This window comes from Afipia sp. 1NLS2, from assembly GCF_000178995.1.
GTDB lineage: Bacteria > Pseudomonadota > Alphaproteobacteria > Rhizobiales > Xanthobacteraceae > Afipia.
The window spans coordinates 508,196-562,208 of record NZ_ADVZ01000003.1 but is presented as its reverse complement, the minus strand read 5'-3'; the positions used below and the strand labels follow the sequence as shown (position 1 = coordinate 562,208).

64 protein-coding genes (2 of these 64 cut by a window edge) are annotated in these 54,013 nt (G+C 55.2%); 33 read left to right on the top strand and 31 right to left on the bottom strand.

All coding sequences use genetic code 11. The features are described from left to right. Both AFIDRAFT_RS14130 and AFIDRAFT_RS14125 read left to right on the top strand, forming a co-directional pair. On the top strand, positions 1-519 hold the 3' portion of the coding sequence (locus AFIDRAFT_RS14130; protein WP_009340180.1) for a glycosyltransferase 61 family protein. The gene continues 1,476 nt to the left of window position 1, outside the view; only the last 519 of its 1,995 coding nucleotides appear in the window; the start codon falls outside the window, past its left edge; its stop codon occupies positions 517-519. Continuing rightward, on the top strand, positions 516-1,424 hold the full coding sequence (locus AFIDRAFT_RS14125) for a glycoside hydrolase family protein (protein ID WP_009340179.1): 909 nt from the start codon (positions 516-518) through the stop codon (positions 1,422-1,424). The genes AFIDRAFT_RS14130 and AFIDRAFT_RS14125 overlap by 4 nt, the downstream gene beginning before the upstream one ends. An 864-nt stretch (positions 1,425-2,288) precedes the next feature. Here AFIDRAFT_RS14125 and AFIDRAFT_RS14120 read toward each other — a convergent pair. From AFIDRAFT_RS14120 to AFIDRAFT_RS20530, 4 genes are all read right to left on the bottom strand, one after another. Next, on the bottom strand, positions 2,289-3,092 hold the full coding sequence (locus AFIDRAFT_RS14120) for an enoyl-CoA hydratase/isomerase family protein (RefSeq protein ID WP_009340178.1): 804 nt from the start codon (positions 3,090-3,092) through the stop codon (positions 2,289-2,291). After that, positions 3,089-4,327 (bottom strand): CaiB/BaiF CoA transferase family protein, encoded by a 1,239-nt coding sequence (locus AFIDRAFT_RS14115; RefSeq protein ID WP_009340177.1) that lies wholly within the window; start codon positions 4,325-4,327, stop codon positions 3,089-3,091. The genes AFIDRAFT_RS14120 and AFIDRAFT_RS14115 overlap by 4 nt, the downstream gene beginning before the upstream one ends. Positions 4,328-4,489: 162 nt before the next feature. After that, positions 4,490-4,672, bottom strand: coding sequence for a 2-hydroxycarboxylate transporter family protein (locus AFIDRAFT_RS20535; RefSeq protein WP_009340176.1), 183 nt, complete (start codon positions 4,670-4,672; stop codon positions 4,490-4,492). Between the two features lie 6 nt (positions 4,673-4,678). Continuing rightward, complete coding sequence (locus AFIDRAFT_RS20530) at positions 4,679-4,861, bottom strand: 2-hydroxycarboxylate transporter family protein (RefSeq protein ID WP_009340175.1); 183 nt, start codon at positions 4,859-4,861, stop codon at positions 4,679-4,681. A gap of 630 nt (positions 4,862-5,491) precedes the next feature. On the opposite strand from AFIDRAFT_RS20530, the gene hemH reads away from it, so the two are divergent. Together hemH and AFIDRAFT_RS14095 are read left to right on the top strand one after the other, a co-directional pair. Continuing rightward, positions 5,492-6,532 carry a ferrochelatase gene (gene hemH, locus AFIDRAFT_RS14100; protein ID WP_009340173.1) on the top strand — a complete coding sequence of 347 codons (1,041 nt, stop codon included), beginning with the start codon at positions 5,492-5,494 and terminating at the stop codon, positions 6,530-6,532. A 451-nt stretch (positions 6,533-6,983) separates the two neighbouring features. Continuing rightward, positions 6,984-7,520, top strand: coding sequence for a CIA30 family protein (locus AFIDRAFT_RS14095; protein ID WP_009340172.1), 537 nt, complete (start codon positions 6,984-6,986; stop codon positions 7,518-7,520). 139 nt (positions 7,521-7,659) lie between these two features. Here AFIDRAFT_RS14095 and AFIDRAFT_RS14090 read toward each other — a convergent pair whose 3' ends face one another. Genes AFIDRAFT_RS14090 through AFIDRAFT_RS14080 form a run of 3 tightly spaced genes read right to left on the bottom strand, consistent with a single transcriptional unit; the run spans position 7,660 to position 11,070 of the window. Further along, positions 7,660-8,853 carry an SAM-dependent methyltransferase gene (locus AFIDRAFT_RS14090; protein WP_009340171.1) on the bottom strand — a complete coding sequence of 398 codons (1,194 nt, stop codon included), beginning with the start codon at positions 8,851-8,853 and terminating at the stop codon, positions 7,660-7,662. Between the two features lie 16 nt (positions 8,854-8,869). Further along, positions 8,870-9,691, bottom strand: a complete 822-nt coding sequence (locus tag AFIDRAFT_RS14085; RefSeq protein ID WP_009340170.1) for a DUF1365 domain-containing protein — start codon at positions 9,689-9,691, stop codon at positions 8,870-8,872. After that, on the bottom strand, positions 9,691-11,070 hold the full coding sequence (locus tag AFIDRAFT_RS14080) for an NAD(P)/FAD-dependent oxidoreductase (RefSeq protein WP_009340169.1): 1,380 nt from the start codon (positions 11,068-11,070) through the stop codon (positions 9,691-9,693). Before AFIDRAFT_RS14080 ends, AFIDRAFT_RS14085 begins: the two co-directional genes overlap by 1 nt. A gap of 177 nt (positions 11,071-11,247) precedes the next feature. On the opposite strand from AFIDRAFT_RS14080, the gene AFIDRAFT_RS14075 reads away from it, so the two are divergent. From AFIDRAFT_RS14075 to AFIDRAFT_RS14050, 6 genes are all read left to right on the top strand, one after another. Beyond that, complete coding sequence (locus AFIDRAFT_RS14075; RefSeq protein ID WP_009340168.1) at positions 11,248-11,829, top strand: sigma-70 family RNA polymerase sigma factor; 582 nt, start codon at positions 11,248-11,250, stop codon at positions 11,827-11,829. Then, complete coding sequence (locus AFIDRAFT_RS14070; RefSeq protein ID WP_009340167.1) at positions 11,826-12,476, top strand: ChrR family anti-sigma-E factor; 651 nt, start codon at positions 11,826-11,828, stop codon at positions 12,474-12,476. Before AFIDRAFT_RS14075 ends, AFIDRAFT_RS14070 begins: the two co-directional genes overlap by 4 nt. Positions 12,477-12,503: 27 nt before the next feature. After that, positions 12,504-13,361, top strand: coding sequence for an alpha/beta hydrolase (locus AFIDRAFT_RS14065; protein ID WP_009340166.1), 858 nt, complete (start codon positions 12,504-12,506; stop codon positions 13,359-13,361). Continuing rightward, a complete protein-coding gene (locus AFIDRAFT_RS14060; RefSeq protein ID WP_009340165.1) occupies positions 13,358-14,191 on the top strand; it encodes a DUF1295 domain-containing protein in 834 nt (277 codons plus the stop codon). The genes AFIDRAFT_RS14065 and AFIDRAFT_RS14060 overlap by 4 nt, the downstream gene beginning before the upstream one ends. Continuing rightward, entirely contained in the window at positions 14,188-15,216 is a 1,029-nt protein-coding gene (locus AFIDRAFT_RS14055) for an SAM-dependent methyltransferase (protein ID WP_009340164.1), read from the top strand. Before AFIDRAFT_RS14060 ends, AFIDRAFT_RS14055 begins: the two co-directional genes overlap by 4 nt. A 74-nt stretch (positions 15,217-15,290) precedes the next feature. Continuing rightward, the gene (locus AFIDRAFT_RS14050) at positions 15,291-15,800 is read left to right on the top strand and encodes a hypothetical protein (RefSeq protein ID WP_244469132.1); all 510 of its coding nucleotides are present in this window, start codon (positions 15,291-15,293) and stop codon (positions 15,798-15,800) included. Here AFIDRAFT_RS14050 and AFIDRAFT_RS14045 read toward each other — a convergent pair. Continuing rightward, positions 15,784-16,194 (bottom strand): DUF2177 family protein, encoded by a 411-nt coding sequence (locus AFIDRAFT_RS14045; RefSeq protein ID WP_009340162.1) that lies wholly within the window; start codon positions 16,192-16,194, stop codon positions 15,784-15,786. The two genes, AFIDRAFT_RS14050 and AFIDRAFT_RS14045, sit on opposite strands and share 17 nt — an antisense overlap. A gap of 183 nt (positions 16,195-16,377) precedes the next feature. Between AFIDRAFT_RS14045 and AFIDRAFT_RS19555 the strand changes: the two genes are divergently transcribed. Continuing rightward, entirely contained in the window at positions 16,378-16,749 is a 372-nt protein-coding gene (locus AFIDRAFT_RS19555; RefSeq protein WP_245258183.1) for a DUF2147 domain-containing protein, read from the top strand. Positions 16,750-16,798: 49 nt separating this feature from the next. Here the strand turns inward: AFIDRAFT_RS19555 and AFIDRAFT_RS19845 are convergent, their stop codons facing one another. Further along, positions 16,799-17,044, bottom strand: a complete 246-nt coding sequence (locus tag AFIDRAFT_RS19845; RefSeq protein WP_009340161.1) for a hypothetical protein — start codon at positions 17,042-17,044, stop codon at positions 16,799-16,801. 615 nt (positions 17,045-17,659) lie between these two features. Here AFIDRAFT_RS19845 and AFIDRAFT_RS14040 point away from each other — a divergent pair. The 4 genes from AFIDRAFT_RS14040 (at position 17,660) to trpB (ending at position 21,108) form a co-directional block, all read left to right on the top strand. Then, the gene (locus tag AFIDRAFT_RS14040; RefSeq protein WP_009340160.1) at positions 17,660-18,433 is read left to right on the top strand and encodes an EAL domain-containing protein; all 774 of its coding nucleotides are present in this window, start codon (positions 17,660-17,662) and stop codon (positions 18,431-18,433) included. A gap of 49 nt (positions 18,434-18,482) precedes the next feature. Next, positions 18,483-18,938 (top strand): BLUF domain-containing protein, encoded by a 456-nt coding sequence (locus AFIDRAFT_RS14035; RefSeq protein WP_009340159.1) that lies wholly within the window; start codon positions 18,483-18,485, stop codon positions 18,936-18,938. A 207-nt stretch (positions 18,939-19,145) separates the two neighbouring features. Continuing rightward, positions 19,146-19,748 (top strand): GTP cyclohydrolase I FolE, encoded by a 603-nt coding sequence (gene folE / locus AFIDRAFT_RS14030; RefSeq protein ID WP_009340158.1) that lies wholly within the window; start codon positions 19,146-19,148, stop codon positions 19,746-19,748. A 148-nt stretch (positions 19,749-19,896) separates the two neighbouring features. Further along, positions 19,897-21,108 carry a tryptophan synthase subunit beta gene (trpB, locus tag AFIDRAFT_RS14025; RefSeq protein ID WP_040298420.1) on the top strand — a complete coding sequence of 404 codons (1,212 nt, stop codon included), beginning with the start codon at positions 19,897-19,899 and terminating at the stop codon, positions 21,106-21,108. Between the two features lie 132 nt (positions 21,109-21,240). On the opposite strand, the gene AFIDRAFT_RS14020 is transcribed toward trpB, so the two are convergent. After that, entirely contained in the window at positions 21,241-22,128 is an 888-nt protein-coding gene (locus AFIDRAFT_RS14020) for a LysR family transcriptional regulator (protein WP_009340155.1), read from the bottom strand. Positions 22,129-22,231: 103 nt separating this feature from the next. Between AFIDRAFT_RS14020 and AFIDRAFT_RS14015 the strand changes: the two genes are divergently transcribed. The 4 genes from AFIDRAFT_RS14015 (at position 22,232) to AFIDRAFT_RS20265 (ending at position 27,684) form a co-directional block, all read left to right on the top strand. Beyond that, on the top strand, positions 22,232-23,803 hold the full coding sequence (locus tag AFIDRAFT_RS14015) for a proton-conducting transporter transmembrane domain-containing protein (RefSeq protein WP_009340154.1): 1,572 nt from the start codon (positions 22,232-22,234) through the stop codon (positions 23,801-23,803). A gap of 23 nt (positions 23,804-23,826) precedes the next feature. Next, positions 23,827-26,250 carry a YbcC family protein gene (locus tag AFIDRAFT_RS14010; protein ID WP_009340153.1) on the top strand — a complete coding sequence of 808 codons (2,424 nt, stop codon included), beginning with the start codon at positions 23,827-23,829 and terminating at the stop codon, positions 26,248-26,250. Positions 26,251-26,649: 399 nt separating this feature from the next. Beyond that, positions 26,650-27,396, top strand: a complete 747-nt coding sequence (locus AFIDRAFT_RS14005) for a DUF6671 family protein (RefSeq protein WP_245258182.1) — start codon at positions 26,650-26,652, stop codon at positions 27,394-27,396. Between the two features lie 138 nt (positions 27,397-27,534). Then, the gene (locus AFIDRAFT_RS20265; protein ID WP_244469134.1) at positions 27,535-27,684 is read left to right on the top strand and encodes a hypothetical protein; all 150 of its coding nucleotides are present in this window, start codon (positions 27,535-27,537) and stop codon (positions 27,682-27,684) included. 34 nt (positions 27,685-27,718) lie between these two features. Here the strand turns inward: AFIDRAFT_RS20265 and AFIDRAFT_RS20260 are convergent, their stop codons facing one another. The 4 genes from AFIDRAFT_RS20260 to AFIDRAFT_RS13990 form a co-directional block, all read right to left on the bottom strand. Next, on the bottom strand, positions 27,719-27,877 hold the full coding sequence (locus tag AFIDRAFT_RS20260) for an SDR family NAD(P)-dependent oxidoreductase (protein ID WP_009340151.1): 159 nt from the start codon (positions 27,875-27,877) through the stop codon (positions 27,719-27,721). A gap of 48 nt (positions 27,878-27,925) precedes the next feature. After that, the gene (locus tag AFIDRAFT_RS13995) at positions 27,926-28,780 is read right to left on the bottom strand and encodes an alpha/beta fold hydrolase (RefSeq protein ID WP_009340150.1); all 855 of its coding nucleotides are present in this window, start codon (positions 28,778-28,780) and stop codon (positions 27,926-27,928) included. 119 nt (positions 28,781-28,899) lie between these two features. Beyond that, positions 28,900-29,034 (bottom strand): hypothetical protein, encoded by a 135-nt coding sequence (locus AFIDRAFT_RS20365; protein ID WP_009340149.1) that lies wholly within the window; start codon positions 29,032-29,034, stop codon positions 28,900-28,902. Beyond that, positions 29,031-29,579 carry an alpha/beta hydrolase gene (locus tag AFIDRAFT_RS13990; RefSeq protein WP_009340148.1) on the bottom strand — a complete coding sequence of 183 codons (549 nt, stop codon included), beginning with the start codon at positions 29,577-29,579 and terminating at the stop codon, positions 29,031-29,033. The genes AFIDRAFT_RS20365 and AFIDRAFT_RS13990 overlap by 4 nt, the downstream gene beginning before the upstream one ends. A 161-nt stretch (positions 29,580-29,740) precedes the next feature. On the opposite strand from AFIDRAFT_RS13990, the gene AFIDRAFT_RS13985 reads away from it, so the two are divergent. Further along, on the top strand, positions 29,741-30,364 hold the full coding sequence (locus tag AFIDRAFT_RS13985) for a CGNR zinc finger domain-containing protein (RefSeq protein WP_009340147.1): 624 nt from the start codon (positions 29,741-29,743) through the stop codon (positions 30,362-30,364). A 16-nt stretch (positions 30,365-30,380) separates the two neighbouring features. On the opposite strand, the gene AFIDRAFT_RS20425 is transcribed toward AFIDRAFT_RS13985, so the two are convergent. Further along, positions 30,381-30,992: a helix-turn-helix transcriptional regulator gene (locus AFIDRAFT_RS20425; RefSeq protein WP_009340146.1), complete on the bottom strand. Its 612-nt coding sequence runs from the start codon at positions 30,990-30,992 to the stop codon at positions 30,381-30,383. Here AFIDRAFT_RS20425 and AFIDRAFT_RS13975 point away from each other — a divergent pair. Further along, positions 30,982-31,140 (top strand): DUF417 family protein, encoded by a 159-nt coding sequence (locus AFIDRAFT_RS13975; protein ID WP_349509555.1) that lies wholly within the window; start codon positions 30,982-30,984, stop codon positions 31,138-31,140. The genes AFIDRAFT_RS20425 and AFIDRAFT_RS13975 overlap by 11 nt on opposite strands. A gap of 103 nt (positions 31,141-31,243) precedes the next feature. Here the strand turns inward: AFIDRAFT_RS13975 and AFIDRAFT_RS13970 are convergent, their stop codons facing one another. From AFIDRAFT_RS13970 to AFIDRAFT_RS13955, 4 genes are all read right to left on the bottom strand, one after another. Next, complete coding sequence (locus tag AFIDRAFT_RS13970; RefSeq protein WP_009340145.1) at positions 31,244-31,939, bottom strand: glutathione S-transferase N-terminal domain-containing protein; 696 nt, start codon at positions 31,937-31,939, stop codon at positions 31,244-31,246. A 50-nt stretch (positions 31,940-31,989) separates the two neighbouring features. Further along, entirely contained in the window at positions 31,990-32,220 is a 231-nt protein-coding gene (locus tag AFIDRAFT_RS13965; RefSeq protein ID WP_009340144.1) for a DUF2798 domain-containing protein, read from the bottom strand. Between the two features lie 24 nt (positions 32,221-32,244). Then, positions 32,245-33,561 (bottom strand): MFS transporter, encoded by a 1,317-nt coding sequence (locus tag AFIDRAFT_RS13960; RefSeq protein ID WP_009340143.1) that lies wholly within the window; start codon positions 33,559-33,561, stop codon positions 32,245-32,247. Between the two features lie 105 nt (positions 33,562-33,666). Beyond that, the gene (locus tag AFIDRAFT_RS13955; RefSeq protein WP_009340142.1) at positions 33,667-34,359 is read right to left on the bottom strand and encodes a glutathione S-transferase family protein; all 693 of its coding nucleotides are present in this window, start codon (positions 34,357-34,359) and stop codon (positions 33,667-33,669) included. Positions 34,360-34,449: 90 nt separating this feature from the next. Here AFIDRAFT_RS13955 and AFIDRAFT_RS13950 point away from each other — a divergent pair, with 90 nt between their 5' ends. Then, positions 34,450-35,373 carry a LysR family transcriptional regulator gene (locus AFIDRAFT_RS13950; protein ID WP_009340141.1) on the top strand — a complete coding sequence of 308 codons (924 nt, stop codon included), beginning with the start codon at positions 34,450-34,452 and terminating at the stop codon, positions 35,371-35,373. Positions 35,374-35,403: 30 nt separating this feature from the next. On the opposite strand, the gene AFIDRAFT_RS19545 is transcribed toward AFIDRAFT_RS13950, so the two are convergent. From AFIDRAFT_RS19545 to AFIDRAFT_RS19135, 4 genes are all read right to left on the bottom strand, one after another. Further along, positions 35,404-35,631, bottom strand: a complete 228-nt coding sequence (locus tag AFIDRAFT_RS19545) for a DUF2798 domain-containing protein (protein WP_009340140.1) — start codon at positions 35,629-35,631, stop codon at positions 35,404-35,406. 8 nt (positions 35,632-35,639) lie between these two features. Beyond that, positions 35,640-36,710, bottom strand: a complete 1,071-nt coding sequence (locus AFIDRAFT_RS13945) for a ketopantoate reductase family protein (protein WP_009340138.1) — start codon at positions 36,708-36,710, stop codon at positions 35,640-35,642. Between the two features lie 28 nt (positions 36,711-36,738). Then, positions 36,739-38,067 (bottom strand): MFS transporter, encoded by a 1,329-nt coding sequence (locus tag AFIDRAFT_RS13940; RefSeq protein ID WP_009340137.1) that lies wholly within the window; start codon positions 38,065-38,067, stop codon positions 36,739-36,741. 142 nt (positions 38,068-38,209) lie between these two features. After that, positions 38,210-39,151 (bottom strand): LLM class flavin-dependent oxidoreductase, encoded by a 942-nt coding sequence (locus AFIDRAFT_RS19135; RefSeq protein ID WP_009340135.1) that lies wholly within the window; start codon positions 39,149-39,151, stop codon positions 38,210-38,212. Between the two features lie 217 nt (positions 39,152-39,368). On the opposite strand from AFIDRAFT_RS19135, the gene AFIDRAFT_RS13930 reads away from it, so the two are divergent. Together AFIDRAFT_RS13930 and AFIDRAFT_RS13925 are read left to right on the top strand one after the other, a co-directional pair. After that, positions 39,369-40,079 carry a Crp/Fnr family transcriptional regulator gene (locus AFIDRAFT_RS13930; RefSeq protein WP_009340133.1) on the top strand — a complete coding sequence of 237 codons (711 nt, stop codon included), beginning with the start codon at positions 39,369-39,371 and terminating at the stop codon, positions 40,077-40,079. A gap of 373 nt (positions 40,080-40,452) precedes the next feature. Continuing rightward, entirely contained in the window at positions 40,453-41,760 is a 1,308-nt protein-coding gene (locus tag AFIDRAFT_RS13925; protein WP_009340131.1) for an MFS transporter, read from the top strand. A gap of 50 nt (positions 41,761-41,810) precedes the next feature. Here the strand turns inward: AFIDRAFT_RS13925 and AFIDRAFT_RS19540 are convergent, their stop codons facing one another. The 3 genes from AFIDRAFT_RS19540 to AFIDRAFT_RS20525 all read right to left on the bottom strand — a co-directional run bounded on the left by AFIDRAFT_RS19540 (position 41,811) and on the right by AFIDRAFT_RS20525 (position 44,286). Beyond that, positions 41,811-42,617, bottom strand: coding sequence for an IclR family transcriptional regulator (locus tag AFIDRAFT_RS19540; RefSeq protein ID WP_009340129.1), 807 nt, complete (start codon positions 42,615-42,617; stop codon positions 41,811-41,813). Positions 42,618-42,629: 12 nt separating this feature from the next. After that, positions 42,630-43,721 carry a mandelate racemase/muconate lactonizing enzyme family protein gene (locus AFIDRAFT_RS13915; RefSeq protein ID WP_009340127.1) on the bottom strand — a complete coding sequence of 364 codons (1,092 nt, stop codon included), beginning with the start codon at positions 43,719-43,721 and terminating at the stop codon, positions 42,630-42,632. Positions 43,722-43,827: 106 nt separating this feature from the next. Further along, positions 43,828-44,286, bottom strand: coding sequence for a flavin reductase family protein (locus tag AFIDRAFT_RS20525; protein WP_433994101.1), 459 nt, complete (start codon positions 44,284-44,286; stop codon positions 43,828-43,830). Between AFIDRAFT_RS20525 and AFIDRAFT_RS20250 the strand changes: the two genes are divergently transcribed. Further along, entirely contained in the window at positions 44,195-44,401 is a 207-nt protein-coding gene (locus AFIDRAFT_RS20250; RefSeq protein ID WP_040298418.1) for a hypothetical protein, read from the top strand. The genes AFIDRAFT_RS20525 and AFIDRAFT_RS20250 overlap by 92 nt on opposite strands. Positions 44,402-44,768: 367 nt before the next feature. On the opposite strand, the gene AFIDRAFT_RS19130 is transcribed toward AFIDRAFT_RS20250, so the two are convergent. The 5 genes from AFIDRAFT_RS19130 to AFIDRAFT_RS13885 all read right to left on the bottom strand — a co-directional run bounded on the left by AFIDRAFT_RS19130 (position 44,769) and on the right by AFIDRAFT_RS13885 (position 47,845). Next, positions 44,769-45,500 (bottom strand): hypothetical protein, encoded by a 732-nt coding sequence (locus tag AFIDRAFT_RS19130; RefSeq protein ID WP_050789607.1) that lies wholly within the window; start codon positions 45,498-45,500, stop codon positions 44,769-44,771. Between the two features lie 18 nt (positions 45,501-45,518). Beyond that, positions 45,519-45,983, bottom strand: a complete 465-nt coding sequence (locus AFIDRAFT_RS19530) for a glycine/sarcosine/betaine reductase selenoprotein B family protein (RefSeq protein ID WP_009340122.1) — start codon at positions 45,981-45,983, stop codon at positions 45,519-45,521. 441 nt (positions 45,984-46,424) lie between these two features. Beyond that, the gene (locus AFIDRAFT_RS20360) at positions 46,425-46,559 is read right to left on the bottom strand and encodes an alkylhydroperoxidase (RefSeq protein WP_040298478.1); all 135 of its coding nucleotides are present in this window, start codon (positions 46,557-46,559) and stop codon (positions 46,425-46,427) included. A 108-nt stretch (positions 46,560-46,667) separates the two neighbouring features. Next, entirely contained in the window at positions 46,668-47,321 is a 654-nt protein-coding gene (locus AFIDRAFT_RS13890; RefSeq protein ID WP_009340119.1) for an NrsF family protein, read from the bottom strand. Beyond that, entirely contained in the window at positions 47,318-47,845 is a 528-nt protein-coding gene (locus AFIDRAFT_RS13885; protein ID WP_009340117.1) for a sigma-70 family RNA polymerase sigma factor, read from the bottom strand. Before AFIDRAFT_RS13885 ends, AFIDRAFT_RS13890 begins: the two co-directional genes overlap by 4 nt. A 171-nt stretch (positions 47,846-48,016) precedes the next feature. Between AFIDRAFT_RS13885 and AFIDRAFT_RS13880 the strand changes: the two genes are divergently transcribed. The 8 genes from AFIDRAFT_RS13880 to AFIDRAFT_RS13845 all read left to right on the top strand — a co-directional run. Next, a complete protein-coding gene (locus AFIDRAFT_RS13880; RefSeq protein WP_009340115.1) occupies positions 48,017-48,739 on the top strand; it encodes a DUF1223 domain-containing protein in 723 nt (240 codons plus the stop codon). 78 nt (positions 48,740-48,817) lie between these two features. Next, positions 48,818-49,075 carry a pentapeptide MXKDX repeat protein gene (locus tag AFIDRAFT_RS13875; protein WP_502685479.1) on the top strand — a complete coding sequence of 86 codons (258 nt, stop codon included), beginning with the start codon at positions 48,818-48,820 and terminating at the stop codon, positions 49,073-49,075. A 301-nt stretch (positions 49,076-49,376) separates the two neighbouring features. Further along, complete coding sequence (locus AFIDRAFT_RS13870; RefSeq protein WP_009340110.1) at positions 49,377-50,039, top strand: response regulator transcription factor; 663 nt, start codon at positions 49,377-49,379, stop codon at positions 50,037-50,039. Then, complete coding sequence (locus tag AFIDRAFT_RS13865) at positions 50,036-51,427, top strand: ATP-binding protein (RefSeq protein ID WP_009340108.1); 1,392 nt, start codon at positions 50,036-50,038, stop codon at positions 51,425-51,427. Before AFIDRAFT_RS13870 ends, AFIDRAFT_RS13865 begins: the two co-directional genes overlap by 4 nt. Before the next feature lie 54 nt (positions 51,428-51,481). Then, on the top strand, positions 51,482-52,240 hold the full coding sequence (locus AFIDRAFT_RS13860) for a DsbA family protein (protein WP_009340106.1): 759 nt from the start codon (positions 51,482-51,484) through the stop codon (positions 52,238-52,240). Between the two features lie 159 nt (positions 52,241-52,399). Continuing rightward, the gene (locus AFIDRAFT_RS13855) at positions 52,400-53,032 is read left to right on the top strand and encodes a transglutaminase-like cysteine peptidase (RefSeq protein WP_009340105.1); all 633 of its coding nucleotides are present in this window, start codon (positions 52,400-52,402) and stop codon (positions 53,030-53,032) included. 84 nt (positions 53,033-53,116) lie between these two features. Beyond that, a complete protein-coding gene (locus AFIDRAFT_RS19525; RefSeq protein ID WP_009340103.1) occupies positions 53,117-53,908 on the top strand; it encodes a L,D-transpeptidase in 792 nt (263 codons plus the stop codon). An 82-nt stretch (positions 53,909-53,990) separates the two neighbouring features. Then, on the top strand, positions 53,991-54,013 hold the 5' portion of the coding sequence (locus AFIDRAFT_RS13845) for a thioredoxin family protein (protein WP_156786900.1). The gene runs 490 nt beyond the window's last position; 23 of the gene's 513 nt are visible here — the first part of the coding sequence; the start codon lies at positions 53,991-53,993; its stop codon lies beyond the right edge, outside the window.

The window sequence follows — 54,013 nt, the reverse complement described above, 5'->3', positions numbered from 1 at the left end:
CACAATGTCCCGAGTCCCAAAGCTATTATGGCGCTGCGTGAAAAACTATCGAAGCATCATCCGGAGCCGCTACCAGGAAAGCGTCTTTATCTATCTCGACGAAAAGTGGATGCAGGGCGCAAAATCAACGATACCAATCTGAAGTCCCTTTTGAACGAGTTCGGCATTTCGTATTGCGACCCTGGCGAAATGTCGATCGATGAGCAGATAGAGACCTTCAAGGACGCGGAGATGATCGTCGCACCTCAAGGCGCAGCACTTTCAAATTTAATATTTTGCCCTCGTCAAACCGTGGTCGTCGGCATGAGTTCGCCAAATCATCATTCTGAATGCTTTACCACCATAGCCGCAGTGATTGGGCAGCCCTATATTCTGTCTCTGAGTCCGACGCAGACCATACCAAGAGCATTTTTCGTGTGGTCCGTCTTCGAAGTAGATATCGATCTCGTCGCACTACGAGCAGCACTCGAATTGGCTGAAACGAGGATTTACGAACAGGCGGAAAAGGCTAACGCATGAGGTTTGAAAAAGTTGGCGTAGTGTTCGATGCATCTGGTCGTGCCGACTGGATGAATTCACACACCTATGTGCCGACGGCTCTTCTGCTTGATGACAGCACGATACGTGTCTACTTCGCTTCTCGCGATAAAGATCAAGTCGGTCGAATTGGTTGGTTCGACGTCGATGCAAATGAACCAACCAAGGTTATAGGGTTCTCTGATCGACCGTGCCTCGACATTGGCGATGATGGATGCTTCGACGACAACGGTGTCACACCGCTTTCAGTATTCAAAGACCACGACGGTATTCGCCTTTATTATGCCGGCTGGCAACTAACACCCAAGGCGAGATACATGCTGTTCACTGGTCTCGCAATCAGCAAGGACGGCGGAAATACCTTCCGACGATACCAAAAATCCCCAGTCCTAGATCGAAGCCCATCCGAGCTTGTAGTTCGATCCGGCGCGCACATCATGAAGCACGGCGGTCTCTATAAGATTTGGTATGCCGCAGGTTCCGGCTTCGTGAACATTTCGGGCAAACAGGTCCCGACCTATCATCTTGCTTACGCGGAATCTGAAGACGGCATCACTTGGCCCGATAAAGGCATCTTATCCATTGAACCGCAGGCACCGGACGAATACGGATTTGGCCGACCTGGCATGTTGATACGCGGCGATGAACTCAACATTTTTTATTCCAGCCGCACTTTCTCCAAAGGTTACCGCATCGGATATGCGCGGTCAGACGATGGCAGGACCTGGACCCGCCAAGATCACCTCGGATTAAATACATCTGCCTTTGGTTGGGATTCTGAGATGACATGTTTTGCAAGCATCGTTGAAACACAAGCCGGAACATTGATGTTCTATAATGGCAACGACTTCGGCAGGACTGGCATTGGCCTAGCTGTTATTTTTTGATTCTTCCGCTCTGGGATGATCCTTTTCAGGACTTGTATTGTTGGTCTCTGCTTTGATCTCGAAGTATCCGACCAATCGCCAGAAGCAACAAACCGGGACCGGCTTGTTCAAGTAGCCCTGGCCCATGCAACGTGGCGCTGATCCGCACCAGTCGGCCGGCCATCTTGGTATGTCGCTGAGGATTCTGCTTGATATGCTCCCCATCATCCGGACTACCTATCGAATGCCGTGAAAAGATCGCGTAGCAGGTTGCCGAAGGCCGAATAGAGGAAGGGCGTTTCTAGTGCGGTTGTCGATATGAAGGTGCGGACAGTACACCTAGTAGTTTAAGGGCGCCATCTTGAGCTCACTGCAAGCACATCACTAGTGGCCGCTCCCATTTTCAATGAAAATCTCGGGAAACAGGAACAATCCGCACCTGTCGCGGATGACGAGCTTTGGGTGAAGTCGGGGGAATTAACTGATATCCTCCTTCAGAAAGAAACACTGCCTGCAAATACGGGCCCAAAGCGTCGTTCGAGAGTCCGATCAAGTCGGGCGTCGATCGGACAGGCGATCCGAGGGCCGCCCACAACATCCCGCGATCTACGAGATCGACAGGGTCGATAAGCCTTCTGTATGGCTCCTCGGCTTGAGAGCGCACAACTGCGCCGCGAGCCGGATCCGCCGCTGACCCCGTTTTTGTCCCCACCGATCAGATCGGTGTCATTTCAGGCGAATATCTGGTGGCGCGAGCCAACGACAAGCCCGTGCTACGCGTCAATGAGATTGCGACGAGGCTCGCGGTTCAGGCAAGTGCGGCGGCCCGCAACCCGGGTCCTTGAGCACCACTCAACGCCGAGAGCTTATCACGAGAGGTCGGACTTACTTGCCGCGCCAGACCGGCGGGCGCTTTGCGAGGAAAGCATCGACACCCTCGCGGAAATCCTCGCTGCCGTAAGTTTCACGCACAAGATCGGCATCGGCCACGCGCGGATCAGACGCCAAACGCCGTAGCATCTCCTTTGTCACGCGCAACGTGATTGGCGCATGACCAGCAAGCCGATCGCATAACTCCCCAACCCTGGCGTCGATCTCTTCGGCCGGAACGATGGAGGCATAACCGGTGGGCAGTTCCTCAACAGCAGGTGTCTCGGCCAGAAGGAGCATGCGCTTGACCACGCTCACGCCCAGTGTGGCGGCAAGCCGCCGCACATTGGACGCGGACAGACAGTTGCCGAGCGTCCGGGCGATGGGCACGCCGAAGCGCGCGCCGGGCGTGGCGATGCGGAAGTCGCATGCATTGGCCAGCGCCATGCCGCCGCCGACCGCCCAGCCTTCCACAACCGCGATGGTCGGAATGGGCAACGCCTCGAGGGCGCTGACGTATTTCTCGACCTTCTCCTCATAAACAATTCCATCCTCGCCGGAAGAAAAAGCGCGGAATTGCTCGATGTCCGTGCCCGCAACAAAAGCCTTGCCGCCGGCGCCGCGCAACACTGCGACACGGATGGATAGATCGCCGGCGATCTTCGCACAGGCCTCCGCCAGCTCTTCGTACATGCGCCAGGTCATCGCGTTGCGCGCGCGCGGCCGGTCGAAAATAAGACGGGCGATAGCGCCATCCTTCGTGAAGCGAACGCCTCCCTGATCCTGTTCGGTGGCAGTCGCCGGAGACTGAGGGCTCATGGCGCGAAAGCTCCGCGGGCGGTGAGATTTTCAATGGCGGCAGAATCGAGACCGATCTCTTTCAGCACCTCATTAGTATGCTCACCGAGCAAAGGCGGATGACGGCGCACTTCTTGCGGCGTTCCGGTCAGCTTCACGGCAAAGCCGATGTTCGACACCTTCCCTTCGTTGGGGTGATCAATCTCCATCCGCATCTGCCTGTGGCGGCCGTGCTCGCTCTCGAAGGCTTCGGGATAGCTGTACATGGTGCCGGCTGGAATGCCCGCCGCAAGCAGGGTTTCCACCCATTCGTCCGAAGATCGCGTCACGAAAGTTTTCTCCAACTCCGTGATCAGTTCCTCGCGATTGGCAAGACGATCGGGATTGGTCTTGAAACGGGGATTCTCGGCGAGATCCTGCCGGTCGATTTTCTCACAGAGCTGCGCCCAAAGCTTCTGGTTGGTGGCGCCCATGACGAAATAGCCGTCCTTCGACTTGACGGCTTGATATGGCGCGCTCATGCGGTTGGCGGTGCCGAGCGGAATCGGCTGCGTGCCGCGTCCCCAATATTCGGATATATCCCAAACCGAGAAAGCAAGCGCGGCCTCGAACAGCGAAGCATCGATATACTGACCCTCGCCGGTGTTTTTCGCTCCGATATAGGCAGCCAGCATCGCATAGGTGGCGAACAAGGCGCATCCGATGTCAGCCACCGGCACCCCCGCCTTGACCGGCAGTCCCCCGGGATGGCCAGTGACGCTCATCACCCCGGACATGGCCTGCGCCATCAGATCGAAGCCGGGACGCTCAGCCCAAGGGCCTGTCTGGCCGAAGCCGGAGATAGATGCATAAACGAGGCGCGGATTGTATTTCCGCACCGTTTCGTAATCGCATTTGAGCTTTTTCATCACGCCGGGCCGGTAATTTTCCACCACGATGTCGGCGGTTTTCACCAGTTCGTAGAAAAGCTCGCGTCCGGCTTCGCTCTTGAGGTTTACGGCAACCGAACGCTTGTTCCGGTTCATATTGAGGAAGCCCATGCTGTCCGGGCCCTTCATCTTGAACCCCATGGCTCCGCGAGTCTGATCGCCGGTACCCGGCGGCTCTATCTTGATGACGTCAGCGCCAAGGTCGCCGAGCAGCATGCAACTGTAGGGGCCGGCCATGACCTGACAGACATCGAGAACCCTCACACCGGCCAGCGGCAACGGACGTGGAATTGCGTTTTCGGTCTTGTGCTGAGACGTATCGGCCATGGCGCCTTGCTGTTGTCCAAGTGTGCGATTGATCTGTAGACCTTTCTAAGCGAAGCGACGCAAAAGATACAACTCTGCAGAGCGCAATGCGCTATGCGCTGCACAAAGAAAGCTAGGCCCCATGCTATTGGAAGGCCTCGCGCAGTCGCAGGGGAAACAGAATCAGTAAATCATCTTCATCAGGAACGTCGCGATCACGATCATGATCGCACCGCCGACGCGCGTCGCGATTTGGGCAAAGGCCATTAGACCCATGCGATCCGATGCACCCAGGATCGCAACGTCGCCTGTCCCACCGAGGCCCGAGTGACAGGCCGTCACGATAGCCGCCTCGACCGGATACATGTTCAGTCATTTTCCGACAAAAAAGCCGGATGCGACCATGGCCAGCACTGTCGCCGTGCAGATCATGATGTAGCCAATGTTGAAGGACGCTACGAGTTGGTTCCACGAGACGAGCAACGCGCCCATCGCCTTGTCGTCGCCGGTTTTCACCCAGAAGATCTGTTTCGTAGCCGCCCTCGACGTTGGCATGGGCACCTATGAACCAGCGTTGCTCAACGCCGGACAATGGACGTCCCAGAGAGTGGGGGCGAAGTCGCGGCGATGCTCGTCGATGACAAGGGCGTAATAGCCGTTCAGGATATGAATGCCTGGGAGTGCGGGTTTGGGGCTCGGACTATTTATGCCGTTCATCGTGCGTCCCTGCTTCCTGCCATGTCTCGTCCGCGGATCTGATAGCCGCCTGGCAGTCTGAACATCCCATAGTCGGACTGCTTGCATGGCGGATCAAAAGTAACTCTCTGTGGCGTTGGGCGGAGCACAAAAAACGCTTGTCGACTTATGGTCGTAAAGCATCGCCCTGCCCTGACTGCTATGGGCAGATGGCCATTCTAAGCGCCATTCTTATGGTCCCGCCTTTCCTCCTTTCTCTTATAGGTCACAGCGCGGATATAGCCCATTCAGGCTGTTCCGTTGAGGCAGTGATCCGCCGGGCTCTCCAGCTCGTAAACGTACTTGGACATGCCGGAGACCAGATTCGATGTCATTCATAGAAAAAACGCAAAATCGGTTCTGAAACATTCTAGCGTGAGCTGCTCTTGGAGTTAGACACTACGCTTTACGATCTTACGCGCCCTTTTACGCTAACAAAACTTTTCCGAAATGGATGGTCGAGTTTTGATTAAGAACGCCCCCTACGAGCATCCGAAGGTGGAATTTGGCAAAATCGGCGTGTTGCTGATCAATCTCGGCACGCCCCAGGCTACCGATCCCGTTTCACTGCGCCGATATCTCGCAGAATTCCTGACAGATCGCCGCGTCATCGAGTGGTCTCGTTGGCTTTGGTATCCGATACTCTACGGCATCGTGCTGAACACGAGACCGAGAAAAGTCGCAAAAGCTTATGAGACGATTTGGAACAAGGAAAAGGGCGAAAGCTACCTGCGGACTTACACACGCAGCCAGGCTTCGCAACTCGCAAACAGATTGTCGGAATTTTCGTCGGTGCGGATCGACTGGGCCATGCGTTACGGGAAGCCATCAATACGCAGCAAGATCCAGGATCTTCAGGAATCCGGATGCGAAAGAATTCTTCTCTATCCGCTCTATCCTCAATATGCGGCCGCGACGACTGCGACGGTGAATGACGAGAGTTTCAGGGCGCTGATCAATCTGAGATGGCAGCCAGCAATTCGCACGGTGCCAAGATATCACGACGATCCAATCTATATCGACGCTCTCGCCAATTCGATCGAAAGTCATCTTGCCACTCTTGATTGGGAGCCGGAGATACTGCTCACGTCCTACCACGGCATTCCGATGTCGTATTTCAAGAAGGGCGATCCCTATCACTGCCAGTGCCACAAAACGACGAGGCTGCTCGGGGAACGTCTTGGCTGGGACAAAGACCGGATAATGGTGACGTTTCAATCGAGGTTTGGTCCGGAAGAGTGGCTGCAGCCATACACCGATAAGACCGTCGAAGAACTGGCAAAAAACGGAACAAAGAAAATTGCAGTGATCAATCCAGGCTTCGTTTCCGACTGCCTCGAAACTCTCGACGAGATTGCAGTGGAGGCGAAGGAAGCTTTTCTTCACAGTGGCGGCGAACGGTTCACTCATGTGCCGTGCCTCAACGACGGGACGGACGGAATGAAAGTCATAGAACACGTCGTCAGAAAGGAATTGGCAGGTTGGGTGTAAGGCGCGGCTAGCTACGACGAACAGCTTCCCGAGCCAGCACGCCCGACAAGGCCGACCCCTTTTGCTACAAGCATTCCATGAATGCGCGGGCCGCTTGCGTGATGGTCTTCTCGCGCTCTTTTGGCGTTTGGTTGAGGGTTCGATAAAGCATGATGATCCGAGGACTTTGCTCAAGACATGAACGGTTCTTGATCAAGAATTCCAGCAGAGAAAATTGGACGGGTACGCAGCTTGGCCCGTCGCGATCTTGGTGTCGCAGGTGCAGGTGCGGCAACGACCGGACATTCGGCCGATATAAGCTCCGGACGCAGCGTAGGGTTTTGAGGCCATCAAGCCGCCATCGGCGAACAGGGCCATCCCATGAGATGGCGTGGCTGAGTTGCGCCTCTGCTGGTGCTGCCATTCTTCGGCGTGTCGCTAACGTGCGTTCACAAGCATGAGGGACGGGAAGATGTTGCCTGCGCCCAACATAATAGATGACCTCAGCGGGGAGCCTCTTGTGGCTACGATTGGCAGCGTCTGGCGACTTGTTACAGACCAGGTCATGGGTGGAGATTCCAAAGGAGTTATAGGTCGCGAGGTGATCGCTGGTCGGGCCGCCATCCGTGTGCGCGGAGACGTCAGCTTGGAAAATAATGGAGGATTTGTTCAAGCCGCACTCGATCTCTCGCCGACAGCCGATGTTGTGGATGCAAGTGGCTGGGACGGAATTGCGATCGACGTGTTTGGCAATGGCGAGCTCTACGGCGTTCACTTGAGGACGGACTATTTGGCAAAGCCGTGGCAGTCGTACCGCCAAAATTTCACGGCATATGCAGATTGGCGGACCGTCGTTTTGCGGTTCAGCGCCTTTGCTCCTTATCGCACCGATATTCCACTCAATAAACGTCGGTTGCGGCGTATCGGGCTGGTGGCCATAGGCCGAGCCTTTCAGTGCGATTTTGCTATCGGCGGATTGAGTTATATTCGCGCTGATATTCACGACTGAAAGCTGCGAGAAGTCATCTAGGCGACAAACCGATTTAGATTCGCGGACCTACCTCAAGTAATCAATGGAGCCGATTTTGTGTCTGCTGGGAGAAGACAAAGGGTTCCTCAAAAAATTTTTGCTTCTTCCATCTAGGCCGTCAGCTTTTGGCGAGGACATAAAAGTCCACATCGATAGTTGCGGCCCTGAAGCCTGCCTCGCAATAACATAGGTAATAGTCCCAGAGCCGGCGAAAGCGCTCCGGAAACCCCATTTCGGTGATGCTGGGCCATGACGCCAAGAAACGTTTGCGCCACTCGGCCAGTGTCGCGGCATAGCTCTGGCCGAAACTTTGTGTTGAAACGAGCTTGAGGCCGGCCTGCGCACCTTGTTCGATAATGATCGCTTTCGTTGGAAGCATCCCGCCTGGGAAGATATGACGCTGAATAAAATCGGCGGAACCGCGGTAGGCCTCGAAGCGAGCCTCGTTAATCGTGATCACTTGCAGGACCGCTATGCCGCCGACGTTCAGGCGATCATGCAGGGTTTTGAAATAAATCGGCCAGTACGCCTCACCGACCGCCTCCAGCATCTCGATCGATACGATCCTGTCATAAGAGCCTTCGATGTCGCGATAGTCGGTCAATTCCAAAGCAACTCTGTCGACCAGAGCTTCCTGTTCTACGCGCTGTCGAGAGAGTGCCAGTTGCTCCGACGACAGGGTAACAGCGGTAACGCGAGCCCCTGCGCGGGCCAATCTCACGGCCAACGCGCCCCAGCCGCAGCCAATTTCAAGGATATCCTCGCCACCGCGGAGGTCCAGGAGCTTTTCGATTCGTGACAGCTTGGCTTCCTGAGCGTCTTCAAGCGTCTGGTTTGGATGCGCATAGAGCGCAGAGGAGTACGTCATGCTCCGATCGAGCCAGCACTGGTAAAAATCATTGCCGAGATCGTAATGAAGCGAGATATTCCTGCGGCTACCCGCTTTACTATTCGCGTGCCGTAAATGCCGCGCGCGATTAAACATGCGAACAGGCCAGAAACCAGACATCTTGCGATCGAGCACGGCGATGTTTCGCGCCGCCAATTCCAGGAATGCGGCAAGATCGGGACTCGACCAATCGCCCTCGATATAGGCTTCTGCAAAGCCCAGATCTCCGTGGCTGAGGAGTCGCCGGATCGCACGCCAGCGGCGGAGAACAAGCGTTGCAGAAGGTCCCGCCTGCGCACCAGAATGCTCAATACGATCACCGGAGGGCAGCACAACCATGATATGGCCGAACTCGATCTGGGCAATCATTCGGCGCAAGACGCGGGCGGCCAAGCTTTCCTTGCGGTCCCCAATCCCGTCCATTGTTCTCGTTTTTCCATCAAAGACCATTCGCTGTTTTCTTCTCTGGATGATTGATCTCAGGACTAGCGCTACGCCCAACGGTGACCGATTGATCGGGTGGCAAGGGTCGACGATGCAGACGAATACCCTTCAGCCAAATCAGAAACGCTTCCCAGTAGATTCCCGCGATGACTTTGAATGTCAGCAGTGGATAAACGCAAAAGGCGCGCGCAAGTGAAGCGTCCGTCAACTCCTGTCGGGCAGCGGCCAGCCTGGCAATAATAAGCGGCCCGCTCTCGTCGCGGCCGATGACTGAAACCGCTAAATCCGTTCCCGGAGGCACGACAGAAAACGAATAGACCATGTCGGTGGTCATGAATGGCGACACATAAAAAGATTTTCTACTTTCTTGCCGGATTGGCCCCTCGACGCCTGAGGGCACGGGAATGAGATAATTGTGGCGCTGCCCGAAGGTGTTGTTGACCTCGTAGAAGATCGCGGAAAGTGATTGGTCGCGTCTGTGACAGAAATAGATGCTTAGCGGATTGAAGGCGTATCCTAGGATGCGCGGCATGGCGAGCAGTTGGATCGGCCCGCCCGATTCGATGCCCGCTTCCTCCAGGTGCCGCTCGATCCTGTCGCGAAGCGGCATGGTTGCAGCCTCGCCATGATCGCAATCGTGGAAGCTAAAGAGGTTGAAACGGTTATGCGAGAACAAGCGAAGCCTGCTTGCCAGAGCATCGATTTCTTCGAGATCGAGCAGGAGATAAAATATTCTGTAGCGCAAGCGGTGCTGTCTTGGCCGGAGCCTGTGGTGCATCACAGAACCAGCGAAAAGAGCTGATCGGAACTTTGGCATCAGGCTGCCTCCGTCTCAGGCAGATCAAGCTCGCTTTCATATATATGAATTCGCCCGGATTCGTTCCGAACCGTCCATGGCCGCCGCACGCCCCCGATCGCTTCGGCGACCGCGAGACCGGCTTGCAGCCCATCCTCATGAAACCCTGCGCCGAAATAGGCGCCGCAGAACCAGGTGTTGCGGCTACCTTGCAGCGACCAAAGCTGCTTCTGCGCCTCCATTGCCGCGGCATCGAAACGGGGGTGGCTGTAACGCATCTGTTTCAAGATTGTGTCGGCTTCAATTTCCTTGTGAGGATTAAGCGTCACGAACAACGGCCGATCGCTCTCGATCCCCTGAAGGCGGTTCATCCAGTAGGTGACCGCAAGCCGGCGGCCGTCAAGGTCATCTCTGGTCATGTAATTCCAGCTCGACCAGACCCGACGCCGCTGCGGCATCAGACGCGTATCGGAATGGAGGACCGCATCGTTGAAAATATATTCGAATGCTCCGAGAAGACGCCGTTCTTCGCTGCTCGGATCGGCCAGCAGCTTCAGTGCCTCGTCCGCGTGGGCGGCGATGACAACGTGATCGAAATGGCGGCGGTTGCCCTCGAGCCCGATGACATCGGCGCCATTTCCGGTACGAACGATCGCTTTGATAGGATAGTTTGACACGACTTCCGGTATGGTCTCGGAGAGCCGCCTGACATAGCATCGGCTGCCGCCAGCGACGGTTCGCCAGACGGGACGGCCAGTGAGCTTAAGCAGCCCGTGGCTCTCGCAAAATCGGATGAACGAAGCCGCGGGATAGGTACCGATTTTCGCCGCCGGAGTCGACCAGATGGCTGCCGCCATAGGATAGAGATGGTCGTTGCGGAATCCATCCCCGTAGCCAGCCGCATCGAGATATTCGTCAAGAGTTATCATGCCCAGTGCCGCAACGTTCCGCGGTGCCTCGCGATAGAAGCGGACGAGATCGCGTAGCATCATCCAGAATCGTGGGCTGATGGCGTTCCGGCGCTGCGCGAATAGACCTAGTAGTCCGGTGCCGGAATATTCGAGACGGCCATCGTCGAGGGAAACGGCAAACGACATATCGGAACACTTTGTGGAAACGCCGATGTGATCGAACAGAGCCGTCAGGTTGGGATAGGTGTTCTCGTTGAACACGATGAATCCAGTATCGACTGCTAGGCCCCCAGCATCGACGGTGTGGCTGTGTCCGCCCAGCCGGTTATCGGCTTCGTAAAGAACAACCCGGTGCCTCTTGGAAAGCAACCACGCGGCGGACAGGCCGGAAATGCCGCTGCCCACAACAGCAATATCAAGGCTTTGACCCGGGGCCGGCCCGTGTTCTGGTCCGTTATGCCAGTCGGTGGCTGCAATCTTTCCGGTCAAAGGATTTCCCTCCGCGCGTCAAACTGCCAATATTTACGGAACTTGGCGCGTAGCAGATCACCTAACCCGTGATCTGATTGCAGGACGCGGGCGTATGAAGGACAAATGGATGCAGCAAGTTTACATCTCGACAAAAGGCACACGCGGCAGGTCCGTCCCGCAGCGAGGCTTATTGTTTTGAACAAGGCCAGGCAAAAAGAGGTGTTACCTTCTCCTGAGGAACTGATCAGTCTCATATGTGCTGTTGCGCGGGAGCAGGATCGAAATGCCTTCGCACAGCTATTCGCCTATTTCGCGCCTCGCATCAAAAGCTTCCTTCTGCGGTCAGGTCTTGCGGATTCCGTCGCCGAGGAAGTGACCCAGGAGGTCATGATCGCGGTATGGCAAAAGGCGTCTTATTTCGATCCAGGTAAAGCGGGTGCCTCGACATGGGTGTTTACGATTGCTCGCAATCAAAGGATTGACCGGCTGCGCCGCACGCAGTCTCGGACAGCCGATAATATTTTGGATCCGAGCGATGAACCCGACATGCCACCATCGGGTGAAGACATCACAATCACGGCAGAACGGGAAGAAGGGGTGCGAAAGGCATTGGCATCCCTACCGAGCGATCAGGCAACGATCGTGCGGCTCTCTTTCTTTGCTGAGAAGCCCCATGCGGAGATCGCTCGAGAGTTGGGCATCCCGCTCGGCACCGTAAAATCCCGTGTCCGGCTGGCACTCAATCGCCTTCGGACCCTGTTGGACAACAATATATGACAATCAATCATCATCCCAGCGACGAAACGCTGATGCGTAGGGCGAGCGGAACGTTGAGTGCCGGCCCCGCGCTTGTCGTATCCGTACACCTTGAAGGATGCACCGTCTGCCGCAACCGTATGGCGAATTTCGAGGCCATTGGCGGAGCGATCCTGGACGAGATGCCACCCGCTCCGCTTGCGGCGGATCTCTTCGGGCGCACCATGGAGCGGCTTGAAGTTGCTCAACCGTTACAGGCGAGAGACCGGCCTACGATCAAGCATCCGGAATTGGGATTGGAACTTCCGCGAGCGATGCAGGACTGCGAGGTCGGCCCGTGGAAATGGCTTGGACCTGGCTTCCAGTGGAGCAAGGTCAAGATCGCCGGCAGTCCGGAAGCTAAGGTCATGCTGCTCAAAGGGAGAGCGGGGCTTCATTTGCCAGCTCATGGACATACTGGCCTCGAATTCATGCAAATCCTGTCCGGATCACTTTTGGATGAGCGAGGTCGGTATTTCCCGGGGGATCTCGACGAGGCGGGCGACGATGTCGATCATCGCCCGGTCGTGGGGCATGAATCGGATTGCGTCTGTCTTGCAGCTCTTGAAGGCGACACACGGCTTCATGGATTCCTGGGTCGCCTTTTGCGCCCGTTCGTGGGTTTCTGATCCTGACCGGTGGATGGCTGCTAGCAGATGAAAGCGTTTACGTCGCCGCTCAATTTTCTTAATGCGATCGCCGCGATCGGAGCAACTCGACCGCGTAAGGGCATCCGCTATGGACAGGGTCCGCGTCATCTCCTCGACGTCTATCAGCCCCCCATACATGGACCTTCCCCTGTCATCGTCTTCTTCTATGGTGGAGGCTGGGAGGAAGGCGAGCGCGGCGACTATTTTTTTGTCGGGTCGGCGTTGGCGGCGCGCGGCTTCACAGTCGTCATTCCCGATTATCGCGTCTTTCCGGAGGTCCGGTTCCCTGACTTTATTGATGACGCGGCCGAGGCGATACGCTGGACCGTGGATCATATAGTGGAATTCAGTGGCGATCCGCGTCGGCTTATCGTCATGGGCCATTCCGCCGGTGCCCACATCGCGGCTATGCTGGCATTTGACCGTAAAAGGCTTGCCAAAGTGGGACTTGTTGCAAGCCGCGATCTCAGCGCGATGATCGGCCTTGCCGGTCCCTACGACTTTCTTCCGTTGAATAGCACTAAGCTGAAAGAAATTTTTGGACCGCATCAAGGCTTGGCCGCTACGCAGCCAATTAACTTCGTTGGAAGAGATGCGCCACCGACATTTCTGGCAACGGGGCGGCGGGATAGACACGTCGATCCTGGCAATACGGTTCGGATGGCCGAAAGCATAAGACGTGTCGGAGGCGAAGCCGAGATCAAGCTGTACGACTATATCGATCACCGCGTGCTGATCGGCGCCTTGGCGCGACCGTTGCGGTTCTTGGCGCCTGTTCTCGATGACGTCGTAAGCTTTGCTCTGAAAAATATCGATCCTCAATCGCTCCTCGATTCAACGGCGGTTCGGGGTAGTACCGCATGACGGCGACAATCATCTTTGTAGCGCTCGCGGCTTGCCTCCTGGCAACGATGACCGGAGCATGGCTTGTGGCGCTGCGGACCAGTCAGTCCGGCTGGATCGACGCGACCTGGTCCTTTGCAACCGGCTGTTTCGGCGCGGCAGCGGCCCTTATGCCTCTCGCCGATAACCCAATCTCGGTTCGTCAAGTGCTCGTGGCGGCTCTCGCGCTGGTCTGGTCACTGCGGCTTGGCATCCACATCGCTGTTCGCACCGCCCGCGGCGACGGCGACGACCCGCGCTACCGGCAGATGCGCGAGGAATGGGGAGACGCATTCAAGGTTCGCCTGCTCTGGTTTCTGCAAATCCAGGCACTGGTGGGGCTGGCGCTGGCGCTGTCGATCACGCTTGCAGCTCACAACCCCGCACCCGGGCTCAGATTCTCTGATTGGCTCGCTTTCGCCTTCTTGATCGTGGCAGTTCTCGGCGAGTCGATCGCCGACTGTCAGCTTTCCGCATTTCGTGCCCATCCGGTAAACAAAGGGAAGGTTTGCGACGTTGGGCTTTGGGGGATGTCGCGTCATCCCAATTATTTTTTCGAATGGATAGGCTGGTTCGCCTACGCCATCATCGCAATCGATCTTTCAGGTGCCTACCCCTGGGGGTGGTTGTCTCTCGCCGGACCATTGCTAATGTATTGGCTCCTGGTTCACGCCTCCGGTATTCCGCCCTTGGAAGCGCACATGCTGCGCTCGCGCGGCAAGGCATTTCGAGACTATCAACATCGCGTCAACGCATTCTGGCCAGGCCCACAACACGCTGCCTATGCGAGTGACAACGGAGACATTCGATGAGCTTGATTGCCTCAGTTATCCGCGCTGCGGAACGCGCCCCTCTTCCCGACTCTCTGGCGCAGATGGGCATCGAACTCCTAGTCGGACGCACGCGACGAAAGCTTGCCACCGAGGGGCACTTGGCAGAGAGCGATTTCGTGCGCGCCATGGGCGAGTATCGGATAGCCGAATATGCCGACGCCGCCAACAAGCAGCATTATGAACTGCCGCCCGAGTTCTTCGCCCTCACGCTTGGTCCGCGTCGTAAATATTCGTGCTGCCTTTATCGGACGGGTGAGGAAACTCTGGCTGACGCCGAGCGGATGTCGCTTGAAGAGACGGTCAGACACGCCGACCTTGCCGACGGGCAAGCGATCTTGGAACTCGGCTGCGGCTGGGGATCGCTGACGCTTTTCATGGCCGAGCGTTTCCCTCGTTCGATCATCACCGCTGTCTCGAACTCAAGGCCACAGCGACTTCATATCGAGACTCAAGCGGCCGAACGCGGCCTCGCCAATGTGCGTATCCTAACGGCGGATATGAATGAATTCACGGCGGGCAGTCAGTACGACAGGATCGTCTCGGTTGAGATGTTCGAGCATATGTCGAACTGGGAGGGCCTGCTCGAACGTATCAGGACGTGGCTCGCCCCCGAGACGGGAAGGCTGTTCATTCACGTTTTCAGTCACAAGAACAGTCCCTATCGATTCGATCACAGGAACGAGGCGGACTGGATCGCCCAGCACTTCTTCACGGGAGGAATCATGCCGAGCCACGGCCTGATCGGGCATTTCCCGGACTGCTTTGTGGTTGAAAAGGACTGGCGCTGGAGCGGGCTTCACTATCAGAAGACAGCGGTGGACTGGCTGGCACGCTTCGATGAAAACCGCGAGCAAATCGACCGCATTCTCGGCGCGGTCTATGGTGCCGATGCCATTCTCTGGCGCCAGCGCTGGCGTCTCTTCTATCTGGCGACGGCGGGGCTGTTCGGACATGCTGGCGGCGAAGAATGGGGCGTAAGCCATTATCTCCTACGCCCAGCCTAACGCCCGGTCTATCCATGAATCTTTCTCGATACATGTGGGATCGAATCGCCGCTTACGCCGCTCATGACGATCCCATGGTCGCCGCCTGCAACTTGATTGCGCTGGTGGTGGCGTCCAACCAGCCGTTTTATCCACTCTATGTCTATTGGACCGTCAGCGACCATGTCTGGGCAACTGTCTTCACCTTCCTGTCGACGCCGCTATTCATGGCTGTGCCAGCCGTTGCCAGACGATATTCCAAGACTGGGCGAGCGCTGCTCCCCATTGCCGGCATGGCCAACACGATCTTGAGCGCGCGGGTATTTGGCCCTGCGTCCGGGGTGGAGATCTTTCTAATCCCATGCGTCTTGATCGCGGCGACGTTCTTCAGAGCTTCGGAACGGCCCATCGCCTTCGTTCTAATCGGCGCAGCCTTCCTTATTTATCTCGGGCTCAATGGCATGTATGGCACTCCGCTCCACATCTACACCACTTCCGAATATCATGCCTTTTCCCGGTTGAACGCCATGAGCGCGGGCACGCTCTGCGTCTTCGTCGGGCTTATCGCATCAGGCTTGATAAGCCAGATCAGTTCGCGGACGTGAAGGCGCGTGTGATCAGGAAACCGGCCGTTGCCGCAACCGCGGTCAGACACGTTCCCCAGCACAGATCGGCGATGGTCACCGCTACCGGCCAGTTTTTCAATGTCGCTTGGTTGGTCAGGTCATAGGTCGCATAGGCAAAAAACCCGAGGAGCGCGCCGTAGGATGTTGCTGTCGTCCACCTTTCGCTGGCCAAAGCAGGCGCGACTGCAAACAAGACGATTCCGGCGATGTAAATGAGATAAAACAGCGCCGCCGGCGCCAGCCTGAAGCCGTCGACCAACAAGTCACCCATGAGCGGACGATAGAGCCGTTGCGCCGCCACAGTCAGCCAGATCGCATCAATGGCGAGAAACACCAAACCGGTCGCGATGTAGGCAATGCCATAAGTTTTCAAGGGGTGGCCTTTCCTTACCCAGCACTATTCCTGTTACGCTCTAGCGTGATCTCCGGATCACACGATGCTGCTCGTTACGATGATCTCACAAAAGCGGACCGCCCACGACATGTGATCCGAATAGGGAAGGCCTGCGTATAGCAAAGGTAAAAGTGCAGATCTTCCGGAGTCTATGTCGTGATAATGCGCGCAGCAGCGTTCTCTGTCCTTTATCTTATAGGCTGCACCGCATTGGCCGCCCAGGAACGCAGCCCTGACGGAGTGTGGTTGCGCGATGACGGGAATGCTCGCGTCCGAATCGCACCGTGCGGATCCAAGATTTGCGCAACCAATCTTTGGATCAAAGATGCAAGCAAAGGCGAGGAAGTCGGCGACCGATTGGTGATGTCGCTGGATCGCATGTCTGAAACGAAGCTTGCAGGCACCGCCTACGACCCTAAACGCGATAGAAGCTACGCATTAACGGTGATTGTCGGTCACAATAGCTTAATCACGCGCGGGTGCATATTGCGCGGACTGCTTTGTCGGAACGTAAATTGGGAACAGGTAAATTGAATTTAGCCGAATGGATTACAGGGTAAACGGCGAGTTCCTGGAATGAACTTCATGCGCCATCACATGGCTCAATTGAATTTGGCAGTGGCCTACTGATCCAATTCGCTTCAGCAGACGTATTGCTTTGATAAACATGCGCAAGCTGCTTGGATTGCCAATGTGTAATCGGTGCGATGAAATTGACGCTCGGATCGAAAGATATCAAAAACTCAAGCGAGTCTTCGTAGACAAGCAGACTCTCGAAGCTATCGAGGCGCTTCTGAAGAAGCTCCAGACCGAGAAGAAAGATCTGCATGCTGAGTAAAGCCGTTTTAGGCGACGGCCTGCTTTGCGTATTATAGGCGGTGAATAGGATATTCGAGGCTATGCACCGGGGTCGGCGTTCAGGCTGCGATTCGCGGGTACACGGACAGAAAGTGTTAGAACCATGGTAGAGAGCAACGACAATGAGCCTAATGTTGGTGCCCCCCCAGAATCCAAGGCGATAGGAGCCGGGGAAAGATTCGAAATGCTGATGTCGGCTTTTCTCATAGCCGGCGTAGCATTAGTTCTTATCTTGGTCGCCATCGCTGTAACGATTAGCAGGCAATGAAGCTCGGCTCGGGGAGTACATATCGTTCTACGATATACCTGGCGCGTTTTCGCAGCCTAGATGAGCATCATCGGTTACGCGCGTCTCCACAGCACAACTGCCGTGATAGCAGATCGAACGCGCCGACAAACCGTCGAATTTTATTTGGAGAACGGCACGAATATCCAATCTGAAAGAGCTCTCCCTCAAACACACGCTGATGCGGTTGCTGGTCTAGCCTGACTAACTAAGAGGACCCTCTAGCGATAGATTAACGCCCATTTAACAAATCTTAACTACTTTACCACCGTTGCTAACATTTTAAAAAGCTGGACGCTGATGAACCCTACATGCGTTGGATGCCGCGAGGATGTGCAGCTTCCCTTTGAATTCAAGATGGCGTTCCAGCCGATCGTTGATCTGGCTGCCCAGCAGGTTTGGGGTTACGAGGCCTTGGTGAGGGGCGTAAATGGTGAGCCAGCATTATCAATTCTGAACCAGGTGAACGATGATACTCGTTACCGGTTTGATCAGGCCTCCCGCGTGATGGCAATCCAAACCGCGGGTGCCTTATTCGCTGGAAGAGATCTGCGGCTATCCATCAATTTTATGCCAAACGCCGTATATGAACCAAGTGCGTGTATTCAGAAATCCCTGGCTGCGGCAAAGCGCGCACAGTTTCCGCATCGAAACCTGATGTTCGAGTTTACTGAAAACGAAAGGATGACAGATCCAGGGCACGTGCAAAAAATTGTGGATGCCTATCGCAAATTCGGATTTTGGACTGCACTTGACGATTTCGGCGCTGGTTATGCTGGACTGGGTCTTTTGGCACGCTGGCAGCCCCACCTCATCAAAATCGACATGGAGCTGCTAAGAGACATTAACCTCAGCCGAGCCAAACAAGTGATCATCGCAGGCATTGTGGGCATCGCGCGCTCGCTTGATATCGAGGTGCTGGCCGAAGGGGTCGAAAATGAACAGGAGCTGACTGTTCTGCGGGCGGCAGGAATTTCCTTATTTCAAGGATATTATTTTGCCAAGCCGGCATTGATGGCTTTGCCAGACGTCTCAGTAATTAGCCGGAATGCCGCTATGCACGTCGCTGTTTAACACTCTGTCGCCACGGCAAAACCTGACGTATCGATAGGAATTGTTGCTTATGTTGTTTCGTCTGGCTTATTACAGCACAAATCTCATAAAAAGACCGACTAACCCTGCTCAAAGCGAGCTTCGCAAGCTCGTCCTATCTGCGGGAACTAAAAATCGCGACCGAGGAATAACCGGTGGCCTTATGTTCAATCGCAACTATTTCGCCCAGGTTCTTGAAGGTGACCAGACCTCTGTATCGGACTTATTCTGCCGAATTGCCAAGGACACACGCCATCGATCCATCGTGATCGTGCATGCTTCCATTGTTGACGGGCGAATGTTCGAACATTGGTCTATGGGGCTAGCGGAAAAAACCGAGACCGCAGAGAAACTCAATTCAAAATTCGGGCTCGATAACGGTTTCGACCCTACCAAAATGACTGCGAGCGAGCTTTCGAACTATGTTTTCGAAATGATCAGTCTCGAAGATCATTTAATTACGGTGCCAATCTCGACACCGGATTAGGCCGTTGCGGTATGCACTCCACTGCGGGTTAGCGTCACCAACTTTTTGTCGCTTTTGGTGATCTAACCCAACCACGCCATCGTATTATTTGCTGCGTCTTGTAGCCGCCCCGCTGCAAGCTGACGCAAAGTATGTTCCCCGGTCGGCGAGCCCTCTCGCCCCGGGGAATTTATTGATTTTAGGAGCGGCGCAACGGAGTCGAAAAGCTTGACGATCAGTCCACTGCCTACGTCTAACGAAATTGCCGCGCCTTCTCGGGAGGAAGTCGAGTCCGCTTTTCGCACCATCATACGTTGGGCAGGAGATAACCCGAATAGACCCGGATTAGTCGAAACGCCTTCACGGGCTGCCCGGGCGTTTCGCGAGTACTTTGCGGGTTACGGCCAAGATCCCATTCAAATTTTGAACAAGACATTTGACGAGACAGGTGGCTACGAGGAGATGGTTATTCTCCGGGATATCGCATTCGAAAGTCACTGTGAGCATCATCTCGCGCCGATTGTCGGGAAGGCGTGGGTTGCATATGTGCCGAATGGCCGCGTTGTCGGACTTTCGAAGCTTGCTCGCGTCGTCGAGGCATATGCTAAGAGGCTTCAAATACAAGAGCGCCTGACCTCTGAAATCGCTTCAGCCGTACAGGAAGTATTGAAGCCACAAGGCGTAGGAGTTGTGATCAAGGCTACGCATCATTGCATGTCTAGCCGAGGTGTTCACAAAGTGGGTTCGGAAATGATCACGAGCTGTATGCTCGGCTGCTTCCGAGACAACGCAAGTACAAGGCACGAGTTCTTGGCTATGACAAACAACTGATCGCATACTACCACGAGACCAATTCTTACAAACCCATGCAGATCGTCGCGGGTATGTAAGAAACCGCTATGCCGAGTAAATCTCTTATGCAAAGTAAAACATGCAGAGCCTGCAAGATCGTGCGCAACGCTTGTCTGGGCTAAAGTGAATGAGGATTAATCGAGCCGAATCCTTGCGCTCCGGCCCCGATGACCGCGGCCACTTTGGCTTGTTTGGCGGACGCTATGTACCTGAAACATTAATGCCGCTCATTCTCAAGTTGGAGAGTGTGTACATAGAAGCGCGCGAGTGCCATCTGTTCCAAAGCGAGATGGATTTCTATCTCAAAAACTATGTAGGCCGACCCAGCCCGCTGTACTTCGCCGAGCGTCTGACAGACCACTGCAAAGGCGCCAAAATATACTTTAAACGCGACGAGCTGAACCACACGGGTGCCCACAAGGTCAACAACGTGCTCGGTCAGATTTTGATCGCACGGCGCATGGGGAAAAAGCGAATTATCGCTGAAACTGGAGCTGGTATGCATGGCGTAGCGACCGCCACGTTATGCGCTCGTTTTGGGCTCCAATGCGTAATCTACATGGGATCTCTAGACGTTGAAAGGCAGCAAACCAACGTTCTACGGATGAAGATACTCGGTGCGGATGTCAGGCCGGTTGAAGCGGGATCAAAAACTCTAAAAGACGCCATGAATGAGGCATTGCGTGATTGGGTGACTAATGTTGAGGATACTTTTTACTGCATCGGCACTGTGGCTGGGCCTCATCCATATCCCATGATGGTTAGAGATTTTCAGTGCGTCATTGGACAAGAAACCCGCTCTCAAATGCTGGAATCTGAAGGTCGTCTTCCTGATTCTTTGATCGCGTGTATTGGCGGCGGCTCCAATGCGATTGGCTTGTTTCATCCCTTTCTTGATGAGCCTACGGTTGAAATGTATGGCGTTGAGGCCGCCGGTAATGGGCTCAAAAGTGGGATGCATGCGGCGTCCATAACCAAGGGACAGCCCGGAGTGCTTCATGGAAATCGGACGCGTTTACTGATGGATGACGATGGCCAGATTGAGAATGTACATTCAATCTCAGCAGGTCTCGATTATCCAGGTGTAGGACCAGAACATGCGTGGTTAGATGCTATCGGACGTGTAATGTACATTTCTGCAACAGACGAGGAAGCGGTGTCAGCGCTTTGTCTTTGCGCAGAGCTGGAAGGTATTATTCCAGCTCTTGAACCTGCACATGCCTTGGCGAGGGTCTTGACCCTCGCGCCGCAAAAACAAAGAGAGCATTTGATGGTCGTGAATTTATGTGGCCGCGGCGATAAAGACCTTTTGACTATCTCAGGATTTTTAAGGACCTGAGCCGAGAGTTCCAGACTACCAACGCATGTTATATTGACACGCTGAAGATTCACGCGGAGCCGCTGCTAGGAAAAGCCAAGATCACGCAGGATATCAAAATCCACGCGCTAAACTCGCATGAACAGCTCTTTCTTACATTAAAAGATCGTGCGTCAATAATGGACGCAGAAGCGGATTTGGGAATTTTCTTTCCATCGTAACGGCGTAAAAATTCTCAGTTATGCCTGGCAGTCTGTTCGCCTCGACAAGGATACCAGAGTCCAATTCGTCTTTAACAACGATCGGCGGCAGGACGGCAAGCCCGATGTCTTGGCGTGCTAGCAAGCGCATCATCGCCATGTCCTCTACTTCCGCGACGATTTGCGGACGAATGCCCAGCCGATCGACAAGAGCGTCAAAGCCAATCTTCACGCTGCTATCGGTCGTGGGCAAGATGATCGGGTGGGACCTTAGCCGCTGGGCTAAATCCTCCTTCTTTCTGTTTCCAAGTCGAGCTCTGGTGCCGATCAAGCTAACAGGTTGTTCGGCGAGGCGGTGAGCGACAAAGCGCGTCAAGGCATCGCGAGACGGTGCTTGGTTAACGAGAACAATATCGAGACTCAGTTCCTCAAGCGACTGCAAAAGCTCGCTAGTGCTACCTGAGCGCAGCACCAGCTCAACATCGGCGCGTCCAAATAGCGGCTTTAAGAAAGCCATTTGGAAATTGCGAGAAAGCGTCGCTAAAGCGCCAACTCTAAGCACTCGCCGCGCACTGCCCGTGTTACGCAGGGTAACAATTAGTTCCTCGCCGGCCGAGAAGATCGCATCGGCATGGTCGAGCGCTATCCGACCCGCTTCCGTCAGATGTAGTTGCCGACCTCGTCGGTCGAATAAAGGATGGCCTAAACGCGCTTCAAGTTTGCGGATTTGCACCGATAAGGCCGACTGGGTGACGTTCAATGTCTCGGCCGTGCGCGTGAGGTTCCCGTCATGGGCAACGGCCCAGAAATATCGCAGGTGGTTGTAATTGAGCGCGCTCATTTCGTTTCATTATAGCGAACGAAAACGCGCAAACAATGCATTTTTCTTCCCAATCCTTATCCGAGTATCAGCGGGGCGATGAAACCCCATTTGGAGGCTATTCGTGTCGCCTTACGCCCTCCCGTTGATTGCTCCCTTCGTCCTTCTTCTTTCTGCGGGTCTTTCGTTTTCGCTCTCGGAACTGCATTCTCGCTTAGTAGCAACCGTTGCCGAAATTACTGCGCTTTTGGCGCTGGCAGTGGCCTTAGTATCGGTCGTTACGCTTGTCTTCCTTGGCGCCGGCGAAAGTACCCTCTTTGGCACCGCCGGAATCGGTCTATCGACGCGTCTCGATGCCGTTAGCGTGACGATGCTTGCACTTGTCGCTTTCGTCGGCTGGATCGTGGTGCGTTATTCGCGCACATATCTGGACGGTGAGCCGCGCCAGAGCACCTTCACCGGTTGGCTAACCGCAGCTCTGGCGAGCGTGCTTCTTCTCGTGCAGGCTAGCAATATTTCCCAGCTTGTCGTGTCATGGATGGCGACCAGCCTCTGCCTTCATCGTCTGTTGTTATTTTATCCCGGCCGGATCGCTGCGCAGCGCGCTGCGCGAAAGAAACTGCTTTTTACGCGGATTGGCGCCGTGAGTCTCATCACGGCAGCTGTTCTACTGACGCTCGCCTTTGGGACAACCGATATCGCTGCGATCAATGCGGCCGCCAGGAAGGGCAATGTGCCCTTGATGGCTGTTTCCGCGACGATCCTTATTGCGCTTGCCGCAATTTTGAAGTCGGCGCAATTCCCCACGCATGGTTGGCTGACCGAAGTCATGGAAGCGCCGACACCGGTTTCCGCATTGCTGCATGCCGGCGTCATAAATGGTGGCGGATTTCTGCTCGTCCGGTTCGCTGATGTCATGTTGCTCTCGCCAGGAACGTTGGCCGTGCTGGCTATTGTAGGTGGCTTCACCGCACTTTTCGGCGCGCTTGTGATGTTGACGCAGCCTTCGGTCAAAACTTCGCTTGCCTGGTCGACGGTGGCGCAAATGGGGTTCATGACGCTTCAATGCGGGCTGGGACTCTTCTCATTAGCGTTGCTCCACATAGTCGCACATTCACTCTACAAGGCGCATGCCTTTCTCTCTTCTGGCGGCGCGGTTGAGCAAGTAGCGGCCATCCGGCGACCAGGACCAGTTGCGATACCTGACGGAGCTGCAGTCTGCTGGGCCTTTATCGCGGCGCTTACGATCTATGCCGCGATCGGCGCGGCGTTTGGCACCATTTTCGGCTTTGATCACAAAACACCGCAATCTCTTGCGCTCGGCACCATCCTGATTTTCGGCGTAGCTTATCTGTTGGCACAGGGAATGGCCGACGCTGCTCCGCGTGTTTTGACCCGTATGACTGCGGTCTACTCGCTTGCCGCAGCGTTCGGCTACTTCGCCCTACAAACGCTGGCAGAGTGGCTGACCGCTGGCGCGCTGCCCACAACACCTACACCAGGCCGTCTCGAGTGGACGCTTATGGTTCTCGCGATCATCTCGTTTGGGACAGTAGCAGTTGCTCAAGCACTTTTCCCGCTTTGGTCAAATCACCCTGCTGCGGCCGGTCTGCGGGTTCATCTTTCGAACGGTCTTTACATCAACGCAACATTCGACCGGATGCTTGGCGGCTGGTCCGTCCGTAAGCCGTCTTGAAAAATACAGCCAGGAACAAATCAATGCTGATGATTACGCCTGAACCCGAAACACCGGAATCGGATGCCATTCTTGCCGCTGCGAAACAAGCGGCTCGCGCCATTCCACCTCTTTGGCCGCTAACTTCCAGTGTGGCGGTGAACCCCTTCTTGGGACAAACCGAGGAACCGTTACCCATTGCTGCAGCTCGCCTCAGAAGAGCTGCTGGGATTGCTCTCACAATGCCACGCGCATGGTACGCAGACCGCATTAACACAGGTAAAATTTCCGACGAAGATATTGAAGCCGCTCTTGGCGCGGCAAGAGAACTAGCCCCAACCGAAACCCTTGCGTCGATCAAATCAAAAGCAGAAGTGCAAACACTGGATTTGCACCCGCTTCCGACCATCGCGGATCTGGCAGCCAGTGCTTCAGGCATTGACTGGCCTGGAATTGTGTCCGAGCGCGTCGGTCACTGGGCGGCCAGCTATTTCGACGCGGGCCAGGCCCTATGGGCGGCACCGCAGGGTCGAAGTACCTATGCTGCGTGGCGAGCGGTCGCGACGAACGACCTCACGCCAGAGATACTCAGTTTGTCGGGATTTGCTGCTCATGTCGCGCACGCACCCGAGTTCGAGAACGACGCAGTGATCCAAGTAGTCAAAAAGCTAGGAGTCAGCGACGACGCGATGGAACCGTACTTCCACCGGCTGCTTCTAAGCCTCGGCGGCTGGGCTCAGTACGCCCGCTACAGACTTTGGAAGGCTGAACTCTCGGGCAGTTCAGACGACACGATAGTCGGACTACTGGCCATACGGATAATGTGGGAAAGCGCGTTGTTTGAAAAATTTTCTTCAAAGATCGTCGGCCAATGGGAAAATGCGCTTTGCGCTTATGCTTCGCCAATCGAACCGACACCGGACGACGCCATCAATGTGATCCTGCAGGAGGCAGTTGAGCGCTCGACGCAGCGGCACTTAGCCAAAATCCTTGCTGTTCCCACTCTTACAAATATAGCGCCGCGCCCGGAATTGCAGATGGCTTTTTGCATAGACGTGCGCTCGGAGGTATTCCGCCGGGCACTTGAAAATACTGATCCCGGTATCGAAACGCTCGGTTTTGCCGGCTTTTTTGGCCTCGGGATTTTGCATAAGCGTTTTGCCTCCGATGTGTCCGAAGCTCATCTACCGGTATTGCTGTATCCTAAAATACACTCATGCTCCGGCGGGGATTCGCGCGACAACGGCAACCTAGACCAAGCCGTCCGGCTTGTTGCGCGCGCGAAGCGCGCCTGGGGTAGATTCAAGCTTGCCGCAATTTCCTCTTTTGCTTTCGTCGAAGCGACCGGACCAATTTATGCGAGCAAGCTGGTCCATGACAGCCTCGGTCGGTCCCAAAACGAGGTCCCAAACGATCCCGCTCCGCGGTTCGATCCGGCGCTACCTCTCGACGCGCGCATCAGCATCGCCGAGAATATCCTCAAGGCGATGTGTCTGGTTAAGCGGTTCGCACCGCTCATTCTTGTCGCCGGACATGGCGCAAATGTCATCAACAACCCACATGCTAGCGCGCTCCACTGCGGCGCATGCGGCGGCTATTCCGGTGAAGTGAATGCACGGTTGCTTGCTGGGCTGCTAAACGAGCGCGAGGTGCGCGTGGGTTTGGCGGAGCGTAAAATCAATATTCCTGACGACACGTTGTTTCTCGGCGCGTTGCATGACACCACTACGGACCGGGTGACCGTATACGAAGCGGATTTTCCGTCTTCAGCGCATAAAGACAAAATCCGGAAGGCAAAGGCCTGGCTTGAAACCGCGGGGCAGCAGGCGCGGAGCGAACGCGTATTACGATTGCCAAGAGCCACCGATCCAAATGACATCGTAAGTCGATCCCGCGATTGGTCCGAAATCCGTCCGGAATGGGGGTTGGCCGGCTGTGAGGCATTTATTGCAGCACCGCGCCATCACACTGTCGGGCGAGACCTTAAAGGGCGCGTTTTTCTTCATGACTATGAGTGGCGGCTGGACGAGGGATTCAGCATCCTCGAATTGATCATGACAGCGCCGGTCGTGGTAGCAAGTTGGATCAGCCTTCAATATTATGGATCTACGGTTGCCCCAGAACTGTTTGGTGGCGGCAATAAACTTCTTCACAACGTCACCGGCGGGATCGGCGTCTTGGAGGGAAATGGCGGACTGTTGCGGGCGGGACTTCCTTGGCAGTCAGTTCATGACGGCAAGCATTACGTGCACGATCCTGTTCGCTTGACCGTACTTCTTGAAGCACCTCGGGACGCGATGAGCGCGATCCTGAAGCGTCATGATCAAGTGAGAGCCCTATTCGACAATAAATGGCTTCATTTGATAGCTCTCGATGACAATGGCTTCATGGCTTGGCGGTATATGGGTGATCTGCGCTGGCAGGCGATTGCCAACAACAAAGATGAACGACATCCCATGGCAGTATGAGCCGGCGTTATCAGCTGACAAGCGAGACTTGTCTTCGAAGCTATCTACCTTCGCTTTCAAACCTATCGGAAGCTGACAGCTAGACGGAGTTGCACTTCGGAGACTCAGTCATCCGGGGGGGCGTCGTACCTTCTTGTCACAGGTTCGCCGACCGCCGTCTTACCAAAGCGGTGACCTCAAAGCTAAGCGTGCCGAAAAGTGATCAGCAATAGCGGGTTGCTCAAACGCAGATGAGGGAGGCTATCTTTGAGCAAAGCTTATAATCGCCAGGCCCCAGCGAGCAGGTTTACGTCTAGCCCCTATTCTGGCCGCCGCGGCGTGCTTGCGACGATGCACGGCAAAGAGGCTGCCATCTCGCCAGCGTTCCGAAAACGGCTCGGCCTTCGAGTCGAAACGCCAATGGGGCTCGACACCGACGCACTTGGCACTTTCACAGGCGAAATTGCGCGAGTCGGAACTATTCGCGAGACTGCAATCGCTAAAGCTCGTCTTGGAATGGCGGCCGTAGGTATACCTATCGGCATCGCCAGCGAGGGAAGCTATGGCCCGCATCCGCTCATTCCCTTCATCGCTGGTGGGATAGAACTCATGGCTCTCGTCGACGATGACCGGGGAATCGTCGTGTGCGAACACCTAATTGACGATGCCCCGGCTTACGACCACGTGATTACGGCTGAGATAGGCCATATCGACTCGTTTCTGGATAGAGTACGATTTCCAGATCATGCCCTGATCGTGCGGCCTCATCAGACCGATGGCAGTGAGGTCATGATCCACAAGGGATTGCGCACCGTCGAGGCATTGGCCAACGCGATCGCGTCGGTAGCAGGTCGCTCGGACGACAAACGTGCGCTCGTACAGACAGACATGCGCGCGCACATGAATCCGACGCGGATGGCCACGATCAGTCGTCTGGCAAACTCTCTTTGCGACCGTCTGGCCACGCTCTGTCCGGGCTGCGCTATGCCTGGCTACGGATTGGTGGATGTTGAATACGGCTTGCCCTGTGAATGGTGCGGCGCGCCAAGCTTGATGGCTCTCCATTACGTATTCGGCTGCGTTGCCTGCGATTTCAGCGAAAAGCGCCCTCGACCCGACGGGCGTACCAGCGCCGATCCTGGTCAGTGCCCGAAGTGCAATCCATGATCGCCTGGAACCGATTACCGAAAGCCGTCGAACTTGTCGTATGATTAGCAGAGCAAAACGAATACCGAATTTCGCCGCGCTTGAGTTTAAAATTCCCGACCGAATCGATCACCACCGGGAGAATTTAATTTGAGACGGGTGAACGAGATTTCTTTGTTTGAAAACATAAAAGGGCTCCTCAACGATCTGGAAAACACCGATACCGGGCACCGCGCCCGCAATGTTCAACAGCGCATCAATCCGGCCAAACCGATCGAGCGTCGCTTTCACGATAGTGTCTGCGGCTGAGGGCTTCATCAGATCGAGTTCGATGACCAGCGGCTCAGCACCCGGCCGCCTTGACTTGCTCTCCGACCTCCGACAGCTTCTCGCCATCACGCGCGACAAGGACCACGGCGCCAAAATCGCGCGCCAGACGCAGCGCAGTTGCTTTTCCAATTCCCGAGCTTGCGCCGGTAACGATCGCGACAGACTTCGACATTTTTCTCTCCTTGAATGATTACGGTGTGATCGACAAGACCTCGATGGGTCAGTGGCTCAAGAATGCGCGAATGCTCGACGCGATTTCGCCGGCATGCGTTTCAAGCGCGAAATGGCCCGTATCGATGAAGCGGACGATGGCATTGGGATTGTCGCGCGTGAACGCTTCCGCACCCGGCGGAAGAAAGAAGGGATCGTTCTTTCCCCACACCGCAAGCAAAGGCGGCTTGTGGGTGCGGAAGTAATTCTGAAACACCGGATAGAGCGCGACGTTGCTCTTGTAGTCTCCGAACAGATCGAGCTGAATCTCGTCCGCACCCGCACGGGCCAGGTAAAAATTATCGAGGTTCTGTCCGTCCGGCGAGACGGCGGCCTCATCGGGCACGCCGTGGGTATATTGCCAGCGTGTGGCTTCGGGCTTGAGAAATGCACGGAGAGCATCGCGGTTGGCCTGCGAAGGATCTTTCCAGTACGACTGGATCGGATTCCAGCCTTCGCTCAGTCCCTCTTCGTAGGCGTTGCCATTTTGCGAAATGATCGCCGTGATCCGCTCGGGATGCCGGACAGCAAGGCGTAAACCCGTCGGCGCGCCGTAATCGAACACGTAAACCGCGAAGCGATTGAAGCCGATAATTTCGGTGAAGCGCTCGATGACGTTGGCGATGTTATCGAACGTGTAGGTGAATTTATCGCGCGCCGGCATGTCGGACTGACCGAAACCCAGCAGGTCAGGTGCGACGATGTGGAAACGATCGGCGAGGAGCGGAATCAGATCGCGAAACATGTGACCTGCACTCGGGAAACCGTGAAGCAAGAGCAGCTTCGGCGCATCCGGCGCACCGGCCTCGCGATAGAAAACTTTGAAACCGTCCACATCAGCGGTGCGATATGCGATTTTGGCCATTTTGATCTCCTATCAGTAACTTTTTTGATGTCGATGTTGGGATTACTAATTTTGGTCGGGTTCCATCGCGGCGGGCCACGGTTTGGAAGCGTTCAGCAAGGCGGGACTTGGCGACGACGTCACAGCAGCGCTTCGCGGATGACATCCACGACCACCTCCGGCGCCGTAACCAGAGGCGCGTGATCAGCTTGATGGGACCGCACCACTGCTTTCATCCTTGTTGCCACGAAGTGCTGGGTCGCAGGAACGATCATGCGTCTTGCTCGGCCACCACGAACCAGGCCGGAAGGTCTTTCCAAAGGGCTCGCTGCATTGGAACGGTGATGCAGGCCGGAGAGATCGGGCGCTGAACTGCCGCCAGGATTGAGAGCTCTTCCGCAGAAGCATGTTGAGCGAAAGCCGCCGCGAAGGCCTCTTCCGGCAGATAAATGAAGCCTTTGCTATCGGGTGCAAGCTGAGGTGCCAGCGGATGTGGTTTACCTCGATAGAAGACATCCGCCACCGTCTCCCCCTCGTCCGGCGCGAGAGCTGCCACATAGACGAGGCCTTTCACCCTGATGTTGTCAGCGGCTCCAATGACAGCACCTGCATAGGCATGTCCCACCAGAACGATAGGTCCCGCTGTACGATCAATCGTCCGGTTGAGCGCCTGCACGTCATGGTCAAACGATCTCAGAGGCAAAGGCACTGCAACAACGCTGATGCCGTTAACTGAAAGAGGGGCAATCACTTTCGCCCAGCTCGATACATCGGCCCAGGCGCCATGAACAAGCACAACAGTTGCATTGTTTGCCGACATCTTACTTCCTCCTCGGCAGGCTTAGTAACCCTATAAATTGCATTATAGTGGTTACTATCTAGATCGAGGTAACTTGTCAACTAGCCTTGAAGTGGTTATCTAAAAATATCCGTTGCTGGGTCCACCGCGATCGCTTCCCCGGCAAAAAACTGGAGTTGTCCGTGGATCACCCCCCTGCGATTTTCATCGCCGATGCTCTGGGTCTCGATTTCCTGAATTCGGTCGCAACGCCGGTCGATACGCCGGTTGATTGGATCAGGGACGGCGAAGGATTGCTGAACTGGCTTGAGCAAGCGCAGCTGGTGCCACCTGATACGCTCAAGAGGATCAAAGCCGATGCTCTCCCAGGCGAGATCGACAACGTGGCAGATCAGGCGCGAAGCTTGCGCGAATGGTTCAGGGATTTCGTGCGCGCCCACAAGGGGCGTCCTCTGTCAGCTAAGGATGTTGTTGAGCTAAAGCCATTGAACCGGCTGCTTGAGCGTGACGATGCCTTTAGCCGGATTATTGCTTCGTCCGTGAAGGGCGACAAGCCGCTTCAGTTCGAGACGGTCCGCAGATGGAAGGCACCCGAGGCTTTGTTGCTGCCGATCGGGGAGGCGCTCGCGAAGTTCGTCTGTACCGAAGATTTCTCGCAAGTGAAGGCATGCGAGGGACCAACCTGCACGCTGCTGTTCGCCGATCATACCCGAGGACACGGCAGGCGCTGGTGCAGCATGGCCGTCTGCGGCAATCGCGCCAAACAGGCAGCGCATCGCCAGCGTATGCAGAACGCGCACTCGTGAGCATGTTGCTGACAGATTAGACTTCGGCCTTCCGTTGGTCAGGCAATACCTGTGTTTTACGCCACTTCGCAGGAGTCGCGCCAACGTAGGCCTTGAAGGCGCGCTGGAATGCCGCTTCGGACCGATAGCCCACCTCTTCCGCCACATCACCGGTTGAAAGATCGGACGTCTGCAGTTTGTTTGCGGCCAGTGTCATGCGGATGTCCGTCATGAGATCGGCGGCCGAGCGTCCAAGCTTGTCCTGAAACTGACGGACAAACGTCGCTCGCGACATGTTGCACAGGCGCGCAAGCTCCGGCAGCGACCATGCGCGCGAGGGATTCTGAAACAGAGCAACCATCGCCGGGGCAAGGCGTGGATGGCCCGCCACGGCCAGCAGGCCACGCGGCGCGTCGTGAGCTTCGCTGGCGAGACATAGTACCAGTGCGAACATCGCCGTGGAAAGTGCATTGAGCAACGCCCGACCCCCGAGATGATCGTCTGCGGTTTCGCTTCGCATCAAAGAGACCAGACCTTCAAGTTGGGTCGTCGTGCTCCCTTGTCCGCTGTCCGATGCCGCATGCACGATCAAGCGCGGCGGAAGATAGCTGCGTAGTACCGGCACCTTCATCGCAACCGTGACAATCATTCCGTTCCTGCCGGAAAGCTGGGATGTCGCTGCAGGCGGTTTCCCGGCGATGACAGGAAATATGCCTTTTCTGATAAAGGACGTCGTCTTGCTCGCAGTCTCGATCTATCTGCTTAAACAGGATCTGGTTCGATTCCTGAGGGAGTGACTGCTCAAGATCGCGGTGGCCGACTCAGAACGTTCGCCCGGCCACCGCCTCGAGCTAGGCAGCAACTCGTTGTTTTGGGATATTCAGCACTGGAAGAGATCAGTTATCTGCGTGCCACCTGCCCAAACAATATCTTCCTGGATTCTTCATTCACGGTCGGTGCATTCGTCGGATTGACCGTTTTGGCGACAGCATAAGCGCGGATCGTCGCCGGCCTGCTCCTGATCGTTTCGAACCAGCGTTTCAGATGCAGAAAATCCTCGATCTTCTGGCTCTGACGCTCATATGGCACGATCCAGGGATAGATCGCCATGTCGGCAATCGAGTAATCGCCACAGACGTATTCGCGATCGGCCAGCCGATGATTCAGGACACCATAGAGACGATTGGTCTCGTTCACGTAGCGGTCGATCGCATACTGGATTTTTTCAACGGTATAGCCCGCAAAGTGATGGTTCTGGCCCGCCATCGGCCCGAGCCCTCCCATCTGCCACATCAGCCACTGGATAACATCGAACCGTTTCCGCACCTCTGTCGGCAGGAACGTTCCGGTCTTTTCAGCGAGATAAATCAAAATCGCGCCCGACTCGAACACTGGAATAGGATTCCCACCGTCAACGGGGTGCCTGTCCACGATGGCGGGGATTTTGTTGTTCGGCGAGATCGCCAGAAATTCGTCGCGGAATTGCTCTCCCTTGCCAAGCTCGACCCGGTGCACCTGATAAGGCAGACCCATCTCCTCCAAACAGAGCGTGATCTTGTGCCCATTTGGGGTGGTCCAGTAGTAAAGATCAATCACGCGCTTCTTCTCCTTTAGGCTTTTTCATGCATTCAATGATGCAGACAGAGTCATGCCCTGTCGCGTGTCAGAAGGACGGTAAGGCGCTGAATTGCCGGAGCGACAAACAGCACCACCGGCATCATCAGTAGCCATGACGTGAACCACGTCGTGGTCCAGCGATGCAGAAACATACCCCCGTACTCATAGCCACTTGTCGCCACAGCCGTGGCAATGCCGGTGGTGACACCCGACTGGATAGCACCATAGACAAAATGGCTATATCGGCGAGGTATCAGCATTGCCGTTATGTCACCCATGTGACTTCACGCCCGCGCGTTTCCGGCCGACTGCGGAATGACGAGAGGCACGTCAGGCCTTAAGAGCACAACGGCCAGTGCTCCCGCGAGCAAGATCGCGATACCCGAGGCAAAGGGGATGTTCCAATTGCCGGTCAGATCGATCAGCCAACCGAAGACAACGGGTGATACCACTCCCGATATGCCGACACCCATGATGACGTAAGCGCTTCCCAGGCCGGCATAGTCCTTCGATATGTCCATCGGAATGGCGTACATCGGCGCGATGGTCATCTCCAGGAAGAACATCGCAGCAGCAAGCAGCGGTACCACATAGTGCAGATCATTGATGAACATGGTCGGTGTGATGAAGGCAGCCGCTCCGAGTAGCGACACTGCAATTACGCTGCATCGCGCCAGCCGGTTACGCCCCGTCTTGCGTAGAATTCGGTCGGATACCACACCGCCCACGGTGTTGCCGATCAGCCCCGCGAAGAACAAGGCACTCGTCAGAAGTGCGGAATTTTTCAGGTTTGTTCCATGCTGATTGACGAAATAAAGCGGCAACCACGACACGAACACCCAATATGTCCAGCCGTAAGCGAACATCACCAGCGTCACCGGAAACATCCGCTTTGTCAGAATCCACAGCGGCGTATTCGCGCGCCGGTTAGGCAATGAGACGGTGATCCCTTCGAGGCGGCGCGGGTCAACCCGCGGGTGGGTTCTCGGATCGTCCTGGAATGTCCACCACCAGAAAACACACCAGACCAGCGCGGTCAGTCCGCATATGACGAACGACACTCGCCAATCCGCCCAAATAATGAGAGCGGCAACGATCGGTGGCGCGATTGCCGCCCCGAGGCGCGACGCGCTGTGCGTGATGCCCTGAATGTAACCGAACCGGCTCGGCGGATACCAGTTTCGCATTGCCTGCGTCGCCGCTGGAAACGCCGGCCCTTCGCCCAGCCCGACAACAAGGCGGGCAATGAAAAGGGTGACGAGTCCACCCGCGAGACCGGTTGCAACCGTGCCGATGCCGACAACCACGACGCACACAATCAAGGTGGATTTGGCGCCGAACTTCCGGGCGCCCCAGCCACCGAACAACACCGATGCGAGATAGGCCCAGGAGAAACCGCTGAAGATGAATCCCATCTCCGCGTTCGAGAGCGAAAAGTGAGCCTTAATGGATGCGGCCGCTGCCGAGATGTTGACTCGGTCAAGATACATGATTGCGAACAGAACACAGAGCAGCGTCGTAACCAGAGTATGCGCACTGATAGACAAGCGGAACGACGCAGCCTTAGTCGTTACCTCCTCCGCCTCCTGCGTAATGGCCATGGTCTCTCTCCCCGATTGTGTTTTTTGTTATCAAGTCATCTCCGAAATAGCCGGACGACCCGGCTGCTTTCCCATTTCTCAAGCCACTGAAGCCGAATACGCCGGTCACGGAAGTCCGTTGCGTCCGTGCTTGCGGAACGCCGGCCGCTCCGTCATCAATTCATAGTAGGCGGCGACCGCCAGATAATCCGGCCGCTTCAGGCCTGGATGCGTGAGGTTGAACCAGCGGTTGACGACAAGGCCGACTGGAATATCCGCGATCGTGAAGTGCTCGCCCATCACGTAAGGGCCATTCTCGGCGAGATGCTTGTCCAGCAATCCCATCACATAGACGAGTTCTTTCTGACCCTGCTCGATGTACCAGGGGTGATCGTAGGGAGCCTCGCCCAATTGACCGCCGAGGAACGCACCGCGCAGAGCGTGCGTGACGTCATATGCAACCCAGTCCATCCACTCCTCAATCGCCTGCCGTCCCGCGGGATCTTCCGGGTAAAGCTCAGTGGCGCCGTGCTTTGCAGCGAGATAGCGGACGATAGTATTGGATTCCCGCATCACGCGGTCGCCGTCGATAATGACGGGCACCTGGCCGGTCAAATTGAGTCGGAGAAACTCCGGGGTATTGGTCGGAATAAACCCGCGCCCGTAATCCTCTCGCGTAAAGGGAATGCCGATCTCATCGCAAACCCACAGCACCTTGCGGACATTGAAGGAATTGGACCTTCCTAGGACGCGGAGCGGCGTGGTTGATTTTGAGCGGACTGGCTGAGGCGATTTGGCAGGCGTCAAAGTATCGGTCATGGCGGTCTCACTGCTATTGAGACCGCCATTGAAGGGCTGGGCCTTTTTAATGTAAAATTGAAAGATCAGATGTATTAATGAGTTTATCGAATGAATGTCGGATTACGCCAACTCAAGGTTTTTCTGGCAGTTGCCAAGCACGGCAGCTTCAGCCGCGCCGCGGAAGACATTGGCATGTCTCAAAGCGCTGTCAGCCTCGCGATCCGGCACGTCGAAACCGAACTCGGCGTCAAACTGCTGGATCGCACCACACGCAACGTTCGTCTCACGACCGTTGGCGAAACCCTGGTTGCGACCGGCGCCAGGCTGTTGAACGAACTCGATACGGTCCTGCGAGAATTGCGCGATATCGGGGTCCAGCATCGCGGAACGGTGGCGATGGCCTGCGTGCCGTCCATCGCCCGCAGCCTGATGCCGAGATGCATCGAGCATTGTACAGCGAAGTGGCCCAACGTCTCATTCGCCATCGAGGACGTGGCCGCCAGAGAAGTGGTTCAAAAGGCCGTGCGGGGCGAGATCGAATTTGGCATTTCCAGCGGCCTTATTTCGGAATCGGAACTGGAAATCCATAAATTGATGAGCGATCCATTTCTCCTCGTCTGCCGCCGCGACGATGCATTCGCAAAGAAGAAATCCGTAGGATGGTCTCAGCTCGCGGGCCGGCGCCTCGTAATGCTCAACAATACCTCGGGCAGCCGCCAGCAGATTGTCGATACGCTTGCCCGCCTGCAAATTCAGGCCAACATCGTGCTCGAACTCGCGCAGCCGAGCTCCGTGCTGGGAATGGTGGAAGCAGGCCTCGGCGTCGCCGTGATGCCGGAGATGGTGGCTCCCTACAAAAGCCATCCCGCGCTGATCACGCGAACGCTGACACGGCCAGCTGCGAGCCGAGACATCCTGCTCTTCAAAAGAAAGGATCGTTCGCTATCACCGGCCGCGCAGGTTGTCTGGCAGACATTCTTCGAACTCTCTTATAATCGGAAGACGTCGGCGCCGACCACCCGCCCGGGCTAACCATACCCGGGACTGTTGATCTAAGCTTCATCACGAATCATTGCACGTCAGAAGAAACGTCAGTCGTTGAACGGCCGGCGCAGCAAACAATACTAATGGTATCATCAATGCCCAGGATGTCAGCCACGCCAGTAGCCAGTGTTGAAATAGTCTCTCGACGTGATAGCTGTATGTTGCCAGGCCAGTAGCAACGCCGCTCGTAATACCGGACTGAAGCACTCCGAAGATGAAGTGGCCGTATTTGCGCGGCAGTAGCACTGCTTCCCTCAAGCCGCGGCCTTCTTGCGATTCGCCTCCAAACGCTTGTCGACAAGGGCCACGATGGCGTCGAGCACGGGGTGGCTCATGCCAATCTCGCGGGCCGTCAACTGCACCAGCTTGTCGGCCCGTTCGATGTTCGGCGCGCCGCTGTTGAGCGCGCGCGCGGCAGAGGCCGGGCGCGACAGACTTTCCGCTGCCGCGGCGTATTTCTCGAACGGCACCATGTCGTCGCGCGAAGCCCCGAGCTTCACGCAGACATCCACAACGAAATTGTAGATCGAGCGCGATTCCTCGAGATTGGAGTGAACCGCCTCCTGCGCGGTGCGCATGCCATCCAGCGTGATGCAGCGGTAATTGCCCGCCATCAGCATCGCCCATTTCGCGAGCGGCACGAACAGCGAATCGTGGAAGCGCAGCTTTACCGGCAGCTCGATCTTGCCCTCCGGTGCATCAAAACGTATCGCCAAGATGTCCCGCTCCAGATTACGGAGGATTTCGTTGCTCGCCTCGTCGTCGAAGCGCGCGACCTTAAAGTTGGTCGGCAGCGTCACTTGCAGGACGTTGACCTTCTCCTCCGGTGGGCGGATCGCCTGCGGATCGGGGCTGCACAGCGTCAGCTTGCCGGGATCGAAATTCGACCAGACTTCGGGTGCGGTGTAGGCCGGCTTCAGCGCGTCAGCATCGAGACCGGGAATGCGCTGCATGTAGGGCAGCGGCGGCATGTTCATGATCGACATGCACGGTACGCCCGACTTCGCCACCGCATCGAGCAGTTCGCGCACGCCGGACGAGCCATATTGCGGCTCCTGCATCGCGAGCCCGATCAGGTCGTAGTCTTTCGGGTTCACGTCGGCGGGACCGGCGGCCTTCACCTTGCCGGGCAGCTTGCGGGAATCGATCTCGATCTGGTCCTTGCGGCCGCGGACCGGCATCCGCACGCGGAAGCCTTCCTTGTTGATGAGATCCGCCTCCGCAGGGAGGCAGACGAGTGTCACGTCATGGCCGCCGAACAGAAGTTTCGAGGCCAGCAGCGAGCCGTAAGAGGCTCCGAGGATCAGGATGTTGTAGTGAGCCATAACTAGTTCCCAGGGGTTTTAAGTCTTCTTATTGAGTAAGCGTGCCTGATTTTGTTTCGCGGGTATCAAGCTGAACATCGGGACGGATTAGCCATACGAGAGCCGCCCCAAAAAATAGAATGGCAACAGCCGTAATGAACGGCACATTCCAGTTACCAGTACGGTCGATGAGCCAGCCGAAGACAATTGGGGAAATGATTCCTGACAGTCCAAACCCAAGCGTCATCATGCTGGTTGCAATGCCGGCGTATTGGGGTGTGACGTCCATACAAACTGCCCACATCGGAGCAACAACAAGCTCTACGCAAAAAAATGAGAGAGCAAGCAGCGGGACGACCCAGTAGAGGTCGTGGGTAAAGAGCGTCGGGAGCATAAAGAGTCCTCCGCCCAACATGCCCGCGAACATTACGCCGCATCGGGCTAGACGCCGTTTGCCGGTGCTAACGAGCAAGCGATCCGTCACGAGACCACCCACCGTATCGCCAATCATTCCACCCGCGATCAACAGGCCGGAAAATAAAGCCGATCGCTTAACGTCCTGATGATGCTGATTCATGAAATAGAGCGGCAACCAGGAACTGAAGACCCAGAGGGTCCAGCCGTAACAGAACTCCACGAGCGTCGCTGGCCAAATGCGACGGGCGAGGGCAAGCCAAGGTGTTTTGCCTCGGCTTTTCGCTTTGGGAGTTTCAAGTTCTGCCGCTTCTGCTTTCGTAAGCAAACGATGATCGAACGGATTGTTCTTATAGTAGAACACCCAGACGAGGGCCCAGCTCAATGACAGCAGGCCACAAGCATAAAATGATAATCGCCAGCCATCGATCAAAATCAATGCCGCTACCAAAGGTGGAGCGATAGCGCCACCAAGACGGGCAAAGCTATGTGTAATTCCTTGGATCCAGCCGAACAATCTGATCGGATACCAGGTGCGCATAGCGTGGGTCGCGGAGGGAAATGCAGGTCCTTCTCCAATTCCCACTGCTAGGCGGGCCGCGAACAGCGTGAGAATCCCTCCCACAAGGCCGCTCGAAATAGTGCCAATTCCAACTATCAACGCACAGAAAAAAAGGACTCGTCGTGCACCAAAGCGATATGCAAGCCACCCGCCAGAAAATTGACCTGCTAAGTAGCTCCACGAAAACGCGCTGAAAATCAGACCGAGCTCCGTATTGGTCAGATTGAAATCTTTTTGAATAAAGCTTGCAGACTGCGAGATGTTGACGCGATCGAGATAGAAAATCCCGTACATCGAACACAGGATCACCGTCAGCCAGGATCTTGCTGGAATACCGGCCCTCGTGATCTTTCTGTTTGGTTCACTCGTAACCGGCGAAGATACGTTTTCGTAGGCAGCCATAACTTTTCCCCTCCCTTGAACGAGCATTTCATGCGGCCGCGCATCTTCGTTGGGCGTCGTGAAGCTACGACGCCGGTGGCGAGTGCCGTTTTGATTTGCTAACAGACGAGAGCGCGAGGCTCTTATCCCCGCGCTTTCAGCTCTACTTCCTAAAAGCAGGCATAATTTCTTTCGCGAAATGCCTCATACCTTCGAGAGGCGGAATAGGCTGGATTACAACATGCGTAACGCCAGCGTCTTGCCACTGTCGGATACGATCGATGCAATCCTTTGACGATCCCCACAGATTCTCGTTCAGAATATCCTGTGGCGTCGGCGGCACGGCAAAGCGGTGCTTACGTTCAAGGGCGTAGAGCTCACTCCACTTCTTGACGTCGGCATCCGGCAGACCTGCCAGACACACTGTCGAGACGGCAATCGGTATGTCGCGGCCAGCACGGCGCTTCATATCCTTCGCCCATTCCCGAATGGTCTCGGGCGGCTTCGAATAAATGAACCAGCAGTCGGCCAGTTCAGCTGTTAGGTTCCTCGTCGCTTCTGAATCGCCCGGCACCCAAATCGGAACATGCGGCCGCTGCACCGGCTTCGGCTCCAAAATGGCATCTTCCACCTGGTAGAATTTGCCCTTGAAGGTGGTCCGGGGCTCCGTCCACATTTTCTTCGCGATAATCAAAGCCTCTCGCAGACGCGCAACGCGGTCGTCGTGCTCATCAAAAGGCATCCCATAGCCAACGTTCTCGTCTTTGAACCAGGCTGATCCCAGCGAATAATAAAGCCGCCCTCCGAACATAACATCGAAGGTTGCAGCCATTTTGGCCATCAGGGCGGGATTGCGGAACGAATTGTTGAATGTATGCCCGCCGAACTTCACCTTCTTCGTCAGTGCAGCTAATGCCGAAAGAACAGTCCAATTCTCCAGCATCGGAACTTCACGGCTCATGTGCGCATTGATGACATGATCAGGGAGCCAAACTGAATCGTAACCTAGCTCTTCCGCTTCGAGAGCCATACCACGGGTGTAATCCCACCCCTGCCCCTTCGCTCCCATTTCACCCTGCACAGCCAAGCGCACGCCAAATTCCATTATTTCCTCCCGGTCACTTAAATTATCGTATGGAAGGTCTAGCGTTGCCTCTCCTGGAGGTCTGTCAGCCATCTGACAGTCGATTGACAATTTTAATTCGTTTCGTCTGACGGAACGTTCCGTTAGCTGTTGCAATATGACAAATGCTCTCGCAAGCGACATTCCTGTTGCATCTCACCAAGGTGGCGGTACGCTTTGCGTATAGCGAGGGTCCCCAATGCGCGAATACGCTTTACGTCTGGGAATTGATCTCGGCTCAAGCCTGTCCTCGGCAGAAACGCGCCTAATCGCGAGTGCAGGCACGGAGCGATATGTCGATAGCGAGACCATCATCCTGCGTCAGGATGATCCTGCTGATTGCATCCACTATTTGCTATCAGGGACCGTCAAAACATTTCAAACCCATGCGAGCGGGCAAGAATCCGTTTTGCGGATTCATCTACCTGGCAGCATCATTGGACTTTCATGTTTGACCTCCCGCGGCGTATGGGACGCAACATCCATCACCCTGAAGCCGTCCCACCTGTTGAAATTGACGAAGGCCTCGTTCTTAAGGCTATTGGAGGACAACCCCTCTCTCGGTATTAAACTGCTTCGCCTCGTCGTCGACCGCCTAAGCGATCTGCACTTTCGTATTGGAGAGCTACAGACCCAGACGGTCGAACAACGCCTCGCCTATGCACTTCTGTCGCTGAGTCGAAACGATCCCAATAAGCCTGCTAGCCAGGAACGCGCTGGGATATTCTTGACACACGAAGAGCTCGCCCAAATGATCAATACGCGCCGACAGACGGTGACGAGCACGCTTCGACGATTTGCCGAGATGGGCCTTATTAAACGTTCAGCTCGCTCCATAGATGTCATTTCACCTACGGGACTTGCGAAGCTATTCGAAGCCGACGAGCACATTGCTTTGATGGCTTGCTGAATACGACTGCAGATTTCAGGACGATGCTTCAAGCCACACATCGGAACTCATCGTTGCGATTCTTTATCGTAGTGTCATCTGGCTGACAGCCCCATCTGCCTGCACATAGCAATTTATCAGAATGCATATGTCGCTTCGCGCGCCACCACCACTTGCGCGCGCATTTAGGTTGCATGTGGCTCAGCCGCGACGAATAGCACGAAGCGACCGTGCCTCTTGCCGTCAGCAATACGTAAAGCAAAAAAATGCCTCCCGCAATTCTTGTCTCGTCACGCGGAATAAAACGTTCAATATTAAATTGCCACTCGTAGCGCCGCGAATAAGCTTCCCGAGCAATAACGAGCCGTAGAACGGCCAATAGGGAGGAAGAGAAATGAAACAAGAAGCGGTAATCGAACGAAGTCCACGTCAAGTTTCAAAAGGCATAGCTACGCTCTTTTCAGCGAGACGATCGCTCACGATCATCTTCTGCGTCATGTACTGTTTGTTCTACCTTGATCGGGTCAACATTTCGCAAGCTGCAAGCAGCATTGCGAAGGAATTTAGCCTCTCAAATACGCAGCTTGGCTTTGCCTTCGGCGCATTTTCATTGACCTACATGATCGGACAGGCTGGCGGTGGGTGGTTTGCAAGACGCTACGGAGCGAGAGCCGTTCTAACAATTTGCGCTGTTTGCGTAAGCATCGCGACGATAGCAACCGGCCTTGTAGGCGGCCTGGCCGCCCTGGTCGCCGCACGCCTCTTGGTGGGCCTCGGCGAAGGACCAGCATTTGCCACCGCAACGCATGCCATGCGTAACTGGTATCCGCTGAATCAATTTGGCTGGATCCAAGGAATTACGCATAGCTTCGCAAGGCTCGGCGGCGCCATCGCTCCGCCTATTGTCGCTGCTCTTATCCTCGCTCACTCATGGCGCTTTTCCTTCATCGTCTTCGGGGTCGTCTCCTTGTTATGGGGATTGACCTGGTGGAAATTCTTCCGAGATGATCCACGCTCTCATCCAACAATTTCGGAATCCGAGCTTGCAAACCTGCCCTCTCCGTCCCGGCTGCACCAGCAAGCCACGCCACTTTCTTTGATCATTCGCCGAGTGATCCCTCTCACGGCGGTGTTCTTTTGCTACGCGTGGATCCTGTGGATGTTCTTGTCTTGGATGCCGCTCTACTTCCAACATAAATACGGGCAGTCGATGGAATGGTCTGCCGTCTTATCCGGACTTCTGCTTGGCGGCGGTGTCATTGGAGACACTCTCGGAGGCGTCATCTCCGATAAGCTTCTCGAGCGTACCGGAAAGCGGTGGATTGCGCGAAGTTCTCTCATCGCGTTTGCGCTCCTAACCTGCGGTGTTTTTACTACCCTTGCGATTCTTTCCAATCAGATGGTTGTCGTCATTTCACTGCTCGCAATCGGCTATTTCTTCCTAGAATTGTTGGTTGCGCCGCTGTGGTGTGTGCCAATGGATATCACGCGAGAACATTGCGGTCTGCTAAGTGGTTTGATGAATGTTGGCGTGGGACTCGCGGGCACAATTTCGCCAATCGCATTTGGCTACATGATTGATAAAACCGGGAACTGGGACTTGCCCTTTGTCAGTGCCGTCGGGATTCTCTTTGCCGGAGCAATCATCTGCATCTTCATGAGGCCAGATCACCCACTAACTGAGCAAGATCGACCCATTTAGAAATCTATAAAGCCACAATCGAAATGCCCCCGCACCGCGGGGGCATTATTCTAGGAAATGAGAGCAGCCAACTTTCGAGCGGCTTGCTTCATCGCCGGCACATGCTCCCGGGCCTGCCTCAAGCTAAGTCTCGCCAACGGCGCATGGAGCGATAAGCCGGCCAACGCCCGTCCGTCTTTGCCGAGGATAGGCACCGCTACTCCGACCACTCCGTCGATATATTCTTCATCGTTTTGCGCAAACCCATCCTGCTTAATGCGGTCTAACATCGGAATGAACCTTGTCCGGCTGCCGATTGTATTTGAGGTAAAGCGCTTCAATGCGACGTTGTCGATAAATTGCTTACGGACTTCTTTCGAGCTGAAGGCCAATATTGCCTTCCCTGAAGACGTGCAGTGCGCTGGAAATCTTGATCCCGCGGCATAATGGCTACGGAGCGGCCAGTCACACTCAACACGATGAATATATACGATATCGGCACCATCAAGGATGCTGATATTAAATGTCTCACCAATCGAACTAACGAGTCCGCGAAGGACGAGTTCGTTCGCCGTACGGGCCGCCGATTGAAGAGTTGTATAGGCCAGCCGTGTCGCGCGTTCGCCACTTAAGTATCGCTTTCCGGCCAGATCTCGCTTTATAAGGTGAGCTTGTTCGAGCTGCGCTAGAATACGATGAACAGAAGGCTTTGGTATTCCAAGCCGCGCCGTGACTTCACTGAGACTCACTGGTAGGTCGGAGGAGGAAATTGCTTCTAGAGCAGCAAACACCTTTTCGAGGTACGAACTGCCGGCCTCATCCGGCTCTCCGGAGCTGCGAGACGCAGCTACTGCCACTTTTGGGCGAGTGAGAGGCATACAGAACTCCTGTCAGGCACGCATATTCGATCTATGGAAGCTTTCCGAGGATACCTGCATGGCGGCTACAGCCTTCTCGTCAAGCTCCGGTAGATATCCGTTCGGTATAACAATTGCTCCTTTTTGGATCGTCAACGGGTTTTTTAGGGTCGGAATTTTCTGCTTCAAAAATCCGTTCATCTCACCCGCGACGTCCCGCAGACGAACCGCGGCGACGCAGGCCTCCATCCAGCATCCGATTTCAGTCGCAACACCATTTCCAAGGACAGCCTGCATCCCCAAAGCTTTGGTCCGGCTCAATGCCCTTTCCAGGGACGTCAGGCTTCCAAGCTTCATGAGCTTCAATTTGACCAAGTTCGCCGCCTGCAATTTGGCAGCTCGCTCGACGTCGGCCATATCATAGATTGACTCATCCAACATGATAGGCACGCGAGCCGCATTCTTGACCGCTACGGCGGATTCCCAATCGTCCGCATCACAGGCCTGCTCGAAGAGTTCGACATGATCTGGGCTAAGCGATCTCGCAAATCGCACACCGTCTTCCGGGCTGAAGCCTTGATTGGCGTCAATGCGGATGTTGACGTCAGTTCCTGCCAGAAGCTGCTGCACGGCGCCCACCCGGGCTAGGTCGGGATCAACCTCCCATCCTACCTTGACCTTCAACGTCTTGAAGCCAGCCTTCATCAGAGCTTCGACCTCTGAGGCAAGCTTCTTTTCTTCCAAAGTGTTGATCACTCCGAGGATTGGTACGTTTCCAACAACGCGAAGCGCAGGATGATCGGCTGCCATCTCGAACGCTGTGCCAAACGCCGTCGCCGTGAATGGATTACTGGGTATCCACGCGGTGAGAATATCGGTTGCTTCACGGGCCGTTTTGCCTCGGATTTGCGCTGCAATGTCCTGCGCCGCGCGCCAGCACTCCCCGACCGTCTCATCGGTATAGCCGGTTAGAATTGTGGCTTCCCCGAGACCCTTTGTTCCATCGTCAAGGAGGAGCTCGACCAGCAACGTGTCAAAAGCCAGAACTGTGGCGAATGATAATTTATAGGGTTGGGCTAGTTCGACACGCAGAAGCCGAATAAGTACCCGATCGACATGAGCCATGATATTACTCCATATTTATATGGAATAAATCGTTCCACATGACTGAATTAATGAAAAGACGAATTACAGAACACTATTCCGCGAGACGAAATATTAGATTGTTAGCTTACCCACATGAAAATCCGAGATCGCTCTGCAACTTGGCTGCTCTAACTGGCGGAGTTGTTTTAAACTCCGCATTTGAAAACGAGCCATATGAACCATCGTGATAAAGTAGGGGATTCAGATTTCGGTCAGAAGTTGAAACAACTCTACCGATAATAATGCTATGGCTTCCGCGAGCCATGACCTCATCGACGCGACACTCCATGGCGGCACACGTCCCTCTAATCAGAGGAACACCTGTAACACCAACGATTGTCTTTCTTGTAAGATACAACGTCTTCGACAGGCGCAAAGCATCGGAGCTAAAGAGCTTTGCCAAACACCCTTGACCTGAAGACAAGACATTCAGAGCAAACGAGCCGTTTTCGATGATTGCTTTGGTAGTCTTGGCTCCGTTATTTAACGCCACCAAGATGGATGCTGGCTCAGTTGATAGGCTGCAAACGGACGTCGCGGTCATTCCAGAGGGACAGGGTCCTCCGGTCGTTATCACGCAAACACTCGATGCGAACCTGCGCATCGAACACCTAAATGCATTGCTATCGACGGCTTCTAGCTTCATCACTCCCATCTGATACGATTTGGATTCTCTAAGATGTCAGGAGGCTGACATCTCTACGAAATTTCGCATGAAATTTAAAAATATCGCTGTCTGACGATTGCCAAACGGGCAGGCGATTCTATTAGTAGCGACAGAGCTTCTCGTTTGCTGAAAATGCGCTCGGGAACAACCGCCACGTTCGCTGGCCATCTTCGGGCGATTTGTTTCTCTACACTTGAACAGCGTCAAAACCCTGCCTGACGTCTGCAAGAGATCACCGCGCTGCCATTCGACAAATACCAGTCCAGCGCGCTGGATTGATGAGAAGTTGCCGAGCGTATTGAAGAAAAGACTTTCCCGAATAATCGGGAGCCGTCAGCGCGCCGTCTTGCTTGGCCCACTCATTCACCCGGTCTGATTTGTGCGGCAGGTACCAGAAAGGTGCTGACGATACGGCTCAATCGCTCATCGTCACTTGCCTGCAGGACCTTTCTCAAAGCCCGGATTGCGCTCCCGGTCGCTGTGCCGTTCCAGAACCACTCTCTGAGCTGTTTTCCGGATGGCTGCCCATCGCCAGCCGCACCAGCCTCCAGGCAATATGCCTTCAGATCGTCCACACAAAAACGCAGCATCATCGACCCCGACAGATCGCTCCATGGACTTGGCGTCACGGCACCGGTCATCCATCCCCCCACGAAATCGGCGCACTCTTCGATCGATACTCTCGCAAATCCAACCGTCGTGCGATTGTGCCTGGCCTTCCATTGCTGATGCGCCTGCGCGAGTAGTCGGATTTCCTCGCGCAACCATCGAGCAAGTGCGGCGTTCGGTTCCTCTGAAAGAAAGCTACTAGTGATCGGCGGTCGCCACGCCGCATCTGGCACGCTACGCGGATCATCGTCAGGGAAATTATCGATAGTGCCGGTACCTTCTTCGCGCTCAAGCAATCGCAAGGCGGTTCGAATCACGCGTTTCTGAAAAGCTGGATTGCTTGGCGGTCCGAGGGGACGGCCGAGCTCGAACGGCACCCACAACGCTCGTGGTGGCTTGGTTTTTTCTGTTTGCGGCCGAATGAGGCTGATCGCGACTGTCGCGATGCCCTCTTCTTCCAGATAGTGAGCCAGCGCGCTCACGGCGCGCGAGCAGATGGGTCAGACAGGACAGAGCAAAACCGCGTCGACCTTGTCCTGCTTCAATCTCACCGCCAGTTCGCGGACATAACCTTCCGCTTCGGTGGGATCAATCGCCCCCATAAACGAGTAATGCATTTCAGCGACCGAACCGATCGTCCCCTCCTCCGCGAGCTCTTTAAGCCGATCAAGAGGAAGAATTACGTTCCAGTCTTCCTGAAACGCAGTACGGTCGAAGTTAATAGAGATATGACTGCATAGAACGTCTTTTGGCAAAACCTCCCTAGGGATCGCCCGATAATCGGCATCGCGACCGCGAAACGGAGCGGCTTCGCCTTGCACAAAAAGCCCAGCGGACGAGATGACCGCCACGCGCCGTTCAGCAAGCGGTGGGCCACTCACCCACGGGCTGGTCTGAAAATCAGGGCATTCCAGTTCGGCGAGGCGTTTGGCTTGCCCTTCTGGCAGATCTGTCAGCCGAACCATCTTGTTACCTCAAGTTGACAATCCAACTCGCAGAATGAAGAGCTGAGAGAGTTTAGCAAGCATCTCAGTTTGCATATCTGCCATTCGGCGCTGAACTTCTTAAACAGGCCCTCAACGAGGTTCGGCGGATTCAATAAAGTCTAAGACGATTAGAAATCCAGACCGTCGAGATAATACCGCGCGTACACCACAATAAACTATTCCTTCGCGATAGGGCCAGCCGCCAATAGAACGGGCAGCGCAAGCAAATTTTTCTCATTCATCAACGGCGGCTGCGAATTTCCTGGAAGGAGGTCGTTAAAACGGTTCGACCAATAGACCGGCATGCCAACTGCGCTCGCGCCCGGCACATCATGAGGAGAACCAGCCACAAATAAAACGGAAGAAGGATCTGATGCTCCTAAAGCTGAAAGTCCAGCAAGGTAGGCGCCGGGATCCGTTTTATACAGCCCGTTCGGCGCTGCTTATCGCCCCGTCCTCGAATGTCGCATTATTGAAATCCCAAAATGCCTTCATTGCCTTCGGGCTGTTATCGTCGAGCATCTTCAACTTACTCAAGTTTTTCATGTCGAACATAGCGTATTTCTCCTGAGTTATTCCGCCAACCCAGTGAACTACGAGGAAGACTCGCGAGTGTTACAGATTTTACCGTGCATTGCTGCCTTTCTTTTACGGCTGTGGTGTCTACCACCGTATTGTCCGAGGGCCCAGCACAGCGCCTAGCAGAGTCATTGCAAGGATTGCAGCGCCATACCAAACCAGAATGAAAGGCATCGCACTCTCGTCACACGCAACTGAATATACGAGCGCCGCAAGTCCGCCGGCGGCCAGACCAGCCGCGGCGCCGGCAGCCGTGAGCTGAGTCGGCGCCATACGACGCATTATAAAAAGCGCGACGGCAAGAATCGGTAAGGCAAGTAGCATGATGAGCCAGGGACATACCTCGGCAGTCTTGCCCATGACGAGATGTCGCCAAAGACTTTGTGGGCTTGTCGCGATCTGTAACATTGCAAGAACGGCCATCGTGATGGCAGTTCCAAAAGCAAAACGGGCAGAAGCACGGGCCGCGCCGTCGGGTCTGGCAAGTCGAAGCATGGCGCCGACGCCGGCAATCGTCAGCACTATGACAAATGCCTCTTTGGTCCAGAAGGCCATCGTCGGAAGCGCTGCAACTAAGTCAGGCCTTACCCCCCAGAGCTGAAGAACGATCATAAGCATTGCGATAGCGCAAATGCCAAGCGCAGCCAGCACCTGGCGGCGCACAACACCTGTACGGACGGGCTTCAGATCAGACACCAGCAGATTTATCAGCCCTAAGGAGGGGTCAAAGTCGTTCATTGCTCCTCCTTTTGGGCAAAGCGCCCAGCAAGGGTTTTGATCGCGCGATGGATCGTCACCTTTACAGCGGACGGGCTTAGCCCATTCGCAACAGATACTTCTGCGACCGAACGACCCTCCAGTTTGACCGCGCGGAGCAAAGCACGCTGTCTTTCCGGAATACTCGCCAGAATCTTTTCGACGTCCTCACGGTCATTCCATGTAATCGTCTCGTCCATTGCGAGGAGCGCCTCGTTTGTCTCATCGAGGGAAAGTGTCTGATGCCGCCGCCGGTGGCGCAGATAATCGATAAGCTTGTATCGCGCAATTGCATACAGCCAGGCTGTGAAGGGGCGGTCCGACTCATAGGTCATCCGACGACGGTGCAAGGCAATCAGCGTTTCTTGCGCGAGATCGTCGACAACAGAGCCATCTCTGAGGCGCCGGCGAAAATAGTCCTGCAACAGCACGCCCACCTCAGTGAGGAGCGTTCGATAAGCGCTTTCGTCTCCTGTCAGGCTCCGCATCATAAGCGATCTGAGCATGTCTTCAGTTATCCGCACGTGATCTATTGCCCTTTCGCTTTCAGCGATGCGGAAGTTACAGAACTCGACAGCAACCTGTCATTCCAAGTCCAGTTATCACTAACTCGTGATGATGTAACTTGCTTTAGTTTCGGTCGAACTCTCCTGCATCGAAGCAGTGAGGAGTGGCCGATGGCTAAATTTTCCAACTTTCGCAAATGCACTCTCGCCTTCTCTGTAAGTACGTTCGCGCTTTTAACCGTTATCGGTCCCGCTTTTGGAGAGACGCGCCCTCTTACCGTCGTCGAGCTTTTCACTAGCCAAGGCTGCTCATCGTGCCCGCCCGCAAATGCCAACCTAATCCGCTTGAAGGATGAACCGAACGTTCTGGCGCTGAGCTTTTCCGTCACGTACTGGGACTATCTAGGTTGGAAGGACATCTTTGGACGCAAGGATTATACTGCCCGTCAGGAAACCTACGAAGCTCCGCTTGGCGAAAGCGGGGCCTTCACGCCACAAATGGTAGTTGACGGCCGCCTTTCACTCGTCGGTCGAGACTTCGCAGAGGCGCAATCAGCGATTAAAAAATCTGAGGCACGCTCCCGGGACGATGCTCCGAGAATCCTTATCGAGAGCGGGCGCGTGAGCGTTTTCGCCGCGAATATCCCGTCTCATCCCGCAGATGTCTGGCTCGTGCGATACGATCCTCATGTTGTCAACGTGCCTATCCAGCGCGGTGAGAATACGGGCCGTACGCTTCCGCACGCGAATGTGGTTCACGAACTCGTCCACTTGGGCTCATGGAATGGTACTCCCTCGAACTTTTCGGTAGCAGCCGCACCTGCCGGCCAGAAAACTGCCATCCTCGTTCAGTCACCGAACGGCGGCCCAATTCTCGCCGCCGCAACCGACTGATGATCCACCTCGGGCTTGCAGCAACGTGAGCCCCAGAACAGCCGAGCATTTCGCTCGGCATGCCATCTACCGAAAGGAATGACCATGACGAATCTCACCAAAATCTTCAGCTCCGCCCTTATCGCAACTAGCCTCGGTTTCGGCGCGATCCCCGTTCATGCACAGGATGCAATGAAGAAGGACTCAATGCACAACGACAGCATGAAAAAAGACACGATGAAGGGAGACGCCATGAAAGGCGATGCTATGCATAACGATAGCATGAAGAAGGACACGATGAAGAAAGATCCAATGCACAACGATAGCATGAAAAAAGATTCGATGAAGAAGAACTAATTTCTCGTGCCGGCATCTTCGGGTGCCGGCATTTCTCGCTAGCAGCTAGCGATGCCGATGTCAGCGTTGACGATTCCTTTCTCGTTCATGCGACGTTGCATCATTGGTTTTGGTTGCCCTCTGGATGTCAGGGTGCTGACATCCAGGTAAGCGTTCGGCATTTTCCGCAGCCTTTGTTGCTATCTGACGTAACAGGCAGCTTCCTTTTGCGTAGTAGATAGGGCCGGGCCCCCATTCGGATGGTCTTAAGGTCAACTTAAGTTTCATCGGCGAGCGGGAGCGGCCTGCCGGAGTTTCCAACTTGCGCATTTTGATCGTGGAAGACGATCCCGTCATTTCGAACGGCCTTAAGGTCGGGCTCGGTATGTTTGGCGCCACCTTGGACGTCGTATCCACATGTGCCGACGGCCGAGCCGCGGCCGCATTGAGTGAATTCGACGCGCTGGTCTTGGATGTCATGCTGCCCGACGGCTCCGGTCTCGATCTGCTGACAGAGCTACGGGCCGGCGGCGACAGAACTCCAGTTCTGATGCTGACGGCTCTCGATGAGATTGCGGATCGTATCAAAGGCCTGGATTCTGGCGCCGACGACTACATCGGAAAGCCATTCGACCTCGATGAGCTAGCCGCGCGCGTGCGAGCGATATGCCGTCGACAGACTGGGCGCGCTTCACCGTGCTTGACCTTCAATGGCCTTACACTCGATCCCGCGCAAATGACCGTCACCGTAAATGATGAAACGAATCCTCTCTCGCGGCGAGAATTTTCAATTCTGTCAGCCCTAATGAGTCATCCTGGCCGTGTGATGTCCAAGAATGAGATCGAAAGTCGCCTTTACGGATGGCAGGAAGAGATCGAAAGCAACACGGTAGAAGTTCACATCCATAAGCTTCGAACAAAGGTGGGACGCGAAAAAATCGAGACCATCCGCGGAATTGGCTATCGCATGAGGCTCGATTCATGAGTTCGCTCAGAAACCGGCTTTTTGCAATTCTTTTAACTGCTACCGGAATCATATGGTTGGCGGCTATCTGCTGGATTTATGTCGCTAGCCAGCGGGAGATCGAAAGCGTCCTCGACGCGCGTCTACAAGAAGCAGCGCGTATGGCGTCGTCCCTGATACCTAACGATTCCGGCCCGCATTCTTCCTCAAGACTGAAATCTGCTGAGCTAGCATCCACTGAACGGCAGCTTTCTTGCCAGATTTGGTCGCTCGATGGCCGCATGGTTGCGAGATCGAGCGGTGCGCCAGACGAAAGGCTGAGTGATGTCCCGAACGGCTTCTCAGAGCGCGTCATTGATGGCGAGACATGGCGAGTATTCACCATGGAGAATGCTGACAAAGGCGTTCGAGTGTTAGTTGGCGATAGATTGGGCGTGCGAGACCATCTCGTCGCGGAAATCATCAAAGGTTTACTCACACCCGCTCTATTCGTCATCCCGCTACTCGGTCTTCTGATCTGGGCCAGCTTGCACCGCGGATTTGTCCCTCTTCGAAACATCGCCAACGAACTAAAGCACCGCAGCGCGGACGATACGAGCTTGATTGCGATCGACCGAGCGCCAATCGAGATTCAGCCTCTCGTGACAGCCCTCAACGAACTTTTTGTGAAGGTTCAAGACGCCCGCCAGCGTGAGCGCGAGATCACCGCTTTCGCCGCACATGAACTGCGTACCCCACTTGCGGGCCTGAGAATGCAAGCGCAAATCTCGATGTCTGCAGTCGACGATACTACACGTCAGGCCGCTTTGCGGCAAATTCTCGTATCGGTGGATCGGACCTCGCGGCTAGTTCGACAGTTGCTGGCAATCTCAAAACTCGACGCGACGCGTATCGTAACGCCGGAAAGCAATGTCAATGTCGGGAGCGCGCTAGAAGAGGTTGTGGAAGCGCTTGCGCCAGCCAATGACGGCATCCATGTGACCATAGAGCCCACTTTGCGAATGGCAGTATTACCCGCCAATCGTGAGCTATTGCTTCTAGCCCTCCGCAACCTCCACGAGAATGCCATCGGTCACATGCAAGAGGGCGGCACCGTGAGATGGTTGGTTGAACAGAAAGCCAATACTTTTATTGTTGCCGTAGAAGATGATGGGCCAGGAATTCCGGATGAAGAAATCCATCTCGTCACCAAGAGGTTCTTCCGCGGGCGTCACAAAAGCCCTTCTGGTAGCGGTCTTGGTCTCGCAATCGTCGACCTAGCTTTGCGGGCCAGTGGCGCGGAGCTGAGATTAAAAAACCGTCCGACTGGTGGTCTCCGCGTCGAAATGCAGTGGCGATTCCCCATTGAAGGGGGCCGCAGAAATCATTCCGCTCCGTACCGCGGGACGCTTCGACTGATCAAAGCATGAGCCGTGGCGGCACTTAGTCCGATCGCTTGGATTGGTCAAAGGAGGCGAAACGTGATGCGAATTTATCTTGCTCAAAAAGCAATGCTGATAGTAGTAACCTTGGCAATCGCTAGCACGGCTCGTGCTCAGACCGCTTCTACTTCATTCTCGGCAACGCAGCGCCACGATATCGAACTCATCGTGCGGGATTATCTGATCGAGAATCCCGAAGTCCTTCGCGAGGCCAGCATAGAACTTGAACGTCGCACTCAAGAAGCACAACGCAATTCACAGACTCAGGCTATTGCAAAGTACCACGACCAACTCGTCTCGTCCCGCGGCAGCATCGTCCTAGGAAACCCTAACGGCACAGTCAACATGGTGGCGTTTTTCGATTACAATTGTCCCTTCTGCCGAGCCTCAGTTGACGATATCCAAACTCTTATCGAAGCAAACCCCGATTTACGCGTGGTGCTGAAGGAATTTCCAATCCTTGGCCAAGAATCCACCGAGGCAAGCCACGTTGCCTTGGCCGCATCACGTCAGTTCCAAAACGCTGATCTACAAGCCCACTACTATCGAGCGTTGATGAAAGTCAAAGGAACTATGAATGGTGAGCTTGCGCTATTAATCGGGGAAAAATTTGGGCTGAATGAAACTCAGGCTCGCAAGGATCTCCACGATAAACAAATTGATGCGATCTTGAGCGAAAACATGTCAATCGCTGAAGCGCTTGGTGTCAATGGTACTCCGAGCTTTGTCATCGGCAACAATCTTATTGTCGGCGCTGTGGGGGCCGTGCAGATACAGCAGATCATAGACACCTCAAGATAGCGGCGGCTAGAACGAGAACAGCAATTCTCTATTTTGGGTTTTGATAAATGGTCTGCCTTGTCCTGGTTAAAAGAGCGGTTGTTTCAAATTTGACGAGATAATTTATATTCCCGTGAAATTCGTCATGAGAGCAAAGGCCTGTCAAAACAGGGGGCCAATATGTTCAAGACGAAACGAGACTTCGCTCTCTTAACCCGCTTATTAGCCTGCATCTTATCTATTGGATATGCGGGACCTGCAAATGCTGAGGAGGAGTCAATCCACGCCAGCATTGGCACCTCGGTGCGATCTCCGATGGGCTGGGTACAGTTTTGCCGCGACAATTCGGCGGAGTGTAGCACCACTAAGACGATGCCTCGTGCCATTGTCATGACGCAGGAAGCTTGGAACGATCTTTTAAGGGTCAACCGTCAGGTTAACGAAAAGATTAAGCCGATCACCGACATGGATCATTGGGGCACTATCGAAAAGTGGTCATATCCCACGGATGGATACGGCGACTGCGAAGAATATGTATTGCAAAAACGCAAGATCTTGATGAGCGCAGGCTGGCCCCGCGAATCGCTACTGATCACAGTCGTTCACGACAAGAATGACGAAGGACACGCTGTACTAACGGTCGTGTCGGACAAGGGCGATTTCATCTTGGATAATGAGAGCTCTCAAATCCTGCGGTGGGACGCTACAGGGTATCGTTACGTCAAGCGTCAGAGCCAAAGCGATAGTAATGAATGGGTCGCGCTCGGCACGCTCGCACCTACGCCGGCAACCGCGACGACACATGGCCTGTAGGTGTTACAAAGTGTCGGCCTCTTAAGGCTGGTTTAAGATTCGTACGATCCTACGGTTGTCCTCATGACACAACGAGGATCGTCAATGCGCGCCGCTTCTGTACTCAGGCTTTTGTCGTCTATTCCAAGCGACATAGCCGCTGACTTACTCTCTGGCGATTCAAGCAAGATTTCACGGCGCGCTTTGCTTGGTTTGAGCGCATTTGCACTTTCCGGTTGCGTCACCGACGGCAACTCGCCGAGCTCACTTTCGAGCGCAGGCTATCCGGACACGTCACCGACCGTTCCCCCGATGTACCGCGCTCTGTCCGATGGCGGCTTCCAAATCCCGGAGGTAGACGTCAGCCAAGTCGAACGGCGTTATTGGCGTCGGGACGTCGATTACACCTCGTCAGAAGACGTAGGTACTTTGATTGTCGATACGCCTGCCAAATATCTCTATCACGTCCTGCCCGGACAACGCGCCACGCGATACGGGATTGGCGTGGGACGGGAAGGATTCGAATGGTCTGGACGCGCATTGGTCGCATATGGACGCGCATGGCCGCGATGGGTACCACCAGATTCTATGATTCAGCGGCAACCCGAACTCAAGCGATATAGCATAGTGAATGGCGGAATGCAGCCCGGCCTGCGTAATCCACTTGGCGCGCGAGCGCTCTATATTCACGACCATGGGCGCGACACTCTGTACCGCCTGCATGGCACTAGTGAACCGGGATCGATTGGCAAAGCCGTGTCGTCAGGCTGCATTCGGCTCCTAAACCAGGATGTAATCCACCTGTACAATAATGTCAGAAACGGCACGAAAATCGTCGTCATTCCTGATCCGGCTATGAGTTCTCTTACCTTACCATCCAGCCCAATCAAATCCTGATCGGTTGCGTGGAATCACACTCTTAAGCCTGCATTAAGGTAGGACGAGAAGGTCAGTGCGGGACCGTTGTGGAGGACCCGCCTTGGACCAGAAACATCGACCATT

Excerpts from the sequence above, each read along its gene's own strand:
- AFIDRAFT_RS14125 (WP_009340179.1), top strand. The coding sequence starts at position 516 with ATGAGGTTTGAAAAAGTTGGCGTAGTGTTCGATGCATCTGGTCGTGCC.
- AFIDRAFT_RS14120 (WP_009340178.1), bottom strand. The coding sequence starts at position 3,092 with ATGAGCCCTCAGTCTCCGGCGACTGCCACCGAACAGGATCAGGGAGGC.
- AFIDRAFT_RS14115 (WP_009340177.1), bottom strand. The coding sequence starts at position 4,327 with ATGGCCGATACGTCTCAGCACAAGACCGAAAACGCAATTCCACGTCCG.
- AFIDRAFT_RS20535 (WP_009340176.1), bottom strand. The coding sequence starts at position 4,672 with ATGTATCCGGTCGAGGCGGCTATCGTGACGGCCTGTCACTCGGGCCTC.
- AFIDRAFT_RS20530 (WP_009340175.1), bottom strand. The coding sequence starts at position 4,861 with ATGCCAACGTCGAGGGCGGCTACGAAACAGATCTTCTGGGTGAAAACC.
- hemH (WP_009340173.1), top strand. The coding sequence starts at position 5,492 with ATGGATGGTCGAGTTTTGATTAAGAACGCCCCCTACGAGCATCCGAAG.
- AFIDRAFT_RS14095 (WP_009340172.1), top strand. The coding sequence starts at position 6,984 with ATGTTGCCTGCGCCCAACATAATAGATGACCTCAGCGGGGAGCCTCTT.
- AFIDRAFT_RS14090 (WP_009340171.1), bottom strand. The coding sequence starts at position 8,853 with ATGGACGGGATTGGGGACCGCAAGGAAAGCTTGGCCGCCCGCGTCTTG.
- AFIDRAFT_RS14085 (WP_009340170.1), bottom strand. The coding sequence starts at position 9,691 with ATGCCAAAGTTCCGATCAGCTCTTTTCGCTGGTTCTGTGATGCACCAC.
- AFIDRAFT_RS14070 (WP_009340167.1), top strand. The coding sequence starts at position 11,826 with ATGACAATCAATCATCATCCCAGCGACGAAACGCTGATGCGTAGGGCG.
- AFIDRAFT_RS14065 (WP_009340166.1), top strand. The coding sequence starts at position 12,504 with ATGAAAGCGTTTACGTCGCCGCTCAATTTTCTTAATGCGATCGCCGCG.
- AFIDRAFT_RS14060 (WP_009340165.1), top strand. The coding sequence starts at position 13,358 with ATGACGGCGACAATCATCTTTGTAGCGCTCGCGGCTTGCCTCCTGGCA.
- AFIDRAFT_RS14055 (WP_009340164.1), top strand. The coding sequence starts at position 14,188 with ATGAGCTTGATTGCCTCAGTTATCCGCGCTGCGGAACGCGCCCCTCTT.
- AFIDRAFT_RS14050 (WP_244469132.1), top strand. The coding sequence starts at position 15,291 with ATGGTCGCCGCCTGCAACTTGATTGCGCTGGTGGTGGCGTCCAACCAG.
- AFIDRAFT_RS19555 (WP_245258183.1), top strand. The coding sequence starts at position 16,378 with ATGCGCGCAGCAGCGTTCTCTGTCCTTTATCTTATAGGCTGCACCGCA.
- AFIDRAFT_RS19845 (WP_009340161.1), bottom strand. The coding sequence starts at position 17,044 with ATGCAGATCTTTCTTCTCGGTCTGGAGCTTCTTCAGAAGCGCCTCGAT.
- AFIDRAFT_RS14040 (WP_009340160.1), top strand. The coding sequence starts at position 17,660 with ATGAACCCTACATGCGTTGGATGCCGCGAGGATGTGCAGCTTCCCTTT.
- AFIDRAFT_RS14035 (WP_009340159.1), top strand. The coding sequence starts at position 18,483 with ATGTTGTTTCGTCTGGCTTATTACAGCACAAATCTCATAAAAAGACCG.
- trpB (WP_040298420.1), top strand. The coding sequence starts at position 19,897 with ATGAGGATTAATCGAGCCGAATCCTTGCGCTCCGGCCCCGATGACCGC.
- AFIDRAFT_RS14020 (WP_009340155.1), bottom strand. The coding sequence starts at position 22,128 with ATGAGCGCGCTCAATTACAACCACCTGCGATATTTCTGGGCCGTTGCC.
- AFIDRAFT_RS14010 (WP_009340153.1), top strand. The coding sequence starts at position 23,827 with ATGCTGATGATTACGCCTGAACCCGAAACACCGGAATCGGATGCCATT.
- AFIDRAFT_RS14005 (WP_245258182.1), top strand. The coding sequence starts at position 26,650 with ATGGGGCTCGACACCGACGCACTTGGCACTTTCACAGGCGAAATTGCG.
- AFIDRAFT_RS20260 (WP_009340151.1), bottom strand. The coding sequence starts at position 27,877 with ATGTCGAAGTCTGTCGCGATCGTTACCGGCGCAAGCTCGGGAATTGGA.
- AFIDRAFT_RS13995 (WP_009340150.1), bottom strand. The coding sequence starts at position 28,780 with ATGGCCAAAATCGCATATCGCACCGCTGATGTGGACGGTTTCAAAGTT.
- AFIDRAFT_RS20365 (WP_009340149.1), bottom strand. The coding sequence starts at position 29,034 with ATGATCGTTCCTGCGACCCAGCACTTCGTGGCAACAAGGATGAAAGCA.
- AFIDRAFT_RS13990 (WP_009340148.1), bottom strand. The coding sequence starts at position 29,579 with ATGTCGGCAAACAATGCAACTGTTGTGCTTGTTCATGGCGCCTGGGCC.
- AFIDRAFT_RS20425 (WP_009340146.1), bottom strand. The coding sequence starts at position 30,992 with ATGATTGTCACGGTTGCGATGAAGGTGCCGGTACTACGCAGCTATCTT.
- AFIDRAFT_RS13965 (WP_009340144.1), bottom strand. The coding sequence starts at position 32,220 with ATGCTGATACCTCGCCGATATAGCCATTTTGTCTATGGTGCTATCCAG.
- AFIDRAFT_RS13960 (WP_009340143.1), bottom strand. The coding sequence starts at position 33,561 with ATGGCCATTACGCAGGAGGCGGAGGAGGTAACGACTAAGGCTGCGTCG.
- AFIDRAFT_RS13955 (WP_009340142.1), bottom strand. The coding sequence starts at position 34,359 with ATGACCGATACTTTGACGCCTGCCAAATCGCCTCAGCCAGTCCGCTCA.
- AFIDRAFT_RS13950 (WP_009340141.1), top strand. The coding sequence starts at position 34,450 with ATGAATGTCGGATTACGCCAACTCAAGGTTTTTCTGGCAGTTGCCAAG.
- AFIDRAFT_RS13945 (WP_009340138.1), bottom strand. The coding sequence starts at position 36,710 with ATGGCTCACTACAACATCCTGATCCTCGGAGCCTCTTACGGCTCGCTG.
- AFIDRAFT_RS13940 (WP_009340137.1), bottom strand. The coding sequence starts at position 38,067 with ATGGCTGCCTACGAAAACGTATCTTCGCCGGTTACGAGTGAACCAAAC.
- AFIDRAFT_RS19135 (WP_009340135.1), bottom strand. The coding sequence starts at position 39,151 with ATGGAATTTGGCGTGCGCTTGGCTGTGCAGGGTGAAATGGGAGCGAAG.
- AFIDRAFT_RS13930 (WP_009340133.1), top strand. The coding sequence starts at position 39,369 with ATGCGCGAATACGCTTTACGTCTGGGAATTGATCTCGGCTCAAGCCTG.
- AFIDRAFT_RS13925 (WP_009340131.1), top strand. The coding sequence starts at position 40,453 with ATGAAACAAGAAGCGGTAATCGAACGAAGTCCACGTCAAGTTTCAAAA.
- AFIDRAFT_RS19540 (WP_009340129.1), bottom strand. The coding sequence starts at position 42,617 with ATGCCTCTCACTCGCCCAAAAGTGGCAGTAGCTGCGTCTCGCAGCTCC.
- AFIDRAFT_RS13915 (WP_009340127.1), bottom strand. The coding sequence starts at position 43,721 with ATGGCTCATGTCGATCGGGTACTTATTCGGCTTCTGCGTGTCGAACTA.
- AFIDRAFT_RS20250 (WP_040298418.1), top strand. The coding sequence starts at position 44,195 with ATGATTGCTTTGGTAGTCTTGGCTCCGTTATTTAACGCCACCAAGATG.
- AFIDRAFT_RS20525 (WP_433994101.1), bottom strand. The coding sequence starts at position 44,286 with ATGACCGCGACGTCCGTTTGCAGCCTATCAACTGAGCCAGCATCCATC.
- AFIDRAFT_RS19530 (WP_009340122.1), bottom strand. The coding sequence starts at position 45,983 with ATGGTTCGGCTGACAGATCTGCCAGAAGGGCAAGCCAAACGCCTCGCC.
- AFIDRAFT_RS20360 (WP_040298478.1), bottom strand. The coding sequence starts at position 46,559 with ATGTTCGACATGAAAAACTTGAGTAAGTTGAAGATGCTCGACGATAAC.
- AFIDRAFT_RS13890 (WP_009340119.1), bottom strand. The coding sequence starts at position 47,321 with ATGAACGACTTTGACCCCTCCTTAGGGCTGATAAATCTGCTGGTGTCT.
- AFIDRAFT_RS13885 (WP_009340117.1), bottom strand. The coding sequence starts at position 47,845 with ATGCTCAGATCGCTTATGATGCGGAGCCTGACAGGAGACGAAAGCGCT.
- AFIDRAFT_RS13880 (WP_009340115.1), top strand. The coding sequence starts at position 48,017 with ATGGCTAAATTTTCCAACTTTCGCAAATGCACTCTCGCCTTCTCTGTA.
- AFIDRAFT_RS13875 (WP_502685479.1), top strand. The coding sequence starts at position 48,818 with ATGACCATGACGAATCTCACCAAAATCTTCAGCTCCGCCCTTATCGCA.
- AFIDRAFT_RS13865 (WP_009340108.1), top strand. The coding sequence starts at position 50,036 with ATGAGTTCGCTCAGAAACCGGCTTTTTGCAATTCTTTTAACTGCTACC.
- AFIDRAFT_RS13860 (WP_009340106.1), top strand. The coding sequence starts at position 51,482 with ATGCGAATTTATCTTGCTCAAAAAGCAATGCTGATAGTAGTAACCTTG.
- AFIDRAFT_RS13855 (WP_009340105.1), top strand. The coding sequence starts at position 52,400 with ATGTTCAAGACGAAACGAGACTTCGCTCTCTTAACCCGCTTATTAGCC.
- AFIDRAFT_RS19525 (WP_009340103.1), top strand. The coding sequence starts at position 53,117 with ATGCGCGCCGCTTCTGTACTCAGGCTTTTGTCGTCTATTCCAAGCGAC.